The following is a 55,082-nucleotide window of genomic DNA, read 5'->3' on the forward strand; positions in this document are numbered from 1 at the left end:
GGCCCTGCGGCGGGCGGACGAGGCGCGCGCGCGGGCGGAGGCCGCGGAGGCCGGCGCGGCGGCCCGGCGCGCGGAGCTCGAGGCGCTCGAGCGGGAATGACGTACCGTGATGTCGGTATCGCGCTCTCACGCTGAGTGTGCTCTCATCGGGGGCCTTCGGATCCGGAGGTCCCGATGGGACGTGTGCGAGACGCGCTCATGGACGTGCTCGGCGACGTGAAGGTGTTCCGCTTCCCGATGTGGATCGTCTACGACCCCGGCTCCTACAAGGTGAAGGGCCGCGACGCGCGCGCGGTGATCGACCGCGTCCGTCCCGGCGACGTGCTCGTCCGCGGCTACGACGCGTACCTCGACGGGAAGCTCATCCCCGGCCTGTTCAGCCACGTGGGGCTGTACCTCGGCCGCACCACCCCCGCCGACCGCGACCTCGCTCCGGCGGGAGCCCGCGAGCGGCTGGCCCTCGGCGAGCAGATCGTCATCCACGCCATCGCGGAGGGCGTCCTCACCGAGGACGTGCTCGACTTCTGCCGCTGCGACCGGCTCGTCGTGCTGCGCTTCCCGGCCCGGCTCCGGCAGCGGGCCGAGGCGCCTGCGGACGATCCCCGCGCCCTCGGTGAGGAGGAGCGGCTCGTGCGCGACCGGCTCGTCGGGGGCGGCGAGGTCCCGTTCGAGGAGGCGTGGCCGGTGGTGCGCCAGGTGGCGCTCGCCCAGCTCGGGCGGCCCTACGACTTCGACCTCGACTTCACCGACCTCGAGCGGCTCTCCTGCACCGAGCTCGTCCACCGCGCGACGCGCTCGCTCGCGCCGTTCCTCGGCGTGCAGCCCGAGCTCCACCGCATCCTGGGCCTCTCCGGCGTGGGCATCCTGCCCGACGCGTTCGTGCGCGCGCCGCTCGAGCTCGTCTACGCGAGCCCGTCGGTGCCGGCCGAGCGGCTCGCTGCGCTCAGGCCCGCACCGCCCCCGGAGACCCCCGAGCAGTCGGTCGCGGCGGCGTGATCAGTTCCCCCGCGCGCAGCGCGCGAGCGCGGCCGCCTTGGCGCGAGCATCGGACGACCACGCGAGGGTGCGGAAGGCGTCGGTCGAGAGCGCGAACCACGCGAGCGTGAGATCCGCGCCCTCCTCGGTCTGCTCCAGGCCGGCGAGGAAGCCCTTCGGGTCGGAGACCTCGATCCCCGACTGCTTCCAGATCTCGGCGAGGTAGGCCGCGCGCTCGGCGCTGCAGTCGGGGTGCGCGCTCCTCCGCGGGGCCGTCGTCTCTTCCCCCGCTCCCGTCCCGTTGCCGGCCACCGCGCCCGGCTGCGCGCGCGCGCCGCTGCGCGCCGTCGCCTGCTCGGGGCTCGCCGCCGGGGGGGGCTCAGCGCGCGCGAGCGCCGCCGCCGGGACGACGGTGAACGACCCGATCTCGTCGTCCTCGGGTCCGGCCTCCTCCACCCGCAGATAACCCTCGGGGAGCTCGATCGTCTCGCCCGGAGCGTAGCGCTTCCCCAGCACCTCCACCTGCGCGTCCCCTGCGTCGATGGTCCCCTCGGCCCGGGGCGGCTCCGGACGGGAGACGACGGGGATCGCGGCGAGCGCGGCGACGACGAGGAGCGTGCGCGACATGGCGGAAGAGCCCTCCGGCACGACAACGTTCGCGCGGGCTCGAGGGTACGCAAGGCTCCGGGTGCGCGCCTGTGGGGGAGGCGGGCACGCTTCATGGGGCCCTCGCCGCCGGGACGTACGGGAGCGGTGCTCCCGCGCGGGCGGGGGCGCCTGCCGGGTCGGGAGGACAGCGAGGAATTCACCATGCGTTGACGGACTCAACGTTCGCCGCCCACGCGCGCGGATTCAGGGCGGTTCCAGGCAGCCGACCGTGGGGGCCCGCTGAGAACCTCCACGCGGCGGGTTGCCGCGGGAGCGCGGACCCGAACGAAAACGAGGGCTCACCGGCCCGAGAGCGCTGGCCCGTCGCTTGCGAAGCTGGAGGGTGTCCCGCCGGGACTTCGACCGCGAAGAAAGGGAGCGCAACCATGACGACGTTCGTCTCCATCCTCGAGGCGCTGGGAACGTTCCTCCTCGGTGCTGCGGGGCGCTCGGCGCTGTTCCTCGCCGGGCTCCTCGCGCTCGCGCTGCCCGCCCTCGCGCTCGCCCTCGCCTGGCGCGCGCGTGAGCGCCGCCGCGAGGCCGCCCTGGCGGACGCGGGCGACCTCGCCTACCGCCGGGACGCGTACTACGCGCCCAACCACACCTGGCTCGCGCCCGCCGCGAGCGGGCTGCGCGTGGGCCTCGACGACTTCGCGCAGCGGCTCCTCCCCTCGGCGAGCGCGGTCGAGCTGCCTCGCCGCGGCATGCAGGTGCGCCGCGGCGATCCCGTGGCGGTGGTCCGGGCGGGCGGCCGCATCGTCCGGATCACCGCGCCGGTGGACGGGCGCGTCGTGGCCGTGAACGGGACCTTGCGCGGCGATCCCGGCCTCGTGAAGCGCGAGCCCTACGGGCGCGGCTGGCTCTTCGCCCTCGCGCCCTCGGACGGCGTCTACATGACGTTCCCGCAGGATCGCGAGGGCGGCGGCTGGCTGCGCCGGGAGCGCGAGCGGCTCGACCGCTACGTCGAGGAGGAGCTCGGCCTCGCGGCGGCGGACGGCGGCGCGCTCCCTCCCCCCGCGCCCTCCACCCTCGGCGAGGACGGCTGGCAGCGGGTCCTCGCGCTGTTCCTCCGCCCCGCGTGACGCGCGAGGGAGGAGCGGACCGACGGCGAGCGGCGGCCCGTCCCGGCGAGACGCGGGGGCGGGCCGCCGGCCTCAGGGCGCGGCTCCGTGCGGTCGAGTGACCGCGAACCGCGATCCGTCGCTCATCATCAGAGGTTGTCCCAGGCGTACCGGCCGGCCTCGAGGACGTGCTTCGCGAGCTGCTTCACGGTCGCGTCCTCGTTCTCGTCGATGCCGGCGAGGTTCTGGTCGACGCGCCGCTTCGCCTGGCGGGCGAGGGCGCGGAGGATCTGGCGCTCCATCTCCGCCGACGCCTCGCCGCGATCGTCGATCTTGGTGGAGACGCGCGCGAGCACCGCCGCGAGCGCGAACAGGTCCACCATGATGTCCGCGAGGCGCCGCGTCGCGAGCTGCTCGCCGATGATCTTCTTGCCGTGCTTGCGGAGGATCCGGTCCGCGGCCCGCGCGAGCGCGGTCGCGGCCTCCTCGAAGAGCGCCGCCTCCGGGGCGAGCGACGGGTGGAGGAGCGTGAAGCGGCCCTTCTCGCGGCGCAGGCCGGTCGCGAGCTGGGCGCGCCGCTTGGCGTAGTCGGAGAGGACCCCGAAGCCCTTGATGGGATCGGCGAACACCCCGCGCATGGAGCTCGACAGGTCCTTCAGCTCCTCGGCGACGTCGTTCATGGCGGTGAGCGCGATGAACAGGCGCAGGATCTCGTTCGTGCCCTCGAAGATCCGGTTGATGCGGCTGTCGCGCAGCGCGAGCTCGTAGGGCATCTCGCGCATGTAGCCCTGGCCCGCCGCGATCTGGAGCGCCTCGTCGGCGGTCCGCCACAGCGCCTCGCTCGAGAGCACCTTCGAGATCGCCGCCTCGACCGCGTAGTCCTCGTAGCCGCGGTCCACGAGCCCGGCGACGAGGTTCACGACGCTCTCCGAGGCGTAGCAGTCGATGACCATCTGGCCGATCTTCTGCTGGATCGAGTCGTAGCTCGCGATGGGCTGCCCGAACTGCACGCGGTCGCGGGCCTGGTGCACCGCGAGCTCGATGAGCCGCTTCATGCCGCCCACCGAGCCGCCCCCGAGCCCGGTCCGCCCGGCGTTCAGGATCTTCATGGCGAGCTTGAAGCCCTGCCCGATCTCGCCGAGCACGTTCGCCGAGGGGACGCGGACGTCCTCGAGCACGACGGTGGTCGTGGACGAGGCGCGGATCCCCATCTTGTCCTCGTGGGGACCGGTCGAGACGCCCTTCATGTCGCGCGTCACGATGAAGGCGGTGATCCGGCCGCGGCCGTCGAGCGAGGTCTTCGCGAAGACCGTGAAGAAGTCGGCGATGCCGCCGTTCGTGATCCAGAGCTTCTCGCCGTTCAGGATCCAGTCGTCGCCGTCGCGCACCGCCGTCGTCTTGATGCCGGCGGCGTCCGAGCCGGCGCCCGGCTCGGTCAGGCAGAACGCGGCGACGAGCTCGCCCGTGGCGAGCCGCGGCAGGAAGCGAGCCTTCTGCTCCTCGGTCCCGAACAGGAGCAGGCCGCGCATGCCGATCGAGCTGTGCGCGCCGACGGTCACCGCCACGGAGGCGTCGTAGCGGGCGAGCTCCTGCATGATGCGCGAGTAGGCGGTGGCGCCGAGCCCCAGCCCGCCGTGCGCCTCCGGGATGACGAGGCTGAAGAGGCCCGCGTCCTTGAGCTCGCTCACGAAGTCCTTCGGCATCTCGCCGGCCCGATCCCAGGCGCGGAAGTCGCGCTCGCGCCCGCCGAGCATCGACTTGAGCGTCTGGAGCACCGCCGCCAGCGTCTCCTTCTCGCCCGTCTTCGGCTCCGGGTAGGGGAGGAGGATCTCCTCCTCGATCTCGCCCATGCAGAGCGAGCGCATGAAGCTCGCGGTCCTCTTGTCGGTCATCGGGAGGCCTCCGGGCCGGTTGATTCGAGAATCATAACGCGCCGCGCCATCCGGGTGCGAGGGCATGGCCCGGCCCGAGGGGGTACGTCGGGCAGCGGCGGCGCGGCCGGTGGGGCGACTTCCCCGGCGTCCCGGTCAGCGTCCCTTCGCCGGGGCCGCGTACAGGTCGAACACCCTCGAGAGCGCCCGCCGGCACACCGCGCAGAACGGCACCGGATCGCGCGTGAACATCACGCAGTCGAGCTCCGGCCGGTAGTAGCCGCTCGCCTCGTAGTTCGCGCCCTCGAACGCGCCCACCTTCCCGGCGGTCGGGGCGGCGGAGAGGAGCGCCGTCTCCTCCTTCTGCTGGGCGAGGAAGAGGGCGTCCATCTCCGCCTCCGCCCCGTTGCGCGCGCGGATCGCCTTGCGCTGCTCCTGGAACTCCTTCGCGCGGCGGGTGAACTCCTCCTTCGGCCACGGGGTCGGCAGCGGCACGCCCGGCGAGAGCAGCTCCTTCCACTTCGCGGCGTGCGGGTCGGCCGTGACGTTCGGCTCCCACGGCTCGGGACGCGCCTCGCTCGGCAGGTAGGCGGTCTCGGAGGTGAAGTACTCGTCGGCGAGCGCAGCGAGCGAGTGGCCGAGCTCGTGGACGAAGATGTAGCCCGCCCAGCGGTTGTCCGCGGCGACGGTGGCGTAGAGGTTGAAGATGCCGCCGCCGCCGTAGGTCTCGGCGTTCACGAGGATGGCGATCGCGTCGTAGGGCGCGAAGGACGCCACGTCGCGCAGCGAGCGGTTCTCGAAGGAGAGGACGTAGCGCTCCGAGCCGAACGCGTCGTACGTGGCGCCGACCCGGCTGCGGCGGTGGATCCCCGTGAGCGGGCGGGAGACGCCGCGCTCCTCCGCCGGCGGGCAGATCCCCCACACGTTGAAGTCCCGGCGCCGCGACCGGTACGGCTCGTGCTCGAAGAGGATCTCCAGGAGCCGGCGCGCGTCCTTCTCGAACTTGGCGCGCTCCTTCTCGGTGTAGCCGTCCCCGACGAGCAGCAGGTCGAGCTTCGTCGCGGGGTCGCCCGCGTCCTGGAGGGCGACGACCGGGCCGGGCGACGGCGGGCGAGAGTCGTCCACGAACCGATCGTGCGGATCGACCACGAGCGACCAGACCTCGCGGAACGTCCGCTCCGCGTCGCGCTTCTTCACCACGAGCTGCACCGGCGCGGCGGGCGCCGGGAAGCGCACCGACTCGGAGAACGTCCGGTTCGCCTTGCGCGCCTCGTCGGTCAGCTCCCACTCGCCGAAGATCGAGGCGAAGCCGCGCGAGTAGAGGACCTTCTGCGTGCCGAGGTCGCGGACCTCGAAGAAGTACTTGCCGAGGTTCGTGTCGTCGACGGGACGGTCCGGCCGGCCGGGGAAGGGGAGGGGCTCGAGCACCACACGATCGAGGCTGAAGCGCTCGTCGGTGGCGGTGCCGGTGTGGAAGTAGTCGACCCGGAGCGTGCGCGGGGGCGCCGCGACGAGGCTGACGGCGGCGAGCAGGGTGGCGAGCATGGCGCGGGAGTGTAGTACGGGGCCTGCACCGCACGGGCCGGGGCGCGCGCCACGCCGGGGGCTCCCCGACCCTTCTGCGCCGATATCGCGAGGCTCCAGGTGGGAGGGCCCCAACCGCGAGCGCCTGAACGCCTGGGCGCACCACGCCGAAGGGGTTGCATCGTGCGCTGGGCGCGGTCTACTTACCGGGCATGGCGGCGCGGAACGACGATCGGCAGGGGCGGGCTCCGCTGAGCCCGAGGGACCTGCTCGAGTTCCACCCGTGGATGCTCGCGCTGGCGGTCTTCCTCGCCTGCGCGATCGGCATCGCGCTCATGGAGCAGGTCCGCGACGCCCGCGACATGTGGGCCGCGTTCCAGCCGCAGGACGACGCGGGCCAGCACCCCTGAACGACCTTCCCCCGTCGGACGATCGGCCCAGGACCTGTTTCGCATCGCGTCGCGCGCCGCTCCCCGTGAAGCCGGTACGGTCACCCCGGTAGCTCGACGGAGCGAACGGCGCCTCCCGCTTCTCCTCCGCGCCCCCACGTCACTAGCTTGCTCCGGCGGCACCGATGGCGCTCCTCCGCATCCTGGTCGTCGACGACAACCACCTCGTCCGCAGGCTCGTGAGCCTCATGCTCGAGGACGCGGGGCACGTGTGCCTCGAGGCCGAGTCGGGAGAGGTCGCGCTCGCGCTCGCCCACGCCGATCCGCCGGACCTCCTGCTGGTGGACGACGCGATGCCCGGCATGCGCGGCGCGGAGGTCGTCACCGCGCTGCGTCGCTCGCCGGACCTCCGCCTCGCCTCCCTCCCGGTGGTGGGCATCTCCGGACGCCCGGCGGCGCGCGTCGAGCTGTTCGCGGCCGGCGCCGACGTCTTCGTGCCGAAGCCGATCGAGGAGGGTGCGCTGCTCGCCGGGATCCGGGCCGCGCTCCACGCGCCGCGCCCCGGCGGCGCCGCGCCACCCGGCCAGCCTTCGGCGTGACGGCGTGCTCCGCCCGCCGTCCTCGATGATGAGCCCGGCGCGCGGGGGGCGCCGTCACTCCTCCAGCCGCACCGGGTCGTCACGCAGCCGGCAGCCCTCGTCGTCTCCCTCCGCGCAGGCGCGCTCGAACAGCGCCCGGGCGCGCGCCTCGTCGTGGGGCACGCCCGCGCCGAAGCGGAGGAGCACGCCGAGGCGGCTGCACCCCGCGGCGAGCCCGAGCTCGCAGGCGCGGGCGTAGCGCTCCGCGGCGCGCGAGCCGTCCGCCGGCGCCGCCCGCCCCTCCTGCAGCACCTTCCCCGCCTCGAGGCACGACTCCCCGTCGCCGTCCGCGCAGCGCGCCTCGCCGGCGGGCAGCGCCATCGCAGCGCAGGCCGCGTCCGCGCCGAGGCGACAGGCCCGCCACAGGAGCTCTCCCCGTCGCTCGCCGTCGGCCTCGCGGGCGAGCGCGAGGCACCCCTCGGCGGCGCCGAGATCGCAGGCCCGCTCGGCGAGGCGGTCGGCGCGGCCGGGCGGGGCGTCCGCCGCGAGCAGCGCGCACGCGCGGGCCGAGCCCATCGCGCACCCCTCCTCGCGGGAAGCGCGGGCCCCCTCCCGATCGCCCCGCGCCGCGCGCAGCTCGGCCGCGCCCGCGCACGCGTCGGCGACGCCGGCGGCGCAGGCGCGAGCGAAGAGCGCGAGCGCGCGCTCGGGATCGGGCCTGCCTGCGGTCCCCGCCTCGAGCACGCGCGCGAGCCCGTGGCACGCGAGGCGCCGGCCGGAGTCGCACGCCTCCTTCAGCGCGTCGGCGCAGCCGGGCTCGCCGCCGGGAGGCTGCGGCGCGCTCGGGAAGAGGGCGCGGTGCAGCGCGCAGGCGGAGGGCGGGAGGCCGGGGGCCTGAGCGAGCGCGAGCGCGACGAGGAGGGCGAGCACGGAGGTGGGGAGGATAGCGCGGAGCCCGGTGGAGCGGGTCGCGTCACGAGGCGCGCGATGGGGTCGCTACCGCTCGCAGGCGGCGAGCGCGCGCGCGAAGAGCCCGCTCCCGGCGGTCCCCTCGCGCCGGGCCTGCGCGCGGATGGCGGCGCAGGACGAGGCGGGGGAGCGGCGAGAGAGCACCTCGGCGGCGCCGGCGCGGACGCCGCGATCCGGATCGCGCTCGAGGAGCGGGCGCAGCGTGGCGTCGAGCTTCTCCCGGGGGACGAGCCGGCCGAGGCCGCGGATCGCGGCGCGGCGGACGGCGCGCGGCTCGTGGGTGTCGGCCGCGAGCGAGCGGTGCAGCTTCTCGGCGCGCGCGCCGCCTATGGCGGCGAGCCCCTCGAGCGCGAGGGCGCGGCGGGTGGGGAGCGCGTCGGAGGCCGCGACCTCGGCGAGCACCGGCTCGGCGTCCGGCCCGAGCGCGCGCCAGGTCTCCGGCCGGATCGGACGATCGATCGCGCCGAGGAGCTCGAGCGTCCTCGCGCGCACGGCGGGATCGCACGGGCGGGCCCCGGCCTCCGGCGCGCTCGCGCCGGGGGGCGTGCACGCGGGCGCGCGGGCGGCACCGGTGGAGGAGACGAGGGCGAGCGCGAGGGCGGCGAGGGCAGCGGTCATGGAGGCTCCGTCAGCGGACCGCAGGGTTGAGGCGCATGACCTCGGACTGCTGCGGCGTGACCGACCCGTTCGAGCGGGTGTCGTCGAGCAGCCAGAACATGAGGTTCGAGGCGCCGGCGCAGGTGGTGCCTGCGCCGGAGCAGTCGGCGCCGGTCACGTCGAAGGGCGTCTGCGAGGGGTCGGTGAGCTTGTCCTCGCAGGTCGCCCGATCGGCGACCGGCGCGCAGGTCGCGCAGGCGCAGGTGGGCGTGTCGGAGAGCGGGTCGAACATCGTGCCGGACCGCTCGGTCGTGTGGTACAGGCCGAGCCAGTGGGACGCCTCGTGCGCCACGATGAAGGCCATGCGGTCCGTGCCGCAATGCGCGATGTCGACCGTCCCGCCGCAGCTCCCCATGCCCAGGTCCGCGAGCGTCACCACCGCCCCCCCGTTCACGGTGCCGGGGACGCCGGACGGGCCGGGGATCGAGCCGTCGATGCCGACGATCGCGAACGGGTCGTTCGGGTCGTTCGCGGTGACGGTGAGCTCGTCCACGAGGAAGAGGTGGATCGACGGGCGCTGCGCCTCGGCGAGCGTGAAGAGCTGCGAGAGCGGATCGCACGGGCCGGTGGAGTCGATGTTCACGTTCGCGTACCTCGACTGCGCCCACGCCGGCAGGTCGTGGAGCACCACGCTGCCGAGGCAGAGGCCCGCGTGTCCGAGCACCGCCGCCACGCTCTGGAACAGGCGCGCGAGCTGCGGGTCGTGCGCGAGCCCCGCCGCGGTCGCGCTCGCCGACGCGACGTAGACGTCGACGTCGAGCGTGCCGGTGGAGGTGATGGGGCCCGCGCGCGTGAGGACCTGCACGTCGTAACGGCTCGAGCTGCTCCCCCCGGTGCACCCCGACATCGCGGCGCACTCGTAGGCGTAGTCGTTGACCGTGAGCGTCCAGGTGCCGGGCGGCAGCCCGCCCGCGCTGCGCGCGGCGTCCAGGCCGGGGGAGGTGTTGGGGAGCGTGAGCGCGCCGGAGACGGGCGTGAACCCCCCGTAGTAGCCGAGGAGGCCGGTGTAGTCGGGATAGCCGTTCGCGTCCTGGGGGATCTTGGCGAGCTCGTCGTAGAAGACCCGGGAGTCGGGTGCGGTGACGCCGGTGGGGACCACCGAGTTCGGGATCCCGAACGCGCACTGTCCGCTCACGCACTGCACCCCGGCCCCGCAGTCCGCCGTCACGCCGCACGCCTGCCCGGTCTCGAGGTAGACGAAGTCGGGCGCCGAGCCGGCGACCTCCTGGGAGACCACCGTCACGCTCCAGGTCCCCGGCGGCACCTGGAACTGCGCCTGGGCGCCGACCGGGAGCTCCCCGAGCGATTGGGCCCCCGGGTACACCGGCGCGCGGATGGGGGTCTGGCAGGCGGTGCCGGGATCGGGCGCCGTCATGGGATCGCCGAGGACGGCCGTGGGGTGGGAAGGCGGCGAGCAGGCCGCGGAGACGGGCGCCGCCGCCGCACACTTTCCGGCGATGCAGACGAGGACGCCGCCGCAGTCGATCGCGGCCTTGCACGTCTTTTCGGTCCCGCTGCTCTTCGACCCGCCGCCACAGGCGAGCGCGCAGGCGAAGGCGAGGACCGCGGCGGGGGCGAGTCGTCTGCGCACCGTCCGACATCCTAAGCTCCACCGCGGGGCCCGGCGACCCGCGAGGACGGGGCGCCTCAACGCGGGAGCTCCCCGTGGAACGCGCGGTCGAGCAGATCCGCGAGCACGCGGGCGGTGAGCCCCCACACGACGCGCGCCGGATCGGCGTGGAACGACCACACCCGCCACTGGCCGGTCGCTGCGTCCACCTCCTCGAACGGCACCCGCACCGAGAGGAGCGCCGCGGCGGCCTCGGCCGGAAGCCGCGCCGGATCCCACAGCGAGGCGCGCCGGTTCCCCGGGTCGAGCAGCCGGGCGAGCGGCAGCTCGAACGGCTCGGAGACCTCGGCCTCGGCGCGCACGAAGGCGGGGGGCGGGGCGGGCACCGCCGCGACCACGGGGGTGACGACGTAGCGCGCGATGCTCGGGACGTCGTCGAGCGCGCCGAGCAGCTCCACGCCGCCGGGCGCGAGCCCGACCTCCTCGTCGGCCTCGCGCAGCGCCGCGGCGAAGGCGCTCTCGCGCGGCGCGCAGCCGCCACCGGGGAACGAGATCTCGCCCTTGTGGTGCGGGAGCGTCTCGGTGCGGCGGGTGAAGAGCAGCGTGGGGCCCTCGGGCCGCGCCAGGATCGGGACGAGCACGCCCGCGCGCCGGAAGCCGGGCACCTCGAGCGCGCGCGCCGGCCGCTCGGCGAGCGCGGCGCGAACGCGGGCGATCGCCTCCTCGAAGCTCGGAGCGGGCGCGGCCATCGCCCGTGCTCATAACCGGACGGCGCCCTCGCCGCGAGCGGGCGGGCGGGCGGTCAAGCCGCGCGGGTTGACAACCCGGTGGCCGAATGGGGACAACCGGAACGTGCGCAGCGACATGATCAAGAAGGGGTTCGAGCGGGCCCCCCACCGCAGCCTGCTCCGCGCGACCGGCCTCACCGACGCCGACTTCGACAAGCCGTTCGTCGGGATCGCGAACAGCCACGTGGACATCATCCCGGGCCACTTCTTCCTCCAGGAGTACGGCCGGATCGCGAAGGACGAGATCCGCAAGGCGGGCGGCGTCCCCTTCGAGTTCAACACCATCGGCGTGGACGACGGGATCGCCATGGGGCACGCGGGCATGCTCTACAGCCTGCCTTCGCGCGAGCTCATCGCCGACTCGATCGAGACGATGATGAACGCGCACTGCCTCGACGCGCTCGTCTGCATCCCGAACTGCGACAAGATCGTCCCCGGCATGGTGATGGGCGCGCTCCGGGTGGACGTGCCGACGGTGTTCGTCTCCGGCGGGCCGATGAAGGCGGGCCACAAGGCGGACGGCACGCCCATCGACCTCACCACGATGTTCGAGGCGGTCGGCAAGCGCGCCCGCGGGGAGATGGGCGACGCCGAGCTGCACGACATCGAGTGCCGCGCCTGCCCCTCCGGCGGCTCGTGCTCCGGGATGTTCACCGCGAACTCGATGAACGTCCTTTGCGAGGCGATGGGCATCGCGCTCCCCGGCAACGGGACCATCCTGGCGCTCACCCCGGAGCGCGAGGCGCTCCTGCGCCGCGCGGCGCGCCGGGCGGTGGAGATCGCCGGCGACGAGCGCTTCCGGCTGCGGCGCATCGTCACGAAGGACGCCATCCACAACGCGATGGTGGTCGACATGGCGATGGGCGGCTCGTCGAACACCGTGCTGCACATGCTCGCCATCGCGCGCGAGGCGGGCGTCGCCCTCGACCTGAAGGACATCGAAGCGATCGCGGGGAAGGTCGCGCACATCGCGAAGATCGCGCCGTCGCTGTCCACCGTGCACATGGAAGACATCCACCGCGCGGGCGGCGTCCCGACGGTGCTGCACGAGGTGGCGCGGCGCGGGGGGCTCGTCCGCGAGGACGCGCTCACCGTGAGCGGCGAGACGGTCGGCGAGCGCATCCGCGAGGCGGAGATCAAGGATCGCACCGTGATCCATCCGCTCGAGGAGGCCTACTCGCCCGTGGGCGGCCTCGCGGTGCTGTTCGGCAACCTCGCGCCGGAGGGCGCGGTGGTGAAGACCGCCGGCATCGAGCCCTCGATGCGGAGGTTCACCGGCCGCGCGATCTGCTTCGACTCGCAGGACGAGGCGACCGCCGGGATCATGGCCGGCAAGGTGAAGCCCGGGCACTTCGTGGTCATCCGCTACGAGGGGCCGAGGGGCGGGCCGGGCATGCAGGAGATGCTCTCGCCCACGGCGCTCATCCAGGGCATGGGCCTCGGCGACCAGGTCGCGCTCGTCACGGACGGCCGCTTCTCCGGCGCGACGCGCGGCGCCTGCGTCGGGCACGTGTCGCCGGAGGCCGCCGAGGGCGGGCCCCTCGGCCTCGTGCAGGACGGCGATCCCATCACCATCGACGTGGCGGCGCGCGCGCTCACCGTGGACGTCCCCGACACGGAGCTCGCCCGGCGGCGCGAGGGCTTCCGCCCGAAGCGCAAGGAGGTCCGCTCCTCCTGGCTCAGGCGCTACGCGCTGCTCGTGTCGAACGCGTCCGCGGGCGCGGTCATGAAGACGGAGCTGTAGGACATGTTCGAACGGGGGCTGCGCCCTCAGGATCCTACACATCTGGCGTTCAGCGCCCCGCCGTGATCTACCCTCGCCATGGACATCCGCGGCGAGGTCGACACGGCGGACTTCGGTGACAAGCGGCTGAGCAAGCGGCTCGTTCGCCTCGCGGAGCAGATCGCGAAGGCGCCCGATCGGAGCTTCCCGAAGGCGGCCGGATCGGACGCGGCGCTGGAGGCCACGTACAGGTTTCTCGGAAACGAGGCCGTAACCCCCGAGGTGGTGCTGGTACCGCACGTTCGCGCCACCGTCAGTCGGTGCGCGAGCGCGGGCGCCGTCGTGGTCGCGCACGACAGCTCGGAGTTCCGGTTCAGCTCGGAGCGCGAAGGTCTCGGCCGAATAGCAGGTGACACGACGCACGGCTTCCTCGGCCACTTCGCGCTCGCGGTGGCTGCTCGCGACCGCGCGCCCCTCGGCATGCTCGGCATCGAAACCGTGTTCCGTGAGCGCGGGGGCCGGACGGCACGCCATCGCGAGCGTCGGCCCATGGAAGACAAGGAGTCGCGTCGCTGGGTGGACCTCGTTCGGCGCGCGGACGCGGAACTCGGCGAGGGCGTTTCCGCGGTGCATGTCATGGATCGCGAAGCCGACGGATACGAGCTGTTCGCGGCACTCGCGTCGGAGAACCGACGCTTCGTCGTTCGGCTGCAGTTCGACCGCGCCACAGAGACTGCGCTGGGGCGGGGCCGCATCAGCGATGTCCTCAGGGGCAAGAGGGCGCTGCTCACGCGGCAGGTGGCGCTCTCGGCGAGGTCGCCCCAACGGCGAGATCCTCCGAGCCGAGCGAAGAAGCATCCCTACCGGAGGGAGCGTTCGGCAACGCTCTCCGTGACCGCCTGCTCCGTGACGATCCTGCGCCCCTCACATCTCGGCGCGCGCGTTCCCGAACGCCTTCGCCTCAATGTGGTGCGCGTTCGCGAGAAGAACGTCGGGCGTGGCATCGATCCGGTCGAGTGGCGACTGGTCACGACCGAGCCCGTCGAGACCGCCGAAGACGTGGCAGCTATCGTCGACGCGTACCGCGCCCGGTGGGTTATCGAGGAGTTCTTCCGCGCGCTGAAGCAGGGATGCGCGTACGAGAAGCGCCAGCTCGAATCGAAGCACGCGCTCCTGAATGCGCTCGCGGTGTTCACACCCATCGCCTGGCAGCTGTTGGCGTTACGCCAGCTCTCCCGCGATGACGCAGATCTGCCGGCGGACCGCGTCCTCTCCCCCCTCAAGCTGATGCTCCTGCAGCGGCACCCCGACGTGAAGCTCCGGGAGGAACCCACCATTCGCGACGCGATGTTCGCCGTCGCGAAGCTCGGCGGGCATATCAAGAACAACGGCGAACCGGGCTGGCAGGTGCTCGGAAGGGGCTACGAAGACCTGCTGTTACTCGAGCGCGGAGCGGCGCTGGCCCTCAGGATGTGATCAATCCTGAGGGCTGCGCCCCCGCCCCGCCGACGGCTGGCCGCCGTCGTCGGGGACCCACCCCTGCTCGCCGGGTCCCGTGCGCCGCCGCGAGCGGCTTCGCCGCTTCCGCGGCGTCGCCCCGGCGGGCTCGCTTCGCTCGCCTGTTTCGCGAATCATTGATCGGCCGCTCACCCCCTGCGCTCCCAGACCGCCGCGAAGAACCCGTCCGTCCCGTGCCGGTGCGGCCAGGTCCGCACGAACCGCTCTCCCGTGATCACCGCCGGGTCCGCGGCGGGCGCCACGCGCACGTACTCCGGGTGCCCCGCCTCGAAGGCGAGCGCCACCTCCTCGTCCTCCTGCCGCCGGAACGTGCAGGTCGCGTAGACGAGCCGGCCGCCGGGCCGGACGTGGCGCGCGGCGCGCGCGAGGATCCCGAGCTGCAGCGCGGGGAGCGCCGGGAAGCTCGCCGGATCGATCCGCCAGCGCTGGTCCGGCCCGCGGCGCAGCGCGCCCAGCTCGGAGCAGGGCGCGTCCACCAGGACGCGATCCGCGAGGAGCGCCTCCGGCGCCGCGGCGCCCTGGATCACCACGGAGGGTCCAGCGCCCGCGCGCGCCGCCCGCACGCGCAGCCGGTCGAGCCGCGCGGCGTCGGGATCGACGGCGAACACGCGCCCCGCCGCGCCGACGTCCGACGCGAGCAGGAGCGTCTTCCCGCCCGCGCCCGCGCAGGCGTCGAGGATCGTCTCCCCCGGTCGCGCTCCGACGAGCGCGCCGAGGAGCTGGCTCCCCTCGTCCTGCACCTCGACGATCCCGGCGCGGTGGGCCTCGAGGCCGAAGACGTTGGGCCGCGCCGAGGTGACCACGAGGCAGGCGGGGGCGAGGCGCCCGGCCCGGGTCGCGACGCCTTCCGCGGCGAGCCGCGCGGCCGCCGCCTGGCGCGTGGCGCGGAGCAGGTTCACGCGCAGGCAGATCGGCCCGGGGAGGTCGAGCGCGTCGGCGAGCGCGTCCGCCTCGTCCCCGGCCGCAGCGACGAGCTCTGCCGCGAGCCAGTCGGGGAGCGAGGCGCGATCGGCGAGGGCGGTGGGCGCCGGTCGGGGCGGGGGCAGCGCGCCCGGCGCGAGCGCCGCGAGCGTCTCCGCGTCGGGGCGGAGGGCGAGGTCGCGCAGCAGCGCGCCGAGGAGCAGGCGCGGCGGCGCGTCCGGATCGCCGAGCTGGGCCCGCAGGCGGCGCCGCCACAGCGCCACGCCGAAGAGCGCCTCCGCGAACGCCCGTCGCGCCTCGCCCGGAAGCGCGCGCTCGCCGCGCAGGACGCGATCGACCACCCGCTCCGCTGCCGCGCCGCCGAGGATCTCCGCGAGCGGCGCGTCGAGCGCGGCTGCCCGTCCGGCGAGCGCGTGCCAGGGGATCTCGCGCAGCCGCTCCTCGGGTCTCGGTCGCACGGGCGCATCCTCCGCGCGAGCCGGGCCTCGGTGCAAGCCGCCCGCCGGGCGGGTGACGGCGCGCATCAGGTGAGCACGTAGAGGATGGGGACCTCGACCGACTGCTCCTCCGACGGGCGAGGAAACGGGGCCGAGGCGCGGACGTCCTCGAGGGCGCACTCGTCGAGGACCTGCCTTCCGCTCGACTTCACGACCCGAAGGTCGGCGACGCTCCCGTCCGTCCGGATCGTGAAGGCGACTCGCACGAGGCCCGTCCAGCCCATGGCCGCGGCGACGATGGGGTAGGGCCGCGTGGAGGCGCGCTCCTGGATGCGCCGAACGATCTCGCGCTGGTGCAGGACGAGCCACTCCGACGCCTCGACGCCCCCCGGCGCGATCCCGCCGCCGGCGCCTCCTCCGCCGCGCGGGAGCCGGCTGTACGGATCGCCGCCCTTGCCGGAGAAGGCGACCTCCCCGCCGGTGAGCGCCGGCAGCTCCCCCGGGTCCACCGCCTCGAGCGGCGGTGCGCTGGCGGAGACGGGCACGTTGGGAGGGACGAGGCGGCGGGGATCCGGGCGACGGGCGGGCCCGGGGGCGGGGCTCAGCGGCCCCGGAGCCCGGCGCTCGGGGGCGGGGGCCGGCGAGGGCAGCAGGAGCCGCTCGCGCAGCGCGCCCGGAGGGACGAGCAGGACGTCGAGCGGGACGGCCGGCCGCGGCGGCGGCGGCGGTGACCGGGTCGCGACCCAGACCACGAGCGCGTGCGCGACCACGGCCCCGCCGGTGAACCCGAGCCGCCGCGCCCCCACCGGCTCGCGCGAGATCACCCTGAACCCCCGATCCGCCGCCACCTTGCCTCTTCTCCACCGCGGGTCACTACGACGCGGCGTTCCGGGAGCCTAGATAGCATCGATCCGGGCGCTCGCCTCCGTCCCCCGCTACACTGTGATGGGGTAGCGGTGCCCTCCTCGAGCTGCCGGCCGGCGCGGGCTCGCGTGCCCGGCCCTTCGAGAGAGAGCGGTGCGCCGCGCGTGAAGGAAGGCATGCGATACGGATCGGGAACGGCGCGCCGGCTCGCGCTCGGCTTCGGGGCGCTGGTGCTCCTCTTCGCCGCGGCGTCTGCGGTCGCCATCGCGGGCTCGATGCGGATCCACCGCGGGCTCACCGAGATGAAGTCGCGCGAGGAGGGGGTCCGCCTCTCGCTCGAGCTCGCGAGCGCGGTGCGCGACCAGTACGCGCACCAGGCGCACACCATCATCATCGGCGACACCTCGCACCTCGGCTTCTACGCTACCTCGCGCGAGACCGTGCTCCGGCTCACGCGCGCGCTCCGTCAGGCGGCGGAGGAGCCGGAGGAGCGCGCGCTCGTGGACCGGATCGAGGCGGAGAGCGGCCGGCTCGATGGCATCTTCCGCGAGCGGATCGTGCCGGCCGTGCTCTCGGGCGAGCACGCGAGCGTGAAGCTCGAGCACGGCCGCGCCCAGCTCGTCGTGACGCGGATCCAGGACCTCACCCAGGCCCTCGTCGAGCGCTTCGAGACCAAGATCCGCGCCTTCCGCCAGGAGGCCGAGGCCGTCCAGCGCCGGACGCTCGGGTTCCTCGTCGGGCTCCTCGTCGCGGCGCCGGGGGTGGCGGTGATCGTCTCGGTGGTGATCGGCCGGTCGATCGCGACGCCGGTCGCGCAGCTCCAGGCGGGCGCGGCGCGCATCGCGGCAGGGGAGCTCGACGCGCGCATCGAGGTGCACGGGGCCCCCGAGCTCGAGGCGCTCGCGCGGCAGTGGAACGCCACCACCGCCGCCCTGCGCGAGCACCAGGACCGCCTGGTGGAGTCGGAGAAGCTGGCCGGGATCGGCCGCCTCGCCGCCGGGGTCGCCCACGAGATCAACAACCCGCTCGGCGTCATCCTCGGCTACGCGAAGCTCCTCCGGAAGAAGGCCGACCCTGCGGTGGCCGAGGACCTCGCGGTCATCGAGGAGGAGACCCTGCGCGCGAAGGAGATCGTGGACGGGCTGCTCGACCTCTCCCGGCCGCTGCCGGCCGCGGCGCAGCCGGTCGATCTGCGGGCCCTCACCGACGACGTCGTCTCCCGGCTGCGGGACGCGCGGCTGCTCGAGGGCGTGGTGGTGTCGGTCGCCGGCGGCGCCGTCGCGCCGGGCCACCCCGAGAAGCTCCGGCAGGTCCTCGTGAACCTCGTGCGGAACGCCGCCGAGGCGGCCGGTCCGGGCGGGAGGGTGGCGGTCCGCCTCGCGGCGCAGGACGGCACCGCGGAGGTGTCGGTGGAGGACTCCGGACCCGGCATCGACACCGCCGACCGCGGGAAGCTGTTCGAGCCCTTCTTCACCACGAAGCCCCGCGGGACCGGCCTCGGGCTCGCCGTGTCGCGCGCCATCGCGCGGGCGCACGGCGGAGATCTGGCGGCCGACGCGGGCGACGGCGGGGGCGCGCGCTTCGCGCTCAGGCTCCCGGCCCGCGCGGGCCGGGCGGAGGCGTAGATGGAGCCGGTGCGGATCCTCGTCGCGGACGACAAGGAGAACATGCGCAAGCTGCTCGCGAAGATCCTCGCGGACGGCTTCGAGGTCGAGACCGCGCAGGACGGCGCGAGCGCGCTCGCGCTCGTGGCGACCCGCGCCTACGACGTCGTGATGACCGACATCCGCATGCCCGGCGCGGACGGCTTCGAGCTCCTCGCGGCGGTGAAGGCGCGCGCGCCGACCACCGAGGTGGTCATGATGACGGGCTACGCGACCGTCGCCGACGCCGTGCGCGCGATGAAGCAGGGCGCGTTCGACTACCTCGAGAAGCCGTTCGACCCGGACGCCGCGCTCGCGGTCGTGGCGCGCGCCGCCGAGCACAAGCGGCTCGTGGACGCTGCCCGCCGCACCGCCGCACCCGGCGACGAGGACGCCTTCCACAACCTCATCGGCCGCAGCGCCCGGATGCGCGAGGTGTACGCGCTGCTCGAGAAGGCCGCGCAGGTGGACGCGACCGTGCTCGTGCTCGGCGAGACCGGCACCGGCAAGGAGCTCGCCGCGCGCGCCGTCCACTACCACTCCGCGCGGCGCGAGCGCCGCTTCGTCGCGGTGAACTGCGGCGCGCTGCCGGGCGAGCTCGTGGAGAGCGAGCTGTTCGGCCACGCGCGCGGCGCGTTCACCGGCGCCGCCGCCGCGAAGCGGGGCCTGTTCGAGGAGGCGGAGGGCGGCACGCTCTTCCTCGACGAGGTCGGCGAGCTGCCCCTGCCCGCGCAGGTGAAGCTCAACCGCGCCCTCCAGGAGAAGGAGATCCGGCGGGTGGGCGAGAGCACGCCGGTGAAGGTCGACGTCCGCATCATCGCCGCGACCCACCGGGACCTCCGCGACGAGGTTCGGGCCGGCCGGTTCAGGGAGGACCTCTTCTACCGGCTCAACGTGATCGCGGTGACGCTCCCGCCCCTGCGCGAGCGCGCCGAGGACACGCCGCTCCTCGCCGCGCACTTCCTCGAGAAGCACGCGCGCGCGCTGCGCCGGAACATCACCGCCATCGAGCCGGAGGCCCTCGTGCGGCTCGCGAGCCACGAATGGCCGGGCAACGTGCGCGAGCTCGAGAACACCATCGAGCGCGCCGTGGCGGTGGCGGGCGGGGACCGCATCACGCTCGCGGACCTCCCTCCCGAGATCGCCTCCACGCCCGCCGTGGCGACGCCCGCGGGGGCGCTCGCCGCCCTGCCCTACCGGGACGCGGTCGCGGGCGCGCGGGAGCGGGTCACGCGCGAGTACCTGGTCGCGCTCCTGAGGGAGTTCGAGGGGAACGTCACGCGCGCGGCGGAGCGGGCGGGGCTCGAGCGGGAGAGCCTCCACCGCCTGCTCCGCAAGCACGGGCTCCGCTCCGAGGACTTCAAGGCGCCGTGAGCCCCGGTCGAGCGCCCCTTCGCGCTCGGCGCTCTCCGGGGGAGCGAGCGGGCGCCATCCCGCGGCGCGACAGAAATCGGGGCGCCCGGAGAATTCGTGCCCGGGCCGCGCCGTTTGTATTCACGAGTGCGAGACCCAGCCACCGCAGCAGCGCTCCCCCGTGCGCGAGACCCCCGGCCCTTCCCGCGTCCCGACGGACTCGACGTCGTCCGGGCCGGGCGCTTCGGCGTGCAGTACGAGCCCATCGTCGAGGTCGCCACGGGCCGGCTCCACGCCTACGAGGCCCTCGCGCGCTTCCACCGGCGCGACGGCGTGGCGGTCCCGCCCGCGGTGGTCTTCGAGCGGCTGCGGGCCGCGCCGGAGCTGCTCGTCCGCACCGAGCTCGCCCTGAAGCGCCTGCAGGTGAAGGAGGCGCCGGGGCCGCGCGTGTTCCTGAACGTCAGCCCGGAGATCTGGTCCCTCGCCGCCGCGAGCTTCCAGGAGGTGTTCGCCTCCTCGCGCGTGGCGGTGGTGGTCGAGGCCGTGGAGTGCGTGCACGCGAACGCCGTCGGGCGCGGCGCGACGATGCTCCGCGATCTCGCGGAGGCGGGCATCCCGGCGGCGCTCGACGACCTCGGCGGCGCGAACGTGTTCGTGAGCGTGGAGGAGCTCCACCTCGCCCGCGTCCTCAAGCTCGACCGCTCCGTGCTCCGCAGCGTGGGCGACCCGTCGCGGCGCGCGATGCTCGACTCGCTCCTCGCGTTCGCCGGACGGACCGGGAAGCGCGTCGTCGCGGAGGGGGTCGAGACCGCGGCGGACTTCGCCCTCGTGCGCGGGCTCGGCATCGGCTTCGCGCAGGGGGACCTGTTCCGCGAAGGCTACCGGCGGGTGCTCCCGCGTCACCAGCACTGATGGGCGGCGTGGGCCGCCTCGGGGGCCTCGACAGCGCGGGCCGGGCGCGGCAGAACCCGCTCAGGTGACCGTCCTCCTCTACGTGCTCGGCGCGGCGGCGATCGTCGCGGGCATCGCCGGCCTGGTCCTCCCGATCCTGCCCGGCTCGCTGCTCCTCGTCGCGGGCGTCGTGCTCGTCGCGTGGGCGGAGGACTTCACCCGCGTCGGCTGGGGCACGGTCGCCTTCGCGGCCGTGGTCGGCGCGCTCATGTGGCTCGTGGACCTCGCCGCGGCCGCGCTCGGGGCGAGGGCGTTCGGCGCGTCGCGGCGATCGATCCTCGGCGCGAGCGTGGGGCTCCTCGTGGGCCTGTTCCTCGGTCCCGCCGGCGTCGTCCTCGGCCCCATCGTCGGTGCCGTGCTGTTCGAGCTCACCCGCAACCCCGACCTGCGCGCGGCGGGGCGCGCCGGGGCGGGCGCGTTCGTCGGCTTCGTGCTCGGCAATGCGGTGAAGGTCGCGCTCGCCTTCGTGCTGGTCGGCGTCCTCGTGCTCGCGCTCGTGGTTTGAGGGTGCGAGGGGAGCGCGCCGGGAAGGAGCCCGACGGCCGCGAGCGAATCGAGCCGAAGCGGGTCGTCCGCCCCCGCTGGATCACTCCACGTCGACGCGCGAGAGCGTGCCCCGCGCGGACTCCTCGCGCGGGGAGGCGCAGGCCTCGAACGAGTGAGGCGACTCGCGTCCCTCCGCGTCGATCGCGGAGACCCGGTAGCAGCGCCGCTCGGCGGACCGGGCCGTCGCGCTGAACACCGTCTTGCCCGTGGAGCCGATCCGGCCGCCCTTGTCCCAGTACACCGCGTAGACGACGCCGCTGTCGGACGAGGGCTCCCAGAACAGCGCGATCGAGCTGGCCGACTCCGGCTCGGCACGCAGCGCCGCGGGGGCCCCCGGGACGCCCGGCGCGGCGGTCGTCGCGCAGGCGGGCCCGCGCGGCGGGGAGCGGTTGCCGGCGGCGTCGAGCGCCACGACGGCGTAGCAGGCCTCGCTCGACGGCGAGAGGCCCGCGTCGACGTGGTGCCTGAGGCGCGCGTCCACCCGCGCGACGACGGTGCCGCCGCGCTGGATCTCGTAGCTCGTGACCGCCACGTCGTCCGCCGCGGCGCCCCAGACGAGCGCCATCCGCGTGGGCGAGTTCGGCAGCACGGCGATGCGGCTCGGAGCCGACGGGGGCGTGAGATCCGGGGTGGTCGCGCAGGCGCGCTTCGAGGGGGCGGAGACGTTGCCGGAGGCGTCGTGCGCGCGGACGACGTAGCAGTACTCGCGCGCCGGCCGGAGGCCCGCCTCGCTCGCGCTCGTGGCCTCCGTCGCGGCGACGACCTTGTCGTCGCGGAGGACCTCGTAGCCCTGCACGCCGAGCTCGTCCGTGGACGCGGTCCAGCGGAGCTCGACGCGCGTGTCCGACTTGGCGGTCGCGACGACGCCGGATGGCACGCTCGGGGCGGTGAGATCCGGGGGCGTCGCGCAGGCGGGCCCGCCCTCCGCGGAGCGGTTCCCGGCGGCGTCGAGCGCACGCACCGTGTAGCAGTAGCGCTGCGTCGGGCGCAGTCCCTTCTCGAGGGCGGCGAGGTCACTCGCCGTCGCGACCACGCTTCCGTCGCGCAGGAGCTCGTAGGCGGTGACGCCCACGTCGTCGGCCGATGGCGCCCAGTGCACGCGGACCGCGCGCTCTCCCTGCGCGTCGGCGACGACCGGGTCCGGCCGCGTGGGCGGCGTGAGGTCGGGGGTGGTCGCGCAGGCGGGCCCGGCGGCGGGCGAGACGTTCCCCGCGGCGTCGTGCGCACGCACCGTGTAGCAGTAGGTCTGGGCGGGCGCGAGGCCGGACTCGGTCACCGCCGTCCCCGGCACCCTCGCGACGATCGCCTCGGCGCGCAGCACCTCGTACCCCGCGACGCCGACGTCGTCGCTCGCGGCGTCCCAGCTCACGACGACCTGCCGCTCTCCGCGCGCCTCGGCCCTGAGCGCGGTCGGCGCGGTCGGGGGGCTCTGGTCCGGAGTCTCCGCGCAGGCGGGCCGGGTCGGGCCGGAGCGGTGCCCCGCGGCGTCCAGGGCCACGACCGTGTAGCAGTGGCGGATGCGCGGCCTGAGGCCGTCGTCGGTGAAGCCCGCGTGCGCGACGATGCCCGCGGCGCTTCCGTCGCGGAAGACCTGGTATCCCGTCACGTCCCCGGCCTGCTCCGCCGGCTCCCACGCGAGCACGATGCGCGAGGGCGAGAGCGCCGCCGCCGTGAGCAGGCGCGGCGGGGCAGGTCTCGGCGCGGCCGGAGCAGCCGGGGCGGCGGCGGGCGCGGGCGCGCTTCCACCGTCCGCCTGCGCCTCCGTGCTCGGCTCCACGGCAGCTGGGGCGGGCGAGGGCGCCGCTGCCTCGACGCGCTGCGGAGCGGCGGCCGGAGGCGGGGTCACGGTTGGTGAATGTGGAGCCTCGTGCGCTCGCTCGCAGGAGACCGAGGTCACGGCGAGCCAGAGGGCGGCGAGGGTGGCGGAGCGAGAGCGCGTCGGCATGCGGTTGTCCCCTCGCGTGAGCTCCAGGAGGAGAGGTGCGGACGTTGTCCGGAAACCAACGCCTCGGAGACCAGGCTAGCACACACAGGCCCGCATCTCTCCCCCCTTCAGGGCGCCGCGTGGCTTGACCCAGAGCAAGGGCTGGTGGGGAGCTTGTCCGCACCCAGGGGGCGGACTAACTCGGACCCAGTGCAGGACCTGCCGCTTACCAAGAAGCTCGGAGCGGGCGAGCGCGGGCGCGCGCGCCCCCTCGTGCTGCACGTCGAGGACGACGAGGCGACCCGTTACCTCGTCGCCCGGCTGCTGACCCGCGGCGGCTTCGACGTGGTCTCGGCGGCGACCGGGCGCGAGGCGATGCTGCGGCTGTCCGAGCGACCTGACGCCATCCTGCTCGACGTGAAGCTCCCCGACATCACCGGCTTCCAGCTCTGCCGGCACCTGCGCGGCGATCCTCGGGCGGCGACCGTCCCCATCGTCCACCTCTCGGCGAGCCACGCGCTGCCGGACGATCAGCGCTATGGCCTCTCCGTCGGGGCCGACGCGTACCTGGTTCACCCCGTCGACGGCGCGGTCCTCACCGAGACGCTCCGCCGGCTCATCGACCGCGCCACCGAGGGGCGCGGGCCGCCGAAAGGCTGACGGGCGCTCGGGGGCTCCCGGCGAGAGGCACGAGAGCCCAGGTTCTGCCCGGCGCCGGAGCGCGGCCCCTGGCGTGCGGCGTCGGGAAGTGGTGCGCCGAACGTGCCGCTTCCGGCCGACCCGGCGAGAACGAGGGTGAGGCACTCCTGCCGAGAGTGACGATGTCCGACAGGCCTGACCGCGCGGCCGCCGCGCCTCCGTGGTCCTACGCCGCGGCGCTCGCGCTCGCCGCCGCAGGACTCGCGATCACGTACGTCCTCCTCGGGGCGCTCGGCGGTGAGCGGTACGTCTTCGTCCTCGCCGCGGTCGCGCTCGCTGCGGTCCTCGGCGGCACCGCGCCGGGGCTCGTCGCCGCCGCGGCGAGCACGGCCGGCTTCGCCTGGCTGTTCCTCGAGCCCCGGGGGAGCCTGCGCGTCGCGAGCCGCTCCGACCTGCTCGCGCTCGCCGGGTACCTCGCGAGCGCGAGCGTCATCGCGGTGGCGGTCGGCGCCTTCCGGGCCGCGGATCGCCGCACGCGCCGCGCGCTCGCCGAGACGCGCGCCGCGCAGGAGCGCCTGCGCCTCATGACCGAGGGCGTCCACGCGCACGCCATCCTGCTCCTCGATCCGAACGGGCTCGTCACGGGCTGGAACGCCGCCGCGGAGCGGCTCACCGGCTGGCCCGAGGCCGAGATCCTCGGCAGGAGCTTCGCGCTGTTCCACACGCCCGAGGAGCGCGAGGCCGGCCGTCCCGAGCAGCTGCTCTGGCGGGCCACGCGGGACGCGCGCGCGGAGGAGGAGGGCCTCCGGGTGCGCAAGGACGGGACCCGCTTCTACGCGAGCGTCGTGCTGAGCGCGGTGCGGGACGAGCAGGGGCACCTCGGCGGGTTCGCCCACGTGCTGCGGGACGTCAGCGACCGGCGCCGCGCGGACGAGCTGGATCGGTTCATGATCGAGGCGGGCGCCGCGCTCGCCGAGTCGATGCACCCGGAGCGGATGCTCGAGCAGCTCGCGCGCCTCGCGGTCCCGGCCCTCGCCGACGCGTGCACGATCGAGACGCTCGACGAGGAGGGGCGCCTGCGGCTCGTCGCGCTCGCCCACGCGGACCCACGCCGCGAGCACGCGCTGCGAGACCTGCGGCTCCGCTTCCCGCCCGACCCGGCGACCTCGCCGGTGTGGCAGGTGCTCCGCAGCGGTCAGCCGGAGCGCGCCTCGGAGGGGGACTCCGCCGCGCTGGCCGCGCTCGCCCCGGACCCGGAGCACCGGGAGGCCCTGCGCTCGGAGGGCCTGCGCGCCTGGCTCGTCGTGCCGCTCGCGACCGGACGGCGGAACCTCGGGGTGCTCACGCTCGCCATCACGAGCCCCGACCGCGAGCTGGGCCCGCGCGAGCTCGGCGTCGCGCGCGACCTCGCACGCCGCGCGGCGCAGGCGATCCACAACGCGGGCCTGTACGTCGAGATGCAGCGCGCCGGGCGCGAGCGCGACGAGGTCCTCGCGATCCTCTCCCACGACCTGCGCGCGCCGCTCGGCGCCGTGTTCGCCTCCGCCCGGGCGCTCCGCTCCGACGCACCGGAGGGCCCGGGAGGCGAGCGGATCCGGCGCGGCGCCGCCGCGATCGAGCGCGCCGCGGAGGCCATGTCGCGCCTCGTCGCGGACCTGCTCGACCTCGCGAGCCTCGAGGCGGGCCGGCTCGTCGTCAACCGTCGACCCGAGCACACCGCCGCGCTCGTGCACGCCGCGGCGGACGCGCAGCGGGAGGCGGCCGGCCGCGCCGGGGTGACCCTCGTCGCGGAGGCCGCGGGGACCCTCCCCGACGTCGACGCGGACCGCGAGCGCGTCCTCCAGGTGCTCGGGAACCTGCTCGCCGACGCGCTCGACGGGACGGAGGGGGGCCTCGTCACGGTGCGGGCACGGGCCGTGGACGGCGGCCGCGCCGTCGCGTTCGAGATCGAGGACAGCGGGCGCATGATCCCGGAGGATCAGCTCGCGCACTTCTTCGACCGGTTCAGGCGCGGCCGCGGCGCCTCCGCGCGCGGCGCGGGCCTCGGGCTGGCGGTCGCGCGCGGCATCGTGGAGGCGCACGGCGGTCGCATCTGGGCGGAGAGCCGCTCCGGGCAGGGGAGCCGCTTCACCTTCACGCTCCCGGCGGCCGCGCCATGGCAGGCGCACTCGCCCGCCGAGGCGCTCGCGACGCGCGCCCCCGGGTGAGCGCTCGTCGTCAGCCGGCGACGGCGGTTTGCTCGAGCGCCGAGGTGCTCGCGGTGGGCAGCGCGAAGCGGACCATGGTGCCGACCCCCGGCGTGCTCTCGGCCCAGATCCGCCCCCCGTGCGCCTCGATCAGCGCGCGGGCGATCGCGAGGCCGAGGCCGGTGCCCGCGTAGGGCGCGGAGCGGCCCCGCCGGAACCGATCGAACACGTGCGGCAGCTCCTCCGCGGGGATCCCGGGCCCGGTGTCGCGCACCTCGAAGACGACGTGATCCCCCTCCACGCTCACGCTGATGGCCACGTGCCCGTGTGCGGTCGCCTTGACCGCGTTCGAGGTGAGGTTGCCGAGGACCTGCAGGACGCGATCGTGATCGCACGACACGAGCGGCAGCTCCTCCGGCGCGCGGCAGCGCACCTCGAGCCCCTTCGTCTCCGCCTGGGGGCGGATGACGTCCGCCGCCTCCCGCGCCAGCGTCTGCGGCGCGAGCGGCTCGCGATGCATCGACAGGCCGCCCCCCTCCAGGCTGGCGAGGTCGAGCAGGTCGCCGATGAGGCGGTTCATGCGGTCGCCCGCGCTCGCGATCCGCGCCGCGGTGGTGCGCACGCGCTCCGGATCCCCCGCCGCGGCGCCCCCGAGCAAGCGCGCGCCCATGACGATCGCGCTGAGCGGGGTGCGCAGGTCGTGGGAGACGATGGCGAGCACCTCGTCGCGGCGCCGCACGGCGTCCTCCGCCTCCTGCTGCGCGCGTCGCGTCTCGGTGACGTCCTGGAACGCCGCGACGGCGCCGGTGATGCGGCCGAAGGCGTCGCGGATCGGGGCGGCGTTGTTGAGGATCGTGGCGCGCGTCCCGTCGAAGCGCACGATGTCGATGAGCTCACCGGTCACGGTCTCGCCCCGGAGCACCGCGCGCTGGATGGCCCAGTCTCCGGGCGCGAGCGCGAGGCCGGTCTCCGCCCAGGCGCCCCGGTAGGCATCGAGCGCGGCGTCGCCGCCCCAGATGTGGCGGGCGTGATCGTTCGAGCTCGCGGCGCGGCCGTCGGGCCCGGCGATGACGACGCCGACGGGCAGCGTCCGCAGGATGGTCTCGAGCCGGAGCCGCTCGTCCTCGGCCACCTTGCGCGCCTCCACCTGCTCGGTGACCTCGGTCACGAGGAGGAGGACGTCGGCCCCGTTCTCGCCCGGGATGGGCCGCACCGACCAGCGCCACCAGGTCGCGCCGCGCGCGAGGCCGTCGTGCCGGTACTCGGGCGTGTCGGCGGGCTTGCCGGTCGCCGCGACCCTCCGGAGGACCTCGACGAGCCCGGACTCGCGCGCGTTCGGCACGAAGTCCTCGATCCGGAGCCCCTCGATCCCGAGCTGCGCGAACGGCGCGTCCAGGAACGAGAGGTAGGTCCGGTTGGACCACTTCGCGCGGAGGTCCCGCCCGTCGAAGATCACGATGCCGGCGGGCGCCTCGCGGAACACCGCCTCGAAGCGGCGGCGCTCCGCCTCGACGATCACGAGCGACTGCGCGGCCGCCGCCTCGGCGTGGCGGCGGTCGGTGACGTCGCGGAACCGCACGGCGACGTGCTCGAGCCGGCTGCCCTCGCGGACCGGCTGGTAGCTCGCCTCGACGCAGCGGCGCCCGGCGGGCAGGTCCGTCCAGAGCTCGTACTGCACCGACTCCCCGGAGAAGGCGCGCTCGATGCGCGGCGCCATCGCGTCGAACGCGTCGAGGCCGATGATCTCCACGAGCGGTCGCCCGAGCAGGTCCGCGGTGGGGAGCCCGCGCATCGCGGCGTAGGCGGGGTTCACAGCTCGCAGGCGCAGCCCGCGGTCGAGGAGGATCATCGAGTCCGGGGAGGTCTCGAAGATCCGCTCGTGCAGCACGAGCGAGGCGTTCGCGGCGACGAGCTTCTTCGCCATGTCGTCGAAGGCGCGCCCGAGGCGGACGATCTCTCCGGGACCGGTGACCTCGGCGAGGTCGGCGCTCCCGCGGCCGAGCTCCTGGACGTGCTGCTCGAGGCGGCGCAGCGAGCGGGCGATGCGCCGGGTGACGAGGATCGAGACCAGCACCGCCAGCGACGCCGCGGCGGCCCCGAGCCCCGCGGCGCGGGCGATGGCGGTGCGGAAGGGCGAGGCGACGTCGGCGAAGGAGCGGCTCGCGACGGCGGACCAGCCGACGAGGCTCACCGGCACCGCCGCCGTGATGGCGCCGCCGTCGGGGGTCCTCCGCGCGATCTCCCCGCCGCGGAGCGCCTGCGCGACCGCGCCCGTGTCGAGCACGCCGCCCGCCGGCCCGCCCGCGCCCGGCCGGCGGAAGACGATCTCGCCGCGGCGATCGGCGAGCGCGATGTCGGCGCGGCCGAGCCGCTCGAAGGGGAGGGAGAGCTCGCCGAGGCGCGTCGCGTCCACGGTGGCGAGGACGATCCCCTTGAGCTCGCCGCCTTCCCGGATCCCGCGCGCGATCGCGACGCTGCGCGCGCCGTCCGCGTCCGCCGCGCGGACGTCGCTCACGGTGAAGACCGCCCCGGCGAGGATCCGCCGCAGGTCGTCGCGCCCCGCCGTCGAGCGCCCGACGAGCCTGCGGTCGCTCGAGGCGACGAGACGCCCGTCGGGGGTCACCCAGGAGAGATCCCGGACGGAGACGTACTCCTGGTCGGCGCGAGCGAGGAGGAGATCGACCACGTCCGGCGCGAGCCGTCGCGTCGCGATCGCGTCGCCGACGAGCTCCTCCTGGCGGAGCACGTCGCGCACGAACCCGTCGAACGCGTGGGAGGCCGCGCGGGCGAGCTCGAGGTTCGCGTCGAGCTCGGCCTCGATGCGCTCGCGGTACACGACCGCCCCCGCGCACGCCGAGATGGCGACGAACGGAACGAGCCACGCGAGGACCACGAGGACCACGCGCCCCGTGATGGAGCGCCATAGCGGGATGCCCCCCATTGCTGCCGATCAACAGCTCACGCACCTCTGCGCATTCCGTACGCAAGGGTGGGCGCCGGTGCGTGCGCCCGCTCGGTGGGACGGAGGGCGAGCCCCTTCGCCTCGCGAGGTGCGTCACGGCTCCGCCCCGAGGGGACGTCCCCTGGAGCGTCGGGTTGCGCGGTGCGGGGCCGCTGCCAGCTTGTCGAGCAGCACCATGATCGAGATCCGCGACCCCGGCCTCCTCGCGAGCCTCATCGAGCTCGAGCTCGTGCGGTTCCGCCACGCGGAGGGCGTGCTCCGCGTCCCCTCCTCGCTCGTGGACCTGGCCGACGCGCTCGAGCGGGTCGCCGCGATCCTGCGCGAGGCCGACGACCGCGGACAGGCGGTGGACCTCGGCGACGGCGTGATGCGGCTCCTCCAGCAGTTCCGGGGCATGCTCCGCACGGTGGGCGGGGCGCCCGCCGAGGCGTGATTGCGCTGTCCGCCAGGGCTTTCCCCTGCCGCGGCGAACGCCGGCTGCCTGCGCTGTGGCTCACCCGCGCGGCCTGAAGCGCGCGGCGTCGATGATCGACCAGAGGTGGACGATCCACCCGAGGAACACGAGCCAGAGCAGGCCGGCGAGCACGAACATCACGAGCGCGAGGAGCGGGCGTCCCTGGATGAGCTGACCGAGCCCCGGGATGAAGAAGCTCGCCAGCGCCGCGATCACGTTGCCCGTCGATCCCTGTCCCGCCATGCCGTTCCTCCCGCCCCCGGGCAGCATAGCGAGGAGGGCGGGATCGCGCAGCCGAGGGTGGCGCGGGGAGGCGCCGCGCCGCGGCGGCGCGCGCCCGGCGTCGTTCACCCCGAGTGAGCGACGCTGTAGGCGTGTGAGCGCAACGGGCGTGTAGACGGTGTGTGAAATGTGGACGCGTGGAGGTGTCCTGTTCACAGGCCCTTTGGGGACATGGAAAAGCGACGCGCGATCGTCGGACAGTACGCGTCACCGACCGTGATTCGGCCGGGGAGGGGCTCACCATGAAGACGATCGTAGCGCTCGTGCTCGCGCTGTCAGCGCAGGCGGCGCTTGCCCAGCAGGGCAAGGTCGAGATCACGCGCGCCGACGCGGATCTCGGCACCGGCATGCTGTTCGTGAAGGGGCAGGGCTTCGGCGCCCAGGCCGCGACGGTCCTCGTCGGCAGGACCGTCCTCGACGTGAAGAGCCACTCGCCCACCGACGTCGTGGCGGCGCTGCCGCAGGGAATGCCCCCGGGCACCTACCGGCTCACCGTGGTGCAGGCGCCGGGAAACGCGAGCGCGACGATGGACGTGACGATCGGCGCCGAGGGAGCGCAGGGGCCCGCCGGGCCCGCCGGGCCGGCCGGACCGGCCGGGCCGCAGGGCGCGACGGGGCCGCAGGGGCCGCAGGGGCCGCGCGGTGACATGGGACCCCAGGGGCTCACGGGGCCGCAGGGAGCGACCGGACCGGAGGGGCCGCGCGGCTTCGTCGGGCCGATGGGGCCGGCGGGGCCGCAGGGCGAGACCGGGCCGGCCGGCCAGATCGGGCCGATGGGACCGGCGGGTCCGCAGGGCGCGAACGGCGTCTCCGGCTACCAGATCCTCTCCCGCTCCGTGTTCGTGAACCCGAGCACGCTGACGACGCAGCAGATCACGACCACGTGCCCGAGCGGCAAGAAGGCGCTCTCCGGCGGCGCCCGCTCGGATCGTCTCGGCACGCTCGTCGGAACGTATCCGAGCGCGGACGGCCTGGCCTGGATCGGCGAGTTCGCCACGCAGCCCGAGGCGTACGCCGCCAAGGTGACCGTCATCTGCGGGTACGCCTTCTAGTCGGCTGGCGACCGCTCGACCGCGGTCGATGACGCGCGCCCCGGCCCGCCCGCGAGCGGGCCGGGCACGCGCGTCTCGTCATCAGCTCGCGGCGGCGCCCGCCTCCTGGCGCGCCGCGTCCCACGGCAGCGTCACGAGGAACGTCGCGCCGCCTCCCGGCGTGTCGCGGATCTCCACGCGCCCTCCGTGTGCCTCGACGATGCGCCGGACGACCCACAGCCCCACGCCCACGCCGCCGAGGCGGCGACCGCCCTCGAGCTGCGCGTAGCGGGCGAACACGCGGGTCCGCGCCTCCGGCGGCACGCCGGGGCCGTGATCGCGGACCGACACGACGGGGCCGGCGGCGCTCGCGGCGATGGAGAGCTCGACCGGACCTCCGCCCGCGTGCCGCGCGGCGTTCGCGAGCAGGTTCGTGAGCACCTGCTCGAGGCGGAGCCTGTCCCAGCGGCCCGGCGTCGCGGCGGGGACCGACAGCGTGAGCGCGCAGCCGACGCGGGCGAGCGGCTCCTGCATCCGCTCCGCGACCTCGCGGGCGATCGCCGACAGATCCGCGTCGGAAGGGACGACCTCCGCGCGCTGGCCGGGTCGGGACACGTGGAGGAGATCGTCGAGCAGCCGTGCGATCCGCTGGCACTGGGCCGCCGCGCGCTCGAGCCGGCGGTGCTCGTCCTCCGCGGAGCGATTCGTCCGCTCGCGCGCGCGGAGCAGCGAGTCGACGAGGAGCTGCAGCGACGCCATGGGGGTGCGGAGCTCGTGCGAGGCGACGACGATGAGCTCCTCTCGCGCGCGGAGCGCGGCCTCGAGCACGGCGGCGCGCCGCTCGAGCGGCTCCTCGCCGGCGCGCGCCCGCCCGGGAGCGATGACCTCGCAGGCTCCGCCGCGGAGCGAGAGGGTCCGATCGTGGTAGCGCACGACCTCGAGCGCCGTGCCGGCGTCGCAGCCGTCGAGCCCGTAGCTGCACAGCGCGAGCAGCCTGCGCCGCGCGAAGGCGGCGCTCACGCGCGCCTCATACTCCAGGAAGCCCGGGGCGCCGCACGCGCCCTCCGGGCCCGCGCTGCCGGCGACGCGGAGCCCGGTGAACCCCGCGCGGCGGGCCGCCTCCTCGCGCACGAGCCAGCTCTGCACGACCCGCGCGCCGTCGTCGCCGCCCGCCGCGCGGTACCAGCGCTCGTGCTCGAGGATCTCGAGCTGCCCGCGCGCCTCCCGCGCGCCGAGATCGGGCACCGCCGCGGCGAGGGCACGCCGCGCGGCGTCCGCCTCGAGCGGCGCCGCCGTCACCCAGACGCAGCGCTCCCCCTGCTCGAGCCCCCGGCGCAGGAAGGGGACGAGGACGTCCCCGAGCTCTCGCGCGGTCCGATGGAAGAGGCAGACGTGGCTGCCCCACCGCAGCCGGCCGAAGCCGTCGATCCCGCTGTCGGTGGAGGCGTGCATCCATCGGCTCCTACGGCTCGCGCCGAGGTGCCGCAACTCCTGAGGGGGCGGCGGGGTCTCACGTAGCTCGGCGGAGCGTCGCCCGAACGGGAGATGCGCGCGACGCCGGCGCGGCGGGGCCCGCGGCGCTCGCGGAGATCCAGCGCGTCAGCCGCGGGAGCCGCTGCCCGGGCGGACGAGGCGCGCGGGGAGGAACACGAGCGGAACGACGAGCACCGCCAGCACGAGCAGCTCGCCCCAGCCGAGCCGGCGGGCGAGGAGCGCGTACGCGCTGAGCAAGGCGATCGTGAGCGGGACGAATCGGCGCTGGCGCCAGCGCCCGCTCCGGGCGAACCAGGCGACCGAGATCGCCGCGAGCGCGGTGAGGAGGACGACGAGGAGCTCGACGCGGCCGATGCCCATGCGTCGCGGATGATCGACGGGCGTGCCTCTGCGCGCAAGGGCCCGCGCGCCGGTGCGTCCGCCGGTGTATGGGAGTGGAAACGCGCCCGAGGAGCCCGATGCCGCGCCACCCCCGCGTCGCCCCAGTCGTCGCCAGCCTGTCCCACGACGTCTACAGCGCGCTCGCCGCCCGGGCGCGCGAGCGGCCCGGGCCGGTCCATCCCCTCCACGTCGGCGACACGTGGCTCGATCCGCTCCCCGCCGCGCGCGCCGAGGCGCAGCGCGCCGACGCGCACCCGCGGCTCCACGGCTACGCTCCGGTCCAGGGAGAGCCCGCGCTGCTCGCCGCGATCCTCCGCCGGCTCGCGTCGCGCCACGGCGTCGAGGTGGATCCGGCCTGCCTGCAGGTGATGCCCGGCGCGACCACCGGGCTCGCCATCGTGGTCGGGGCGCTCCTCTCGCCCGGCGACGAGCTCGTCGTGCCGTCCCCGTTCTGGCCGCTCATCCGCGGGATCGCCATCTCCCACGGGTGCACCAGCGTGGAGGTCCCGTTCTTCACGCGCTTCGCGGAGCCGGGCTTCGATCCGGAGGCCGCGCTCGAGCGGGCGATCGGGCCGCGCACCGCGGCCATCTACGTGAACGCCCCCAACAACCCCACCGGGCGGCTGCTCCCCGACGCCGTCGCCGAGGCCATCGCGGCAGTGGCGCGCCGGCACGACCTGTGGGTGATCGCGGACGAGGCCTACGAGGACCTGGTGCACGCCGGGGAGCACCGGCCGCTGTGGCGCCGCCCCGACCTCGCGGGGCGCACCGTCGTCACCCACACGCTCTCGAAGAGCCACGCGCTCGCCGGGGCGCGCATCGGCTACACCCACGGCCCGCCAGAGGCGATGCGCGCCATACGGGCGCTCCAGTTCCACGAGAGCTACTGCGCCGCGCGTCCCATGCAGTTCGCCGCGGCCGCCGCGCTCGACGGGGGCGACGCCTGGCTCGCCGAGGCCCGCGCCGCGTACGCCGCCGCCGGTCGCGCCGCCGCGGCCGCCGTCGGCATCCCGCCCCCCGAGGCGGGGACGTTCCTCTTCTTCGATGCGGCGAAGGCGTTCGCGCCGGGTGAAGGGCTGCCCGGCTTCCTGGAGCGGTGCCTGGAGGCGGGCGTGCTCCTCACGCCCGGGCCGGCGTGCGGGCGGGACTACGAGAGCTGGGTGCGGCTCTGCTTCACGGCCGTGCCTCCGGACGCGCTCGCCGACGCGCTCGCCCGGCTGAGCGCGGTGCTCGGGCGCTGAGCGCCCCGCCCCGTGCGGAGCGGTCTTCCGCGCCGGCGCCCGCGCTCCGCTCAGGTTCCTCACCACGGCTCACTCCAGAAGGCGACCGTGCGGCGCGCCGAGCGATCGGAGAGCATGCCGGGGAGAGGAGCCAGAGCATGTTGCGCAGGTCGATGGGGATCGCCGCGCTCGCCGCCGGAGGGCTGGGGCTCGTGGTGGCTGTGCAGGGGAAGCGCTTCAACCGGCGCATCGCGCGCGAGGCGCACGCGCTCTGGACGCAGGAGAGCTCGGGGCCGGAGCGGCGCACCGCGCTCGAGGCGCTGCCGCCGCCGGTTCGGCGGTACGCGGAGGCGTCCGGCGCGGCGAGCCACGCGCCGGTCCGCGCCGCGCGTCTCCGCCACGGAGGCACCTTCCGGCCGCGCTTCGACCGTCCGTGGCTCGCGATCCGCGGAGTGCAGTACTTCGCGAGCGATCCGCCCGGCTTCGTCTGGTGGGGCCGCGTGCGCACGGGGGCCGGGCTCTGGATCGACGCGCGCGATCGCTCGCTCGCGGGCGAGGGGGGCATGCGGATCATGCTCGCGTCGTGCTGGAAGCTCGCCGACGTGCGGGGCCGCGAGGTGGGCGAGGCCTCGCTGCAGCGGCTCCTCGCGGAGATGGTCTGGTTCCCGACCGCCTTCCTGGACGCGCGCCACGTGCGGTGGGCGCCCATCGACGACACGCGGGCGCGGGCGATCCTGCGCGTCCGCGGCCTCGAGGTCGCCGTCGACTTCCACTTCGACGCGAACGGTGTCCCCTCCCGCATCACCGCAGAGCGCTACCGCGACGTGGACGGCGAGCCGGTGCTCACGCCCTGGACCGGCGAGTGCAGCGGCTATCGCGTGATCGACGGGATGCGGGTGCCGTTCCGGCTCGAGGCCTCCTGGCACGTGAGGGGGCGCACGGAGCCGTACGCCCGGTTCTCCGTCGACGAGCTCGAGCTCGATCGGCCCGAGGCGTTCCCGGGCTGAGGGCCGCGCGCCGCGAGTCCGGCGGCTCGCGCCGGGGTCACTCGGTCTGACGGCCGTCCGCCGCCGGCCCGCGCTCGCGGGCGCCGGCGATCCACCCCCGCCCCGCGTGGCGAGAGAGGGCGAGCTGCTGTCTCCGCGCCGCGAGGAGGCGGGCGTCCTCGCCGAACGTGGTCGGGTAGACGGGCGGCACGTCGCGCTGGCACATCTCGCGGTCCACGTTCACGAACGTGAACAGGCACGAGTTCGAGATCGCGCGCACGCTCCGGTCGCGGCTCCGCCGCTCGATGCTGGCCTCCACCGACACGAGGCTCCCCGCCGTGTGCACGACGCGGCTGGAGAAGTGCAGCGTGTCGCCGAGCCGCACGGGGTTCAGGAAGTTCACCCGGTTCACGGCCGCCAGCACCGGCCGATCCGGCGCCGCGAGCTCCGCGCAGATCGAGGAGAGCTCGTAGGCGCGGCGCATGAGGTAGCCGCCGAAGATCTTCCGGGGCACGTTCTCCTGCTCGGGGAACATGCGCTCCCAGGCGTCGGTGACGAGCCGCGCGGAGAGGAGCCCGGTGAACCCGGGCCGCTCCTGCTCCCGGTGGAGCCGGTCGAGCAGCTCGAACTCCTCGTGGCTCGGCGGCTCCTGCGAGGCCGCGACGTAGCGCCGGTACTCGTCCCGGCGCTCCTCCGCGCGGCGCGCCCGGCGCCGCGTGAGCTCGTCCTCGTAGTCGAGCGGCGGCAGCGGCACGCTCTTCGCCTCGTCGCCCTCGCCGATCCGGGCGACCATCGTGAAGTAGCAGGAGGCGACGTGGAGCGGCGCCTCGCCCGCGAGGCCCGGCTGCGTCACGCGGATGCCCACCTCCATGGAGGTCCGGCCGACGTGGTTCACCCGCGCGACGAGGTCGAGGTCGCGCTCCACGTCGGCCGGGTTCCGCACGAGGATGTTGTCCACCGCCGCCGTGACGACCCGCGCCTGCGGGTGGGCGCGCCGCGCGTACGCGAGCGCAGCCTCCTCGGCGAGCTTGTCGAGGACCTCAAGGAGCAGCCCGAAGCGCAGGTTGCCGTGGAGCGGCTCGTCCACGACCTTGTAGCGGCGCTTCAGGGACGGCTCCCGGGAGAGGGGCAGCGTCAGGGCGAGATCCGTGTCCTTGGGGGTCATGTCGCTCTCCATCATGGCTCGCCTCGCCCCGCAGCGCGCGCGGCCCGAACCTGATGGATGCGACCGGGCGGGCGCACGGGCCCATCGAGGGACACGCGAATTTGTCGGCTCGCCGCATGTTGCTTCGGGCGGGCGAGCGCCAGTTCGGACGCACCTTCGCTCACACACAGGCCAGGAGGCACACAGACGATGTCGTCTCGAAAGTTCTGGAAGCTCGGAGTCGTGGCTGCGCTCGTCAGCGCGCTCTCCGCCTGCGGCTCGAGCAGCGGCAGCGGCGCGGTCCGCGTGCGCCTGGTCGACGCGCCCGGCGATTATCAGGCGCTCGACCTCGAGGTCCGGCGGGTGGAGATCCACGCCGACGGCGGTGACTGGATCGTGCTCGGCACGCCCGACGCCCAGGTCGATCTCCTCTCCCTCACCGGCGGCGTGAGCGCCACGCTCGTCGACGGCGCGACCATCCCCGCCGGCAGGTACACGCAGCTGCGCCTCGTGCTCGGCCCCCGGAACACGGTCACGCTCGCGGACGGAAGCGTCCACGACCTCACCGTCCCGTCCGGCCAGCAGTCGGGCGTGAAGCTCACCGTGAACTTCGAGGTCGCGCCGAACACCACCCGCGACGTCGTCGTCGACCTCGACGCCCACCGGTCGGTCTTCGTCCACGAGACGGGGGCCTCGGAGAAGTTCATCCTGCGGCCCACCGTGCGCGCCGTGGACGTGCTCGCGACCGGAGCGGTCGAAGGCAAGCTCACCGACGCCGCGAGCGGCGCGGGCCTCCCCGGCGTGCTCGTCACCGCGCAGGCGCTGTCCGCGACGGGCCAGCCCTCGATCGTGCGCGCCGCGCTCACCGGCGCCGACGGAACGTACGTCCTCGATCTGCTGGACGCGGGCGGGACCTACTACGTCGTGAGCCAGCCGGTGGTCGGGGCGGCGGCGTACGCGCCGCGTGCGAGCGGCGCGATCGCGATCACGGGGCCGACGGCCGTCGTGGCCTGGGACGCGGCGTTCGAGCAGGCCTCGCAGGTGGGGACGCTCTCGGGCGGCATCTCGCCCGCCGCGAGCGTGTCGCAGGCCGACGAGGTGGAGGTGCGCCAGAGCCTCGACGCGGGCGGCTCGCCCAGGGAGCTCATCGTGCGCACGGCGCCCGGCGCGGTCGCCGGCGGGGTGGAGAGCTACTCCGTCTCGTCCCTGCCCGCGGCGGCTTACACGGTCCTCGCCAGCCGCCGGACCGTGGACGCCGACGGCAACGAGACGGTCACGGTGAGCGCGCCCGTGAGCGCCAGCGTCCCGGCGGCCGGGACGGCCACCGCCGATCTCGTCCTGCCATAGGGTGGAGCGGACGGGGGCTCGCGCCGGATCCGGCGCGGGCCCCTCCGTGCGTCACGGCGCCGGGTCGGCGGCGACGATGTCGTAGTTGTGCACGGTGGGCTCCGGGTCGATGAGGAACTCCGCGTCGCGCGGCAGCGCGCGCGTTCGCGAGATGTCCTCCCCCGCGTACGCGTGGATGGCCTCGCGCGACGCCCAGTAGCTCACGACCATGAAGTGCGACTCCGAAGGTCCGTCCTCCCGGTACATGGCGTAGCCGAGGTTTCCCGGGATCTGGCGGAACTTCCGGACCGCCTCGGAGGCGTACGCCGCGTACTCGTCGGCGCGGGCGGCAGGGGTGCGGCCGTGCCAGACGCGGGCGACGCGGGCGCCGGCCGGAGCGGCGGCGCCCAGCCCGGCCTTCGGAGCGGGCCGCGCAGCCGGGGCCGCGCAGGAGATCGCGAGGAGCAGCAGCGAGAGGGAGATGGCGCGCACGGCGGGCCTCCTTCGGTGGACGAGCGCGCGCGATCATGTCGCGGCCGAGGGCCGTGCACCCACGCCTCTCGGGTGCACGCACGGACCGCGCGCTGCCCCTCTTTCGTCACACCGGGTGACGACCCGTCTCGGAGGCCGGAGCGCCCCGCTCGTCGGGGCGGGCGATCTCGAGCGCCTTCATGCGGGACTTGAGCGTGGAGGGGCTCACGCCGAGGAGCGACGCGGCGCCGCCCCTGCCCCCGACGCGCCAGCCGGACCGCTCGAGCGCGGCGATCATGTTCCCGCGCTCGATCGCGCGCACGCGCTGGTCGGTCAGGACCTCGCCGTCGACCCGCTCCGGCGCCGCCGCGCCGCTCGACGGCGTCGCGACGTCCGGCTCGGGCAGCGCCCGGTCCAGGTGGAGCCGGCCGTCGGGGGAGGTGATGATCGCCCGCTCGATCACGTTCCGCAGCTCCCGCACGTTCCCGGGCCAGGGATACGACCTGAGGGCGGCGGCGTCCGCCGCGTCGGGCGGGGCGATGCTCCGCCCGAGGCCGCGGGCGAGCTGCTCCGCCATCGCTGCGGCGAGCAGCACGACGTCGTCACCGCGCTCGCGCAGCGGCGGGAGCGGGAGCGGGAAGACGCTCAGCCGGTAGAAGAGATCCTGCCGGAACCCGCCCTCGCGGGCGGACCGCTCCAGGTCCCGGTTCGTCGCGGCGATGACGCGCACGTCCACCTTGCGCGTGCGCGAGCTCCCCACCGGCTCGAGCTCTCCCTCCTGCAGGACCCGCAGGAGCTTGCCCTGCAGCTCCAGGGGGAGCTCGCCGATCTCGTCGAGGAAGATCGTCCCGCCGTCGGCGAGCACGAACCGGCCGTCCCGCCGCTGCGTCGCGCCGGTGAACGCGCCGCGCTCGTGCCCGAAGAACTCGCTCTCGATGAGGGTGGCGGGGATCGCCGCGCAGTTCACCTTCACGAGGGGACGGCCGCGCCGGGCGCTCCGCTCGTGGATGGCCCGGGCGAAGAGCTCCTTGCCGGTGCCCGTCTCGCCGAGGAGGAGCACCGTCGCGTCCGTCGCCGCGACCTGCGCGACGCCCTGGAGCGCCCGGCGCAGCGCCGGGCTCCTGCCCACGATCTCGTGGAACCCGTGCTCGGCCGCGAGCTCCTCGCGGAGGTAGGCCGCCTCCGCGCTCAGCGCGCGGATCCTCCGCTCCGCCTCGAGGCGCTCGTCCACGTTCCTCAGGATGAGCGTGTAGAACGGCCGCCCCCGCACCTCGAACCGCGAGAGCGTCGCCTCGGCCGGGAAGGGCTTCCGCCCCGGCGGCTCGGCCACGAGGTCGCCCGGGATCCACAGGGCGCGCTCGCCGCCCGTTCGCCGCTCGAGCTCGCCGGTCAGCGCGCGGAGCCTCGCCGTCGCGGGGCCGCCCAGGAGCTCGTCCGCCGGCCGCCCGTGCAGCCCGCCGGCGGCGCAGCCGAACACCTTCTCGGCGGCGGCGTTCATGAGCGTGATGCACAGGTCTCCGTCGAGCTCCACGATCCCGTCCATCGCGCTGCCGATGAGCCCGGCGAGCTTCTCCTGGCGCTCGCGCAGATCCTGCTCGACGCGGACGCGCCGCATCTCCGCGAGCGCGCGGTTCGCGAAGATCCGGAAGAGCGGGAGGAGCCGCTTCTCGGCGGGCATGGGCCGGGTGTCCACGACCGCCAGGTGGCCGAGCACGCGGTCGTCGGGGTCGAGGAGGGGAACGCCGAGGTAGCTCACGGCCCCGGGGAGGGGGGACTTCACCTCGGGGTACAGCTCGGTCACGCGATCGGGGACGTGGACGACGCGTCGCTCGCGCACCGCCGTCTCGCACGCCGTGCCGGCGATCGCGTACTCGTGGCCCTCCACCCATCGCCCGTCGAACCAGAACGCGAGCGCGCGCAGCCACCTGCGGCGCTCGTCGTACTCGGTGAGCCATGCGCCGCAGGTGTCGAGGGCGCGCGCGAGGTTCCTGACGAGCGCCCGGTAGAACTCCTGCCCCGTCGCCGAGGCGGTCCCCTCGACGACGGCGCGCAGGGCGAGCTCCTCGTCGATCCGCCGCTCCCCGATCCCGTGCTCCATGTCCGGCTCCGCGGCGACGGTCCGCGGCGCCGCGCCGCGCCCGGAACATAGCGAGGCCGAGGCGGCGCGCCCGGATGAAAGCCCGTCGCGGTGCGCGGCGAGATCTCGTCCACGACGAGGTCTCGCCGCGACCCCGCCGGGCCGGCCACGCCCGGAACCCAGCGGATTCCCGTGGTGTCGGTCCGGAGTCCGGCGTGGCACGGCGCCTGCGATTCCCCTCCGTGCCCAGCGAGCGAGACCGATGGCCGGTCCACCGGGCGACGGAGAACGACGATGGAGACGCCCACGATGCAGACCCCCACGACGCAGACCGCCACGACGATGAAGCGGCCTTCCCGCACGCCCGTGCCGATGAACGGCGTGGACACGCCGACGCTCTTCGCGACCATCGGGGCGGTGAAGCAGCAGCCCGAGCTCGGGAGCTTCCAGTTCCGGGCGACGAACCACTGGCAGCAGGGCACCCACAGCCGGACCCGCATCGAAGGGTTCAGCGGCGCGGGCGGCGAGCACGCGCACGCGCGCGAGTTCAGCTACGACGCCGATCACCCGGCCGTCCTCACCGGGCGCGACCAGGGGCCGACCCCGGTCGAGTTCCTGCTCCACGCGATCGCGGCCTGCCTCACGGCAGGGATCGCCAACATCGCCGCGGCGCGCGGCGTGACCCTCTACGAGGTCGAGTCCACCGTCGAGGGCGACATCGACCTGCGTGGGATCCTCGGGCTCTCGGCGGAGGTCCGCAACGGCTACCGCCAGCTCCGCGTGAGCTTCCGGATCAAGGGCGACGCGCCGGCGGCGAAGCTCGAGGAGATCGTCGCGCAGTCGCGGGCCCGCTCGGCGGTCTACGACGTGCTGACGAACGGCGTCCCGGTCGCGGTCTCGGTGAACGCAGCGTGAAGTGCCGATGGGGACCGCCGGCCGACGCGCGACGCGCGCCCGCCGGCGGCCTCCCGCCACGCTCCTCGGGGAGATGCCATGAAGCGCACGGACGTGGTCGTCGTCGGAGGTGGGCAGGCAGGTCTCGCCGCGAGCCGCTGCCTCCAGGCGCGCGGCGTGGATCATACGGTCCTGGAGCGCGGGCGCGTCGGCGAGCGCTGGCGCTCGGAGCGCTGGGACTCGCTCCGGCTGCTCACCCCCCGCTGGCAGTCGCGGCTCCCGGGCTTCTCCTACCGCGGCCCCGATCCGGACGGGTTCATGTCCCGGCGCGAGGTGATCGGGTACCTCGAGGCGTACGCGCGCTCCTTCGCGGCGCCGGTCGAGGCGGGCGTCGCCGTCCACGCGGTCGAGCGCGACGGCGACGGCTACCGGGTGACGGCCGATCGCGGCGCGTGGCGCGCCCGGAGCGTCATCGTCGCCACCGGTCACTGCGACCGGGCCCACGTCCCACCGCTCGCGGCAGAGCTCCCCGCGGACGTCGTCCAGCTCGTCCCGGCGCGCTACCGGAACCCCCGGGCCCTGCCCGCCGGCGGAGTCCTCGTGGTGGGCGCGTCCGCGACCGGCCTCCAGCTCGCGGACGAGCTCCACCGCTCCGGCCGGCCGGTGACGCTCGCGGTGGGCAGGCACGTCCGGCTGCCCCGGCGCTACCGCGGCCGCGACGTGATGGAGTGGCTCGACGCGACGGGCATCCTCGACGAGGGCGCGGACGCCGTGGCGGACCTCGAGGCGGCCCGCCGCCAGCCGTCCCTCCAGCTCGTCGGCCGCCCCGACCATCGCACGCTCGATCTCGGCGTGCTCCTCGACGAGGGCGTCCGGCTCGTCGGACGGGTCCAGGGCGTCGAGGGCGGCCGCGTGCTCCTCGCCGAGGACCTGGACGAGACGATCGCGGCGGCGGAGCGGCGCCTCGCGCGGCTCCTCGGGCGGATCGAGGCCCACGTCGCGCAGAGCGGCGCGGCGGCGGTTCCGCCGCCGGAGCCCATCCGCGCCATCTCACCGCCCCCTGCCCCGCGCGCGATCGACCTGCGCGCGGACGGGATCCGGACGGTGATCTGGGCCACCGGCTACCGCCGCAGCTACCCCTGGCTGCGCGTGCCGGTGCTCGACGAGCGCGGCGAGATCCGCCACGCGGGCGGCGTCACCCCGGCGCCCGGGCTGTACGTGCTCGGGCTCCAGTTCCTGCGCCGCCGCAACTCGAGCTTCCTCGACGGCGTGGGCAAGGACGCCGCCGTCCTCGTGGATCACCTGGCCACGCGCCTCGCGCGCCGGTCCGCCGCCTGAAGGAGAGGAGAACACCATGACGACCACGACCGCCTCCCTCATCCGCCCCGAGTACGACGCGCTGGTCGTCGGGGCCCGCTGCGCCGGCGCCGCGACCGCGATGCTGCTCGCCCGCGCGGGGCTGCGCGTCCTGGTGGTGGACCGGGATCGCGAGGGGAGCGACACGATCTCGACCCACGCCCTCATGCGCGGCGGCGTGCTCCAGCTCGCGCGGTGGGGGCTCCTCGACCGGCTGCGCGCGACGGGCACCCCCGCCGTTCGCAGCGCGACGTTCCACTACGGGCACGAGGCGCTGCCGTTCGCGGTGAAGCCTCGCGACGGCGTGGATGCGCTCTACGCGCCGCGGCGGACGGTGCTCGACCCGCTCCTCGTCGACGCCGCCCGCGCCGCCGGCGCGCAGGTGGTCCACGGCGCCGCGCTCGCGGAGGTGGTCCGTGGCCCGTCGGGGCGGGTCGAGGGAGCGGTGATCGAAGGGCTCGACGGGAGCCGCGCGCGCGTGGCGGCGTCGATCGTGATCGGCGCCGACGGCGCGCGGTCGAGAGCTGCCCGCCTCGTGAGCGCCCCCACCGAGCGCGCGGGCCGCCACGCGTGCGGAGTGGTCTACGGGCACTGGTCGGGTCTCGAGGTGGAGGGCTATCACTGGTACTACCGCCCCGGCGTGAGCGCCGGCGCCATCCCCACCGGCGACGGGCGCACCTGCGTATTCGCCGCGCTGCCGCGGCCGCGGCTCCTGGACGCGCTGCCCGGAGGCGCGGACGCCGTCTACCGGGAGGTCCTCACCGAGGCTGCGCCCGAGCTCGCCGCCGCGCTCCGAAGCGCCCGCCTCGACGCGAGGCTCCAGCCCTTCCCCGGGATCCCTGGCTTCATGCGCCGTGCGTGGGGACCGGGCTGGGCGCTCGTCGGCGACGCCGGGTACTTCAAGGACCCGATCACCGCCCACGGGATCACGGACGCGCTGCGTGACGCGGAGCTGCTCGCGCGCGCGGTGGTGAGCGGCACCGAGGCCGCGCTGGCCGGCTACCAGACGGCGCGAGACGCGGCGTCGGTGGAGCTGTTCGAGGTCACCGATCGCATCGCCTCGTTCGAGTGGGACCTCGAGGAGGCGAAGGGGTTGCACAAGCTGCTCGCGCGCCACATGGCGAGCGAGGTGGAGCTGCTCGGCACGCTCGACGAGACCTCCGGCGGCGCGACGGGCCCGTCTGCCGCTCTCGGCGTCGCCGGCGGGATCGCAGGTCGCTGAGAGGTCCGAGAGGAGGCGGAGATGACGACGAGCGAAGCGTGGCCGAAGGGTGCTCCTCGCGTCGGTCAGCGGGCGGAGCGTCGGCGGAGAGTCGAAGCCGAGGACATCCGGCGTTTCACGGCGATCAGCGGGGACCGGAACCCGCTCCACTACGACGAGGCGGCCGCGCGCGCCTCGCGCTTCGGCGAGATCATCGTGCAAGGCGGGGTGACGAGCGCGATCCTGAACGCGGTGGTCGCCGAGGATCTGCCCGGGCCGGGGACCGTCTTCCTGCACGTGGACTGGAGCTTCAAGGCCCCGGCGCGCCCGGGGGACACGCTCACCGGCGCGGTCGAGGTGCTGAAGGTGCGAGAAGACAAGCCCATCACCGAGCTCAGGACCACCGTGACGCGCGGTGACGGCGTGGTGGCGCTGGAGGGGACGGCGCTCTGCTACACGGTGCCGCTGTAGAGAAGACCTCGCGTCTCGGGGCTCTCGCGCGCGCACCGCGCGGAACCGAAGCTCCCCGACGCCGAGGGTGAGGTGGTACCGTGGCCGCCAGCGCAGGCGTCGCCGCGGGCCGGGCGCCGGAGATCGCATCGTGCTCGAGCCGGACGTCACGCTCACCGACCTCGGCCTCGCCCTCGAGTGCGCCGCGTTCGCGGTGCTGCTCTCGAGGGAGGGCGGCGCGCGCGCACGGCGGTGGTTCGCCGGGTTCTTCGCGGTGCTCGGCGCTGCGGCGGCGCTGGGCGCGATCGAGCACGGGTTCGTGGCGGACAAGACCTCTTCGGTCGGCGCGGTCGTGTGGAGCGCGACGCTGCTCGCCGTCGGGCTCGGGGCGGTGGCCGGCTGGGGCGCGGGGGCGCGGCTCGTGCTCGGCCGCCGCGCCGCGCGTGCGCTGACGGGCGGGGTCGCGCTGGCGTTCGGCCTCTACGCGGCCGTGGTCCTCGGGGGCGAGCGGCGCTTCGCCGTGGCGATCGCCTTCTACCTGCCGGCGGCGCTCTTCCTCCTCGTGGCCTTCCTGCTCGCCGGCCGGCGCGCCGAGGCGCGCGTGAGCGCCGGCGCCTGGGGCCTCGGGCTGACCTTCGTGGCGGCGGCCATCCAGCAGGGACGCATCGCGCTCCACCCGCGGTACTTCGACCACAACGCCCTCTACCACCTCGTCCAGGCGGTGGGCCTGTACCTCGTCTTCCGCGGCGCCCGGCTCGCGACGCGCCCGGCGGCGACGCCCTGATCGGCGCCGCCGCCCGGGAGCCGGGTCGATCCGCCAGGACGAGGCCGGCGCGCCGTCCGGCCAGCCGCCGGCGGTGGCCTCCGCCACCCGCTCGCGGCTGAGGGGGCGGGTGCTCACATTCGATCCAGTGCGCGACGTCCGTCTGCTGAGCGAATCCCGTGTCGCCGAGCGGTCGCTCGCCGTGCTGGCGACCGGCGCGGCGCTCGCGTTCTGCTACCTCGCGCGCGAGCTCCTCGTCCCGAGCGTGGTCGGGATCATCCTAGCGTTCACCGTGCACCCGGTCGTCGCGGCGCTGGAGCGGCGCAAGGTGCCGCGGTCCGTCGCGGCTCTCCTGGGGACGCTCCTCGCCCTCGCGGTGGTGGCCGCCCTCGTCGCGCTGCTCTGGAACCGCGTCGCGGCCTTCCTCGACGAGCTCCCCAGCTACGAGGGGCGGCTGCGGGAGGCCTCCGCGGCGGTGGCGCGGCGGTTCGTGCACTTCCGCGCGCAGACCGAGCAGATCGCGAAGCCACCGTCGCGGCCGGGCGCGGTGCGCGTGGAAGAGGGGATCCCCTGGGGACAGGTCCTCGTCGGCACCGCGCAGGGCGCGATCGCGGTGGCCGCGGCGTGCACCGTCGCGATCTTCGTCCTCTACTTCGCGCTCGCGGAGGGACCGCGCTACCACGCCAAGTTCCTCGCGCACGCCGGCCGCGATCCCTCCGCGCGCGCCCGCGCGCTCGCGGCGTTCGAGGAGCTCCACCGCGACGTCGAGCAGTACATGCTGAACCGGGTCGGGCTGAACGCGCTCCTCGGGCTCGTCACCTGGGGGATCTACGCCCTGTACGGCCTGGAGCACGCGGCGGTGTGGGGGATGGCCACCGCGCTCCTGCACTTCATCCCGTACGTGGGCCCGGCGATCGGGCTCGCGCTCCCGACGCTCATGGCGCTCCTCCAGTACGGTTCGCTGAAGCACGTCCTCGCCGTCGGCGGGATCTACCTCGCGCTCGTGTCGATCCAGGGGAACGTCGTCGACCCGATCTTCCTCGGCAAGCAGCTCAGGCTGAACTCGCTCGCGGTGTTCCTCGGCTCGCTGTTCTGGTTCTGGGTCTGGGGTCCCATCGGCCTGTTCGTGGCGGTGCCGGTGCTCTCGACCATCCGGATCGCGTGCAAGTACATCCCGCGGGTGGGGTTCATCTCGGACTTCCTCGCGGAGTAGAGCGCGGCGGCCCGTCCGGCTCGCCTGTCTGTAGCATCAGGCACGAAGGGCGCTCCGCCCCCGTTGCCGGCGCATGCGAGAATCGAGAAGGACTGAACATGCGCAAGGCTTCCCTGTTCCGGCTGCTCGACCCCGTATCCGCGGCCATCGCGCGCCAGCTGGCCGGGCCGCGAGGCTGGTTCGGTCGCACCGTCATGACCCGGGTCCTGAACCGCGGGAACCGCGCCCTCATCGAGGCGACGCTGGAGGGCGTCGCGCTCACGCCGGGGCACCGGCTCCTCGACGTCGGCTTCGGCGGGGGCGCCCTGCTCGAGCTCGCGCACGCCCGCGGCGTCCGGAGCCTCGCGGGCGTCGATCCGTCCGACGCGGCGGTGGCGTGGCTGCGCGCGCGGCGCGCGCGGTTCGGCGGGTCCGAGCTCCGCCTGGAGCGCTGCGCCGTCGAGGCGCTCCCCTTCGAGGAGGCGAGCTTCGACGTCGTGGCCTCCACGAACACCGTCTACTTCTGGCCGGACCTCGCCCAGGCCTTCTCCGAGCTGCACCGCGTGCTCCGGCCGGGCGGGCTCCTCACCGTGGGCTTCTCGAGCGCGGCGAAGCTCCGCGAGTTCGGCGGCATCACCCGGCACGGGTTCCGGTTCCACGAGAACGCCGCGCTCGTCGCGGCGGCCGAGGCGGCTGGGTTCAAGGACGTGCGGCTCGTCGAGCTTCACGGTCGAGTCACGCAGGGCGACCTCGTGCTGCGGGCGTGCCGCTGACGCGGTCGTCGCGCGAGCGGACGAGTCCACCTGCGCCACGCCCGGCGTTGCGCCCCGCGCCGGCCGGCGGCGTGCCGGGGCTCGCAGCGGCGCCGCGCGTTGTGTCGATGGGCGGCTCATGCCACTCTCGCGACATCTGTCGCGTTCGAGAGACGACGAGCCGATGAGCCGACTTGAGACCGGAGCTGCCGCGGAGCCGCTCGACGCTCCGTGGCCAGCCGAGCACCTCGAGGTCCTGGGCCGGTGCCCCGCCTGCGCCTCCCCTTCCCGGACGCTCCTCTTCGAAGGGCTGAGCGACCGGATCTTCCGCGCCGCGCCGGGTCGCTGGACGCTCTGGCGCTGCTCGGGCTGCGGCGCGGCCTACCTCGACCCGCGCCCGGACCTCGCCGGGATCGGGCTCGCCTACCGCACCTACTACACGCACGGGGGGACCGCGCCGCGGGACGTCTTCGCCGCTGGCGGTGGGCTCCGGCGGGCCGTGAAGCGGCTCCGCCACCACGCCCACTACAACGCCGCGTTCGGTTACGCGTTGCGACCGGCCGCGCCTCTGGCCCGGTGGGTCGCTCCGCTGAGCGCGGCCGCGCGAGCGCAGGCCGGCCAGCTCATCCGTCACCTGCCCGCGCCGGCGGGTCCCGGGAGCCGGCTGCTCGACGTGGGCTGCGGCAACGGGGACTTCCTGCGCATCGCCCGCCGCCTCGGCTTCGACGTCATGGGGCTTGACCTCGACGCCGCGGCCGTCGCGCGCGCAAGGGGATCGGGGTTCACGGTTCTCGCGGGAACGATCGAGGAGGCCGCGCTCGACCCGGAGAGCTTCGAGCACGTGACCCTCAACCACGTCGTCGAGCACCTGCACGATCCGGTCGGGACTCTCCGCAGGGTGCTCGCGCTGCTTCGGCCGGGCGGACGGGTCTGGGTCCAGACCCCGAACCTGGACGCCGAGGGGCTGAAACGCTTCGGCGCCGACTGGCGCGGCCTCGAGCCGCCGCGCCACCTCACCCTCTTCGACGCGAGCAGCCTGGAGCGCGCGCTCTGCGCCGCCGGCTTCTCCCGGATCGCGCTGCTGCCGCCGAAGCCAGACGGCGCGTACTTCTTCGCGGAGAGCCTCGCCATCCAGCGGGGCGCCCCCGTCGACCGGAGCGAGCGCGCCCTCCGTCGCCGGATCCGCTCCGAGGCGCGCCGCGCCGACCGCGTCGCGCGGCGGCAGCCCGAGCGAGGCGAGTGCATCACCTTCGTCGCGCATCGCCCGGCGTGAGCGCTGCCGAGCAGGGGGCCGCCGGCAGCGGCTTCGTGCGAGAGCCGCCGAAGCGGTCGCAGCGAGCAGACGTCGAGGGGCCGCGAGTACCCCGCCCGCCGTTGCGCCTCGCGCCGGCCGACGGCATGCTGCCGCCGTGCCCACGCTCCGGGACTGGCTCGCCTCGGGACCCTTCACCCTCGCGCTGTCGTCCGGGTTCTTCGGGTTCTACGCGCACGCGGGCGTGGTGCGGGTCCTCGAGGACGAGGGGCTGCTCCCCGCGCGCGTCCTCGGCTCGAGCGCGGGGGCGCTCGTGGGAGGGCTCTGGGCCGCCGGGGTCCCTGCGGGGCGGCTGTGCGAGGAGCTCGTGGCGCTGCGCCGCGAGCACTTCTGGGATCTCCGCCCCGGGCTCGGGCTCCTGCGCGGAGCGCGATTCCGGGCGCGGCTCGAGGCGCTCGCTCCTGCCGGGAGCTTCGAAGAGTGCCGCGTTCCGCTCGCCGTGTCCGTGTTCGACGTCCTCGCGAGGCGCACCGCCGTGCTCGACGATGGCGAGCTCGCTCCGGCGATTCACGCTTCGTGCGCGCTCCCGTTCCTGTTCCAGCCGGTTCGGATCGGGAGACGCCTGTACCTGGACGGCGGCGTCCTGGACCGCCCCGGCCTCGCCGGCGCGCTCGCCGGAGAGCGCGTCCTCTACCATCACCTCACGTCCCGCTCGCCCTGGCGCCGGCGGGGCAGCCCCGCGCTCCGCATCCCGGAGCGCCCGCGCATGCAGGCCGTCGCGCTCCACGGGATCCCGCGCGTGAGCCCGTTCCACCTGGAGCGCGGCCCCGAGGCGATGGAGCGCGCGGCGGAGGGCATGCGGAGCGCGCTCGCGCGCGAGCTGTCGCGGGGGTGATCGCCCCGTCGGGCGACGCGCCTTCGCCGCTCAGTCCCAGGGGCAGGAACGCTGGCACTTCATCCCGGCCGGCGTGACGGGCTCGATCCGGCCGCGGCTGCGGTCGAGCCGCCATGCCTTGCGGGGGCGCGAGAACACGCACCGCGCTCCCGGCGGCACCGGCGGATCGTCGACCAGCGCGACGAAGTCCCGGTCCGGGTTCGCCGCGCCGGCGGGGGTGCAGGCGAAGCCGATCGCGTGGCCGCGGGGGACCTCGACCCGCAGGGCGTCCACCACCCGGTCCTCGCTCCTCAGGAACACGATCGCCTGGCCACGGCGGTTCCAGATCACCCACCCGTACCGCGGGGTCGCTCCGGGCTCGTCGACCAGCCACGTGTCCTGGAGCTTCCACGAGGCGAACTGGCCGCGCCCGGGTTCGGGGAGCGGCTGCCCCACGAGCGCGCGGGGATCGGCGTCCCTGGCCCGCGAGGGGACCGCGACGAGCAAGGCGGCAGCGAGGAGGGTCGCGAGCATCCCCCCATGCTCGCCTGGATCCAGCTCGATGTCTCCGGGTACGGGTGGTGCGCCCTGCGTCAGACAGCGCTAAGGCCCGATTGCGATCGATCCGCGTCAGTGGACGAGAGGTGCGGATTTCACGCCGTCCGGCGTCGCCGCCTTCGCCGCGCACCGCTGGAACTCCGCGAGGTGGTCGATGTAGTCCTGCCGGTCGCGCGGCTTCATCCGATCCGGCAGGAGATCGATCGCACGCTGCTGCATGCGCACCGCCTCCCCGCAGTCCCCGAGGCCCGCGAGCACGCCCGCGACGGTGTCGACGATGGCCGGATCCCAGGGCGCCGCGACGAACGCCTTTTTCGCGAGCGGCAGCGCCTCTCCGGGGCGGCCGCTCCGGAGCAGGTTCCAGGCGAGCGCGTTCAGGGGCTCCGGGTTCTCCGGCGCAGCCGCGACGGCCCGCCGGAGCGCCGCCTCGCGGCCGGACACGTCGGACTCCGGCAGCACGTCACCGAGGAAGAGCCACGCCCGGGCGTCGTCGGCGTGCGCCTCCGTCGCCTTGCGAGCGAGGGCGGCGGGCTCCGCGCCGCGGGAGCGTGCGGCGACGGTGAGCGCCACCACGTTGCCGGGGTCCTCCGCGAGCGCCTCCGTCACCTCGGCGTCGAGCTTCTCCGGGGGCCACCGCATGGCCGACGCGAGCGAGAGGCGGACGTCGTGGACCTCGGCCGGGAGCATCGGCCGCTCGCGGACGGGGTGATCCTTCACGAGGTGGAGGTCGCGGTACCTGAACCTGCCGCGCGCGACATGGCTCCCGAGCTCCGCGTCCAGCGCGTCGGTCGCGCCGGGAACGGCGGGATCCCACTGCGGGAACACGTCTCGCCAGGCGACGTCGGGATCGTCGCCGCGCACGAAGCGCGCCTGGAGCGCGTTGAACTCCACCGGGTGGACGTTGATGAGGTAGTGCACGAGCGCCCACGACACCGCGTACTGAGGCAGCTCCAGCGCGCCGCGAGCGGTGAGCACCTCGCGCACCTTCCCGAAGTACGGGTACACGAGCGCGTGGTAGTGGCGCGGCACGCCTCCGACCGTGGGCGTGTTGCCGAGGCCGCTCGAGCCCACCGTCTCCATGTACGCGGCCATCCCCTCGGCGAACCAGCGCGGCTGGCGCGCGAACGCGCGCGCCGCCATGTAGTGCGTGAGCTCGTGCGCGAGCGTGGTGCGCACGCCGTACGGGAGCGCGCCGTCGAGCACGACGAGCGGCTCGCCGTGGAGCGTGCCGAAGAAGGCGGCCAGGGACGCGGGCGCGAAGCCCAGGAACTCGTCACGCGTCCGGAACACCACCACGCGGATCGTGCCCGGCATCGCCGGCGGAGTGCCGAACAGCGCCGAGCGGAGCGCGAGGTGGAGCATCTCGAGCTCGCGCGTCAGCTCCTGCGCGCCGCGGGAGCCGAGGTCCGTCGTGACGACGAAGTGCTCGGAGCGGACCTCGCGCCAGGGCACGCCGCCTTTCGCCGGGCAGGTGAAGCTCGTCGAGAGGTGGGCGCAGCCGGTCGCGAGGGCGATCACGGCAGCCATTGCGGCACGGGGGACGTTGCGGCGGAGCATGCGGGACAGCCTACCGAGAGTGCACCTTCCGGTTCAACTCTCCGCGAAAATCTGCGAAACGAGCTGGAGGCCGGGTCCGGGACTTCACGGCACTGTTCGTGAGACGACTCCGGGTGATAATGCGTTCGGAGTGCGGCGCGTGCGGCCGAAAACGAGAGGCAGCGTACGTACCCTGCGTGACTGCGCCGCTGATCTATGATCTCCTCGGAGCCCCATGTCGCGCGCACTCGTTGCCTCCGTGGGCTACGTCCTCATCTATGGTGGTTGTTTGGCGGTGCTCCTCACCGCTCCTGGATTCGACGCGAGCGAGGTGGCCGCCGTTCTGCTTCTCCTCGGTGTGGCACCAGCGCTCGCAGCCTGGCTCGCGACGATCGGCGCGACCCCACGGGCGCAGCCGGTGCACGAGCCAGCGCGCGAGCTCTCGTGGATCGCGCTCCTTCTCGTTGCCATCGGCGTGGGGTTTCTCGGCTACGGACTTTCCGCGGTGAGGGCAGCGGTCACCAATGAGCCCGCGCGATCGGTCGCCATTCTCACCGCCAAGTTGGCTGTCATGGTGTGGGTGCCTGCGCTCGTGTTCCGCCGCCTTGGCTACTCGTGGCGGCAGCTGTTCGAGTTCCCAGGACTCGACTGGATCGAGCTGCGGACCCTTCTCGTCATGATGGGGTTGTTCTCGATCATACAGCTTCGATTCGGGCGCGGTCCTCAGGCCATCGGCACGCTCATGGCCGAGTATGAGCTCTCGGCCTGGCAGGTGATCGCGATGGCGTTACCGGTTTGGGCCTGGCTGGCGGTCGAAGCAGGGCTCGTGGAGGAGTTCCTGTTTCGTGCGCTGCTCCAGTCGCGCATGGCGGCGTGGCTGCGATCGCCTGTCGCTGGTGTGCTGGGAATGTCAGTCCTCTTCGCGCTCGCGCACGCGCCGGGGTACGTGCTGCGAGGCGCACACACCGTGGAAGGCATGGCCAGGCCGCCGGAGGTGCTCAGCGCCGCTGCCTACGCGATGGTCATGTTGTCCCCCATCGGTGTCGCGTTCGGCATACTCTGGGCGCGCACCCGGAACCTCACGCTCGTGGTCGTGCTGCACGGCTGGGGGGATCTCATCCCCAACCTCGCCCCTCTGATCCGCGCTTTCGCGAGCTGATCCGGGCGCGCGCCCGGCCGTCGTCGTCAGAGGTCCAGCCTCGCGGGAGCGCACCGCCGGTTGCGGAGTGCGTCAGCGTCGCGAGAGCCAAGCACGCGTAACTCCGCGATTGACGCGCGTGATGCGCGTCGGCCGTGTACCGCGATTACTCTGGGTCGGGGCGCTCTACCGCGATTACTCTGGGTCGGGGCGCTCTGGGGTCGGGGCGCTCTGACTTCCGTCTGGCGCTCCACGGGATCCGCGCGCGCGGGCTCCGGCAGGGCGCCGGGGCAGGCCCGGCGCGGGCCTGGTCCTGCGGCCTCAAGACCAGGCGTGGATGCGGCGGGCCGCGACCGCCACGCCGCCGAGCGCGGCGGCCGCATCCACGCCGACGACGCAGAACTCCGGGGCGGGCCCGAGCACCAGCTGCCGCTGCCAGCTCTCGCCGGGAGGGAGCCTCGCGAGGAACTCCGTGTAGGGGACTCCGTCGGGCTTCGAGCACCACGTCGTGCGGTCGAGGGCCCCTTCACCGCCCGGAGCGACGAGGCGGTAGAGGCCGCCATGGCCTCCGCCCGCGAGCCGCGCGGCCGCGTCGTGTGGGTCGCGGCGGGCGCCGGAGACGGCGGCCTCGTTGAGCGCCCCGAGCGCGGCGAAGTCGTCCACGAGGTACCAGTCCTCGAACGCGCGCGGGACCGCCAGCCACGGCGCGGCCTCCACCTCGTACACGCGCGAGGCGCGCAGGCCGGGAGGAGCGTTGGACGCGAGGGCGCGGTGAAAGGCGACGAGAGACTCGACGTAGCGCCCGGCGTCCACCGTCGGCGCCGGCCAGTGCCAGAAGAGGTACGCGAGCATGTCCTCGTCTGTACTGGACCGAACGCTCCGGTCGCAACCTCCTGAGCGTCGTACGGTCTCGCGCCGGGAGCGTGGAGGGCGACGAGGAAGAAGCGGCGCCAGCGGAGGAGAAGACGCTAGGGCCCCGGCGGCACCGGCGAGCAGCTCCCGGCACGGCAGCTGCCACCCGGGCACTGTGAGTCCATCGAGCACTCCGGAACCCCCGGCGGCAAGGACGAGCACGCTCCCATCCGGCAGGAGCCGCCGGGACATTCGGAGTCGAGGGCGCAAGGCATGTGCTCGCGCGAGGCGTACGAGCACACGCCGAGCTGGCAGCGCCCACCGGGGCAGTCGGAGTCGATCGAGCACTCCTCGTGCGTGTCCGGCGCGGCGGCCGTCTTGCCGTGTCCCGCCGCGACGCATGCCACGGACGCCGCGATGGGGAACATCAGGGCGCAGGCGATCAACCGAAAGTTCATGGCCATCTCCGCTTCGAGCCAACCCGCCTCCGCTCGAAAGGTTACCGCAGTCTTCGGGGTACGAGAGACGACCTCGAACGCTCATCCCTTCGTCGCGCTCCATGCGAGATGATTGACGAGCCCGAAGTCGGTCGGGCGTGCGTCGCGTGAACGACGGAACGGTTATCGTGCTTCACCGTCTGTGGTCTTCTTCGGGATTACCGGGCGTCGGTGGGGGACGAATGACACGCGATCGGGTGCAGGATCCGGCGGCGCCTCGCGACATCGTGCCCTGGTCGAGCGTCCGGGACTGGGCGCCCATCGCGGCGCTCCTCGGACGGAACGTCGCCGCGCTGCGGGGCGAGGTCGCGGCGCTGCCGGACGGGATCGAGGGCGTCGCGCTCCTCGAAGACGGCACGCCGGCCGCCGTGGGGCTGTGGGTCGCGAAGGGCCTCACGGAGACGGGCCGGTGCGCGCTCACGTGGCTCGCGGGACCGGCGCCGGGGGCGCTCGCGATCGTGGACGAGATGGAGGCGCGCGCGCGGAGCGCGCAGGCGCGGACGCTTCGCGTCGTCGAGCGCGACGCCCCCGGCGTCGGTGCGAAGCTCGAGGCGCGGGGCTACCAGCCGGCGGACGCCGTCGTCGGCATGCGCCGCACGCGCCCGCGGCCGCCGCTCGCGCTGCCCGCCGGTCTCGCGGAGGTCGGCCTCGAGCAGGTCGGGCTCGACGCCTGGGCGGCGCTCGAGAACGACGCGTTTGCCGGGGTCGGATTCACGGTCCCCGTCACCGCGGAGGACGGTGCACGCATCGTGGCGGCGCCAGGGTTCGACCCGAAGCTCCTGCGGTTCGTCGTCGACGCTGACGGCGCCGTCGGCCTGCTGCGCGGCGTCGTGGCGCCCGAGCGCGAGGGGGAGGACGAGGTGGAGACGATCGCGGTCGCGTCGCGCGCGCGGCGTCGCGGACTCGGGCGATGGCTGCTGCGCCGGTGCGAGGCGCTGCTCGACGCGGCCTGCGCACGCGAGGTCGTGCTGCGCGTCGCGGCATCGAACGCGCCGGCGCTCGCGCTCTACCGCGCGGAGGCGTGGGTCGAGCGGTGGCGGCGGGGCGCGTGGGAGCGGGCGCTCTGACGCGTTCGCATGCGGCGCCAGTTCGAACCCGGCTTCCCGCTCCAACTCTCGAGGCCGGAACCTGGTGGCTTGGTCGCCCCTACGTTCCGGCCTCTCTCTTGCTGTCCGAGGCTCCTTGAGCCGGTCGGCAACGTTGTGACGTTCGTTCGCCACGAGTGGCTTCTTGAGGCTGGCGCGGCCGTTGCCGTCAGGATCGAGCGAGCTAGCGACGCCCAGAGTCAGTCACTACGTTCCTTCAGCGCGACGTTTCACCCATGGGGGAGACGATGGCTCAGGCGATAGTTCACAAGTCGGGTGAGGGTAGGGCCTTCTGGATGCTCGGAGGGCTCTACGAAGTCCTGCTGTCGAGCGACGAGTCGAATGGCGAGGCGACGGTCATGCAGATGACCATGCCCGCAGGCATGGGGCCGCCTGCACACGTTCACCGTCGCGTTGTGGAAACCGTGTACGTCGTCGAGGGAACGCTCACGTTGCACGTCGACGGGAAGAAGCTCGAGTGCGGGCCCGGATCGCTGATCCGCATCCCCGCCGACAAGCTCGAGCACTTCGAGCCTACGAGCAAGCTCCGCGTGGTCGTGACCTACGAGCCGGGTGGGATCGACAAGTTCTTCGCCGAAGCGGGCGAGCCGGCGCAGCGGCGCGAGATTCCTCCGGCGCCGACTTCGCCGCCGGACGTGGATAGGTTGACCAAGCTCGGCGCTCGCTACGGTCTCGAAATCCAGACGTCCGCGTGACTCTCGATCAGTACTCCGCCAGTTCACGCTGGCGTCGCCCGCGCGCGCGTCCCAGTCGCTGCCGTTGACGCTCCAGCGCTGACCGACGCAGGGAGGCGCCTCGTCGAGGGCGCCGGCCCGGCGCTGGGACAGGTACGACTTCGAGCCGATGGTGGAGGAGCAGCTCCGCACCGGCCAACTGCAGCGGGTCCTCGAGCCCTACGCCTCTGCCGTGCCTGGCTTCTTCCTGTACTTTCCCAGCCGCGCGCAGCGCTCCCCGCCGCTGCGGCTCTTCATCCAGACCGCGAGGGAGTTGGCCGTACGGGCAGCGTGAGCCGCTCACCCGTGGCGCACGACGGTTGGTGGCAGGCATCAGGAGCCTTGCCGGGAATCGTAGGGGGCGCCGCGACTTCGGAACGAACGC

49 protein-coding genes and 1 pseudogene are annotated in these 55,082 nt (G+C 74.6%); 30 read left to right on the forward strand and 20 right to left on the reverse strand.

Annotated features, from left to right (window positions below; all coding sequences use genetic code 11):
* Nucleotides 1-174 precede the first annotated feature (174 nt).
* Nucleotides 175-996: a hypothetical protein gene (locus MNZ29_RS09680; protein WP_242355031.1), complete on the forward strand. Its 822-nt coding sequence runs from the start codon at nucleotides 175-177 to the stop codon at nucleotides 994-996.
* Here MNZ29_RS09680 and MNZ29_RS09685 read toward each other — a convergent pair whose 3' ends face one another.
* Entirely contained in the window at nucleotides 997-1,602 is a 606-nt protein-coding gene (locus MNZ29_RS09685) for a hypothetical protein (RefSeq protein WP_242337290.1), read from the reverse strand.
* A 407-nt stretch (nucleotides 1,603-2,009) separates the two neighbouring features.
* On the opposite strand from MNZ29_RS09685, the gene MNZ29_RS09690 reads away from it, so the two are divergent.
* Nucleotides 2,010-2,705, forward strand: a complete 696-nt coding sequence (locus tag MNZ29_RS09690) for a glycine cleavage system protein H (RefSeq protein ID WP_242337288.1) — start codon at nucleotides 2,010-2,012, stop codon at nucleotides 2,703-2,705.
* 128 nt (nucleotides 2,706-2,833) lie between these two features.
* On the opposite strand, the gene MNZ29_RS09695 is transcribed toward MNZ29_RS09690, so the two are convergent.
* Both MNZ29_RS09695 and MNZ29_RS09700 read right to left on the reverse strand, forming a co-directional pair.
* Nucleotides 2,834-4,576, reverse strand: coding sequence for an acyl-CoA dehydrogenase family protein (locus MNZ29_RS09695; RefSeq protein WP_242337286.1), 1,743 nt, complete (start codon nucleotides 4,574-4,576; stop codon nucleotides 2,834-2,836).
* Between the two features lie 135 nt (nucleotides 4,577-4,711).
* Entirely contained in the window at nucleotides 4,712-6,100 is a 1,389-nt protein-coding gene (locus tag MNZ29_RS09700) for an IgA Peptidase M64 (RefSeq protein WP_242337284.1), read from the reverse strand.
* Nucleotides 6,101-6,291: 191 nt separating this feature from the next.
* Here MNZ29_RS09700 and MNZ29_RS09705 point away from each other — a divergent pair, with 191 nt between their 5' ends.
* A complete protein-coding gene (locus MNZ29_RS09705) occupies nucleotides 6,292-6,489 on the forward strand; it encodes a hypothetical protein (RefSeq protein ID WP_242337282.1) in 198 nt (65 codons plus the stop codon).
* Between the two features lie 164 nt (nucleotides 6,490-6,653).
* Nucleotides 6,654-7,067 (forward strand): response regulator, encoded by a 414-nt coding sequence (locus tag MNZ29_RS09710; RefSeq protein ID WP_242337280.1) that lies wholly within the window; start codon nucleotides 6,654-6,656, stop codon nucleotides 7,065-7,067.
* Nucleotides 7,068-7,121: 54 nt separating this feature from the next.
* Here the strand turns inward: MNZ29_RS09710 and MNZ29_RS09715 are convergent, their stop codons facing one another.
* The 4 genes from MNZ29_RS09715 to MNZ29_RS09730 all read right to left on the reverse strand — a co-directional run bounded on the left by MNZ29_RS09715 (nucleotide 7,122) and on the right by MNZ29_RS09730 (nucleotide 10,991).
* Complete coding sequence (locus tag MNZ29_RS09715) at nucleotides 7,122-7,976, reverse strand: tetratricopeptide repeat protein (protein ID WP_242337278.1); 855 nt, start codon at nucleotides 7,974-7,976, stop codon at nucleotides 7,122-7,124.
* Between the two features lie 66 nt (nucleotides 7,977-8,042).
* Entirely contained in the window at nucleotides 8,043-8,633 is a 591-nt protein-coding gene (locus MNZ29_RS09720; protein ID WP_242337276.1) for a HEAT repeat domain-containing protein, read from the reverse strand.
* A gap of 10 nt (nucleotides 8,634-8,643) precedes the next feature.
* Entirely contained in the window at nucleotides 8,644-10,263 is a 1,620-nt protein-coding gene (locus MNZ29_RS09725; RefSeq protein WP_242337274.1) for a hypothetical protein, read from the reverse strand.
* A gap of 56 nt (nucleotides 10,264-10,319) precedes the next feature.
* Nucleotides 10,320-10,991 (reverse strand): CoA pyrophosphatase, encoded by a 672-nt coding sequence (locus tag MNZ29_RS09730; RefSeq protein ID WP_242337272.1) that lies wholly within the window; start codon nucleotides 10,989-10,991, stop codon nucleotides 10,320-10,322.
* 103 nt (nucleotides 10,992-11,094) lie between these two features.
* Between MNZ29_RS09730 and ilvD the strand changes: the two genes are divergently transcribed.
* Both ilvD and MNZ29_RS09740 read left to right on the forward strand, forming a co-directional pair.
* A complete protein-coding gene (gene ilvD / locus MNZ29_RS09735) occupies nucleotides 11,095-12,774 on the forward strand; it encodes a dihydroxy-acid dehydratase (protein WP_308197056.1) in 1,680 nt (559 codons plus the stop codon).
* A gap of 78 nt (nucleotides 12,775-12,852) precedes the next feature.
* A complete protein-coding gene (locus MNZ29_RS09740; protein WP_242355033.1) occupies nucleotides 12,853-14,229 on the forward strand; it encodes an IS4 family transposase in 1,377 nt (458 codons plus the stop codon).
* Nucleotides 14,230-14,399: 170 nt separating this feature from the next.
* Here the strand turns inward: MNZ29_RS09740 and MNZ29_RS09745 are convergent, their stop codons facing one another.
* The gene (locus MNZ29_RS09745) at nucleotides 14,400-15,650 is read right to left on the reverse strand and encodes an RsmB/NOP family class I SAM-dependent RNA methyltransferase (RefSeq protein WP_242337268.1); all 1,251 of its coding nucleotides are present in this window, start codon (nucleotides 15,648-15,650) and stop codon (nucleotides 14,400-14,402) included.
* 65 nt (nucleotides 15,651-15,715) lie between these two features.
* Nucleotides 15,716-16,477 (reverse strand): energy transducer TonB, encoded by a 762-nt coding sequence (locus MNZ29_RS24920; protein WP_242337266.1) that lies wholly within the window; start codon nucleotides 16,475-16,477, stop codon nucleotides 15,716-15,718.
* Nucleotides 16,478-16,669: 192 nt separating this feature from the next.
* On the opposite strand from MNZ29_RS24920, the gene MNZ29_RS09755 reads away from it, so the two are divergent.
* From MNZ29_RS09755 to MNZ29_RS09770, 4 genes are all read left to right on the forward strand, one after another.
* Nucleotides 16,670-18,118: a sensor histidine kinase gene (locus tag MNZ29_RS09755; protein WP_242337264.1), complete on the forward strand. Its 1,449-nt coding sequence runs from the start codon at nucleotides 16,670-16,672 to the stop codon at nucleotides 18,116-18,118.
* The gene (locus MNZ29_RS09760; RefSeq protein ID WP_242337262.1) at nucleotides 18,119-19,510 is read left to right on the forward strand and encodes a sigma-54 dependent transcriptional regulator; all 1,392 of its coding nucleotides are present in this window, start codon (nucleotides 18,119-18,121) and stop codon (nucleotides 19,508-19,510) included. It begins immediately after the preceding gene.
* A 126-nt stretch (nucleotides 19,511-19,636) separates the two neighbouring features.
* Nucleotides 19,637-20,401 (forward strand): EAL domain-containing protein, encoded by a 765-nt coding sequence (locus MNZ29_RS09765; protein ID WP_242337260.1) that lies wholly within the window; start codon nucleotides 19,637-19,639, stop codon nucleotides 20,399-20,401.
* Between the two features lie 64 nt (nucleotides 20,402-20,465).
* On the forward strand, nucleotides 20,466-20,945 hold the full coding sequence (locus MNZ29_RS09770) for a DUF456 domain-containing protein (protein WP_242337258.1): 480 nt from the start codon (nucleotides 20,466-20,468) through the stop codon (nucleotides 20,943-20,945).
* 81 nt (nucleotides 20,946-21,026) lie between these two features.
* Here MNZ29_RS09770 and MNZ29_RS09775 read toward each other — a convergent pair whose 3' ends face one another.
* Nucleotides 21,027-22,763 carry a fibronectin type III domain-containing protein gene (locus MNZ29_RS09775; RefSeq protein ID WP_242355037.1) on the reverse strand — a complete coding sequence of 579 codons (1,737 nt, stop codon included), beginning with the start codon at nucleotides 22,761-22,763 and terminating at the stop codon, nucleotides 21,027-21,029.
* A 357-nt stretch (nucleotides 22,764-23,120) separates the two neighbouring features.
* On the opposite strand from MNZ29_RS09775, the gene MNZ29_RS09780 reads away from it, so the two are divergent.
* Together MNZ29_RS09780 and MNZ29_RS09785 are read left to right on the forward strand one after the other, a co-directional pair.
* Nucleotides 23,121-23,570: a response regulator transcription factor gene (locus tag MNZ29_RS09780; RefSeq protein ID WP_242337255.1), complete on the forward strand. Its 450-nt coding sequence runs from the start codon at nucleotides 23,121-23,123 to the stop codon at nucleotides 23,568-23,570.
* A 161-nt stretch (nucleotides 23,571-23,731) separates the two neighbouring features.
* Nucleotides 23,732-25,756: an ATP-binding protein gene (locus MNZ29_RS09785; protein ID WP_242337253.1), complete on the forward strand. Its 2,025-nt coding sequence runs from the start codon at nucleotides 23,732-23,734 to the stop codon at nucleotides 25,754-25,756.
* 10 nt (nucleotides 25,757-25,766) lie between these two features.
* Here MNZ29_RS09785 and MNZ29_RS09790 read toward each other — a convergent pair whose 3' ends face one another.
* A complete protein-coding gene (locus MNZ29_RS09790; RefSeq protein ID WP_242337250.1) occupies nucleotides 25,767-28,676 on the reverse strand; it encodes a PAS domain-containing protein in 2,910 nt (969 codons plus the stop codon).
* Between the two features lie 196 nt (nucleotides 28,677-28,872).
* Between MNZ29_RS09790 and MNZ29_RS09795 the strand changes: the two genes are divergently transcribed.
* Nucleotides 28,873-29,130, forward strand: coding sequence for a hypothetical protein (locus MNZ29_RS09795; protein ID WP_242337248.1), 258 nt, complete (start codon nucleotides 28,873-28,875; stop codon nucleotides 29,128-29,130).
* 60 nt (nucleotides 29,131-29,190) lie between these two features.
* Here MNZ29_RS09795 and MNZ29_RS09800 read toward each other — a convergent pair whose 3' ends face one another.
* A complete protein-coding gene (locus tag MNZ29_RS09800; RefSeq protein ID WP_242337246.1) occupies nucleotides 29,191-29,394 on the reverse strand; it encodes a hypothetical protein in 204 nt (67 codons plus the stop codon).
* A gap of 281 nt (nucleotides 29,395-29,675) precedes the next feature.
* Between MNZ29_RS09800 and MNZ29_RS24425 the strand changes: the two genes are divergently transcribed.
* Nucleotides 29,676-30,485 (forward strand): IPT/TIG domain-containing protein, encoded by an 810-nt coding sequence (locus MNZ29_RS24425; protein WP_277956972.1) that lies wholly within the window; start codon nucleotides 29,676-29,678, stop codon nucleotides 30,483-30,485.
* An 81-nt stretch (nucleotides 30,486-30,566) separates the two neighbouring features.
* Here the strand turns inward: MNZ29_RS24425 and MNZ29_RS09810 are convergent, their stop codons facing one another.
* Both MNZ29_RS09810 and MNZ29_RS09815 read right to left on the reverse strand, forming a co-directional pair.
* A complete protein-coding gene (locus tag MNZ29_RS09810; RefSeq protein ID WP_242337244.1) occupies nucleotides 30,567-31,916 on the reverse strand; it encodes an MEDS domain-containing protein in 1,350 nt (449 codons plus the stop codon).
* A 147-nt stretch (nucleotides 31,917-32,063) separates the two neighbouring features.
* Nucleotides 32,064-32,318, reverse strand: a complete 255-nt coding sequence (locus tag MNZ29_RS09815; RefSeq protein ID WP_242337242.1) for a hypothetical protein — start codon at nucleotides 32,316-32,318, stop codon at nucleotides 32,064-32,066.
* Between the two features lie 98 nt (nucleotides 32,319-32,416).
* Here MNZ29_RS09815 and MNZ29_RS09820 point away from each other — a divergent pair, with 98 nt between their 5' ends.
* Together MNZ29_RS09820 and MNZ29_RS09825 are read left to right on the forward strand one after the other, a co-directional pair.
* Nucleotides 32,417-33,580 (forward strand): pyridoxal phosphate-dependent aminotransferase, encoded by a 1,164-nt coding sequence (locus MNZ29_RS09820; protein ID WP_242337240.1) that lies wholly within the window; start codon nucleotides 32,417-32,419, stop codon nucleotides 33,578-33,580.
* Between the two features lie 137 nt (nucleotides 33,581-33,717).
* Nucleotides 33,718-34,566, forward strand: a complete 849-nt coding sequence (locus MNZ29_RS09825) for a DUF6544 family protein (protein WP_242337238.1) — start codon at nucleotides 33,718-33,720, stop codon at nucleotides 34,564-34,566.
* A gap of 37 nt (nucleotides 34,567-34,603) precedes the next feature.
* On the opposite strand, the gene MNZ29_RS09830 is transcribed toward MNZ29_RS09825, so the two are convergent.
* Nucleotides 34,604-35,710 carry a hotdog domain-containing protein gene (locus MNZ29_RS09830; protein ID WP_242337236.1) on the reverse strand — a complete coding sequence of 369 codons (1,107 nt, stop codon included), beginning with the start codon at nucleotides 35,708-35,710 and terminating at the stop codon, nucleotides 34,604-34,606.
* A 189-nt stretch (nucleotides 35,711-35,899) separates the two neighbouring features.
* Between MNZ29_RS09830 and MNZ29_RS09835 the strand changes: the two genes are divergently transcribed.
* Entirely contained in the window at nucleotides 35,900-37,036 is a 1,137-nt protein-coding gene (locus MNZ29_RS09835) for a DUF4382 domain-containing protein (protein ID WP_242337234.1), read from the forward strand.
* Nucleotides 37,037-37,087: 51 nt separating this feature from the next.
* Here the strand turns inward: MNZ29_RS09835 and MNZ29_RS09840 are convergent, their stop codons facing one another.
* Both MNZ29_RS09840 and MNZ29_RS24430 read right to left on the reverse strand, forming a co-directional pair.
* Nucleotides 37,088-37,507: an antibiotic biosynthesis monooxygenase gene (locus MNZ29_RS09840; protein ID WP_242337232.1), complete on the reverse strand. Its 420-nt coding sequence runs from the start codon at nucleotides 37,505-37,507 to the stop codon at nucleotides 37,088-37,090.
* Nucleotides 37,508-37,613: 106 nt separating this feature from the next.
* Nucleotides 37,614-39,584, reverse strand: a complete 1,971-nt coding sequence (locus tag MNZ29_RS24430) for a sigma 54-interacting transcriptional regulator (RefSeq protein WP_255821235.1) — start codon at nucleotides 39,582-39,584, stop codon at nucleotides 37,614-37,616.
* Nucleotides 39,585-39,857: 273 nt separating this feature from the next.
* On the opposite strand from MNZ29_RS24430, the gene MNZ29_RS09860 reads away from it, so the two are divergent.
* The 9 genes from MNZ29_RS09860 to MNZ29_RS09900 all read left to right on the forward strand — a co-directional run bounded on the left by MNZ29_RS09860 (nucleotide 39,858) and on the right by MNZ29_RS09900 (nucleotide 48,318).
* Nucleotides 39,858-40,478 (forward strand): OsmC family protein, encoded by a 621-nt coding sequence (locus MNZ29_RS09860; RefSeq protein WP_242337230.1) that lies wholly within the window; start codon nucleotides 39,858-39,860, stop codon nucleotides 40,476-40,478.
* 78 nt (nucleotides 40,479-40,556) lie between these two features.
* A complete protein-coding gene (locus MNZ29_RS09865; RefSeq protein ID WP_242337228.1) occupies nucleotides 40,557-41,795 on the forward strand; it encodes an NAD(P)/FAD-dependent oxidoreductase in 1,239 nt (412 codons plus the stop codon).
* Between the two features lie 16 nt (nucleotides 41,796-41,811).
* Entirely contained in the window at nucleotides 41,812-43,035 is a 1,224-nt protein-coding gene (locus MNZ29_RS09870; protein ID WP_242337226.1) for an NAD(P)/FAD-dependent oxidoreductase, read from the forward strand.
* A gap of 21 nt (nucleotides 43,036-43,056) precedes the next feature.
* Entirely contained in the window at nucleotides 43,057-43,485 is a 429-nt protein-coding gene (locus MNZ29_RS09875; RefSeq protein WP_242337224.1) for a MaoC family dehydratase, read from the forward strand.
* A gap of 130 nt (nucleotides 43,486-43,615) precedes the next feature.
* Nucleotides 43,616-44,248 (forward strand): hypothetical protein, encoded by a 633-nt coding sequence (locus MNZ29_RS09880; RefSeq protein ID WP_242337222.1) that lies wholly within the window; start codon nucleotides 43,616-43,618, stop codon nucleotides 44,246-44,248.
* Between the two features lie 181 nt (nucleotides 44,249-44,429).
* Nucleotides 44,430-45,440 carry an AI-2E family transporter gene (locus tag MNZ29_RS09885; protein WP_242337220.1) on the forward strand — a complete coding sequence of 337 codons (1,011 nt, stop codon included), beginning with the start codon at nucleotides 44,430-44,432 and terminating at the stop codon, nucleotides 45,438-45,440.
* A gap of 98 nt (nucleotides 45,441-45,538) precedes the next feature.
* A complete protein-coding gene (locus tag MNZ29_RS09890; RefSeq protein ID WP_242337294.1) occupies nucleotides 45,539-46,192 on the forward strand; it encodes a class I SAM-dependent methyltransferase in 654 nt (217 codons plus the stop codon).
* Nucleotides 46,193-46,355: 163 nt separating this feature from the next.
* Complete coding sequence (locus MNZ29_RS09895; RefSeq protein ID WP_242337218.1) at nucleotides 46,356-47,444, forward strand: bifunctional 2-polyprenyl-6-hydroxyphenol methylase/3-demethylubiquinol 3-O-methyltransferase UbiG; 1,089 nt, start codon at nucleotides 46,356-46,358, stop codon at nucleotides 47,442-47,444.
* A gap of 136 nt (nucleotides 47,445-47,580) precedes the next feature.
* On the forward strand, nucleotides 47,581-48,318 hold the full coding sequence (locus tag MNZ29_RS09900; RefSeq protein WP_242337216.1) for a patatin-like phospholipase family protein: 738 nt from the start codon (nucleotides 47,581-47,583) through the stop codon (nucleotides 48,316-48,318).
* A 30-nt stretch (nucleotides 48,319-48,348) separates the two neighbouring features.
* On the opposite strand, the gene MNZ29_RS09905 is transcribed toward MNZ29_RS09900, so the two are convergent.
* Nucleotides 48,349-48,831, reverse strand: a complete 483-nt coding sequence (locus MNZ29_RS09905) for a hypothetical protein (protein ID WP_242337213.1) — start codon at nucleotides 48,829-48,831, stop codon at nucleotides 48,349-48,351.
* Nucleotides 48,832-48,927: 96 nt separating this feature from the next.
* Complete coding sequence (locus tag MNZ29_RS09910; protein WP_242355039.1) at nucleotides 48,928-50,412, reverse strand: hypothetical protein; 1,485 nt, start codon at nucleotides 50,410-50,412, stop codon at nucleotides 48,928-48,930.
* Nucleotides 50,413-50,686: 274 nt separating this feature from the next.
* Here MNZ29_RS09910 and MNZ29_RS09915 point away from each other — a divergent pair, with 274 nt between their 5' ends.
* Complete coding sequence (locus tag MNZ29_RS09915; protein ID WP_242355044.1) at nucleotides 50,687-51,550, forward strand: CPBP family intramembrane glutamic endopeptidase; 864 nt, start codon at nucleotides 50,687-50,689, stop codon at nucleotides 51,548-51,550.
* 300 nt (nucleotides 51,551-51,850) lie between these two features.
* On the opposite strand, the gene MNZ29_RS09920 is transcribed toward MNZ29_RS09915, so the two are convergent.
* Nucleotides 51,851-52,381: a hypothetical protein gene (locus MNZ29_RS09920; RefSeq protein ID WP_242337207.1), complete on the reverse strand. Its 531-nt coding sequence runs from the start codon at nucleotides 52,379-52,381 to the stop codon at nucleotides 51,851-51,853.
* A gap of 679 nt (nucleotides 52,382-53,060) precedes the next feature.
* Here MNZ29_RS09920 and MNZ29_RS09925 point away from each other — a divergent pair.
* The 3 genes and pseudogenes from MNZ29_RS09925 to MNZ29_RS09935 form a co-directional block, all read left to right on the forward strand.
* On the forward strand, nucleotides 53,061-53,945 hold the full coding sequence (locus MNZ29_RS09925; RefSeq protein WP_242337203.1) for an N-acetyltransferase: 885 nt from the start codon (nucleotides 53,061-53,063) through the stop codon (nucleotides 53,943-53,945).
* Nucleotides 53,946-54,199: 254 nt separating this feature from the next.
* The gene (locus MNZ29_RS09930) at nucleotides 54,200-54,679 is read left to right on the forward strand and encodes a cupin domain-containing protein (protein WP_242337202.1); all 480 of its coding nucleotides are present in this window, start codon (nucleotides 54,200-54,202) and stop codon (nucleotides 54,677-54,679) included.
* 133 nt (nucleotides 54,680-54,812) lie between these two features.
* A pseudogene (locus tag MNZ29_RS09935) lies at nucleotides 54,813-54,992 on the forward strand (LysR family transcriptional regulator); the annotation flags it as partial.
* Between the last annotated feature and the right edge of the window lie 90 nt (nucleotides 54,993-55,082).

This window comes from Anaeromyxobacter sp. SG64, assembly GCF_022690745.1.
GTDB classification, from domain to species: Bacteria; Myxococcota; Myxococcia; order Myxococcales; family Anaeromyxobacteraceae; genus Anaeromyxobacter; species Anaeromyxobacter soli.

What these genes read in the sequence shown, in the direction of transcription:
- MNZ29_RS09835 (WP_242337234.1), top strand. Translation starts at nt 35,900, where the DNA reads ATGTCGTCTCGAAAGTTCTGGAAGCTCGGAGTCGTGGCTGCGCTCGTC.
- MNZ29_RS09860 (WP_242337230.1), top strand. Translation starts at nt 39,858, where the DNA reads ATGGAGACGCCCACGATGCAGACCCCCACGACGCAGACCGCCACGACG.
- MNZ29_RS09920 (WP_242337207.1), bottom strand. Translation starts at nt 52,381, where the DNA reads ATGCTCGCGTACCTCTTCTGGCACTGGCCGGCGCCGACGGTGGACGCC.
- MNZ29_RS09720 (WP_242337276.1), bottom strand. Translation starts at nt 8,633, where the DNA reads ATGACCGCTGCCCTCGCCGCCCTCGCGCTCGCCCTCGTCTCCTCCACC.
- MNZ29_RS09680 (WP_242355031.1), top strand. Translation starts at nt 175, where the DNA reads ATGGGACGTGTGCGAGACGCGCTCATGGACGTGCTCGGCGACGTGAAG.
- MNZ29_RS09795 (WP_242337248.1), top strand. Translation starts at nt 28,873, where the DNA reads ATGATCGAGATCCGCGACCCCGGCCTCCTCGCGAGCCTCATCGAGCTC.
- MNZ29_RS09700 (WP_242337284.1), bottom strand. Translation starts at nt 6,100, where the DNA reads ATGCTCGCCACCCTGCTCGCCGCCGTCAGCCTCGTCGCGGCGCCCCCG.
- MNZ29_RS24430 (WP_255821235.1), bottom strand. Translation starts at nt 39,584, where the DNA reads ATGGAGCACGGGATCGGGGAGCGGCGGATCGACGAGGAGCTCGCCCTG.
- MNZ29_RS09755 (WP_242337264.1), top strand. Translation starts at nt 16,670, where the DNA reads ATGCGATACGGATCGGGAACGGCGCGCCGGCTCGCGCTCGGCTTCGGG.
- MNZ29_RS09785 (WP_242337253.1), top strand. Translation starts at nt 23,732, where the DNA reads ATGTCCGACAGGCCTGACCGCGCGGCCGCCGCGCCTCCGTGGTCCTAC.
- MNZ29_RS09910 (WP_242355039.1), bottom strand. Translation starts at nt 50,412, where the DNA reads ATGCTCCGCCGCAACGTCCCCCGTGCCGCAATGGCTGCCGTGATCGCC.
- MNZ29_RS09760 (WP_242337262.1), top strand. Translation starts at nt 18,119, where the DNA reads ATGGAGCCGGTGCGGATCCTCGTCGCGGACGACAAGGAGAACATGCGC.
- MNZ29_RS09865 (WP_242337228.1), top strand. Translation starts at nt 40,557, where the DNA reads ATGAAGCGCACGGACGTGGTCGTCGTCGGAGGTGGGCAGGCAGGTCTC.
- MNZ29_RS09810 (WP_242337244.1), bottom strand. Translation starts at nt 31,916, where the DNA reads ATGCACGCCTCCACCGACAGCGGGATCGACGGCTTCGGCCGGCTGCGG.
- MNZ29_RS09690 (WP_242337288.1), top strand. Translation starts at nt 2,010, where the DNA reads ATGACGACGTTCGTCTCCATCCTCGAGGCGCTGGGAACGTTCCTCCTC.
- MNZ29_RS24425 (WP_277956972.1), top strand. Translation starts at nt 29,676, where the DNA reads ATGAAGACGATCGTAGCGCTCGTGCTCGCGCTGTCAGCGCAGGCGGCG.
- MNZ29_RS09800 (WP_242337246.1), bottom strand. Translation starts at nt 29,394, where the DNA reads ATGGCGGGACAGGGATCGACGGGCAACGTGATCGCGGCGCTGGCGAGC.
- MNZ29_RS09815 (WP_242337242.1), bottom strand. Translation starts at nt 32,318, where the DNA reads ATGGGCATCGGCCGCGTCGAGCTCCTCGTCGTCCTCCTCACCGCGCTC.
- MNZ29_RS09925 (WP_242337203.1), top strand. Translation starts at nt 53,061, where the DNA reads ATGACACGCGATCGGGTGCAGGATCCGGCGGCGCCTCGCGACATCGTG.
- MNZ29_RS09790 (WP_242337250.1), bottom strand. Translation starts at nt 28,676, where the DNA reads ATGGGGGGCATCCCGCTATGGCGCTCCATCACGGGGCGCGTGGTCCTC.
- MNZ29_RS09825 (WP_242337238.1), top strand. Translation starts at nt 33,718, where the DNA reads ATGTTGCGCAGGTCGATGGGGATCGCCGCGCTCGCCGCCGGAGGGCTG.
- MNZ29_RS09830 (WP_242337236.1), bottom strand. Translation starts at nt 35,710, where the DNA reads ATGACCCCCAAGGACACGGATCTCGCCCTGACGCTGCCCCTCTCCCGG.
- MNZ29_RS09895 (WP_242337218.1), top strand. Translation starts at nt 46,356, where the DNA reads ATGAGCCGACTTGAGACCGGAGCTGCCGCGGAGCCGCTCGACGCTCCG.
- MNZ29_RS09820 (WP_242337240.1), top strand. Translation starts at nt 32,417, where the DNA reads ATGCCGCGCCACCCCCGCGTCGCCCCAGTCGTCGCCAGCCTGTCCCAC.
- MNZ29_RS09705 (WP_242337282.1), top strand. Translation starts at nt 6,292, where the DNA reads ATGGCGGCGCGGAACGACGATCGGCAGGGGCGGGCTCCGCTGAGCCCG.
- MNZ29_RS09710 (WP_242337280.1), top strand. Translation starts at nt 6,654, where the DNA reads ATGGCGCTCCTCCGCATCCTGGTCGTCGACGACAACCACCTCGTCCGC.
- MNZ29_RS09890 (WP_242337294.1), top strand. Translation starts at nt 45,539, where the DNA reads ATGCGCAAGGCTTCCCTGTTCCGGCTGCTCGACCCCGTATCCGCGGCC.
- MNZ29_RS09740 (WP_242355033.1), top strand. Translation starts at nt 12,853, where the DNA reads ATGGACATCCGCGGCGAGGTCGACACGGCGGACTTCGGTGACAAGCGG.
- MNZ29_RS09930 (WP_242337202.1), top strand. Translation starts at nt 54,200, where the DNA reads ATGGGGGAGACGATGGCTCAGGCGATAGTTCACAAGTCGGGTGAGGGT.
- MNZ29_RS09695 (WP_242337286.1), bottom strand. Translation starts at nt 4,576, where the DNA reads ATGACCGACAAGAGGACCGCGAGCTTCATGCGCTCGCTCTGCATGGGC.
- MNZ29_RS09730 (WP_242337272.1), bottom strand. Translation starts at nt 10,991, where the DNA reads ATGGCCGCGCCCGCTCCGAGCTTCGAGGAGGCGATCGCCCGCGTTCGC.
- MNZ29_RS09875 (WP_242337224.1), top strand. Translation starts at nt 43,057, where the DNA reads ATGACGACGAGCGAAGCGTGGCCGAAGGGTGCTCCTCGCGTCGGTCAG.
- MNZ29_RS09870 (WP_242337226.1), top strand. Translation starts at nt 41,812, where the DNA reads ATGACGACCACGACCGCCTCCCTCATCCGCCCCGAGTACGACGCGCTG.
- MNZ29_RS09905 (WP_242337213.1), bottom strand. Translation starts at nt 48,831, where the DNA reads ATGCTCGCGACCCTCCTCGCTGCCGCCTTGCTCGTCGCGGTCCCCTCG.
- MNZ29_RS09685 (WP_242337290.1), bottom strand. Translation starts at nt 1,602, where the DNA reads ATGTCGCGCACGCTCCTCGTCGTCGCCGCGCTCGCCGCGATCCCCGTC.